The following is a 57671-nucleotide window of genomic DNA, read 5'->3' on the forward strand; positions in this document are numbered from 1 at the left end:
AGCGCTACGGCTACCGGGTCGGCGGGCGCTGGGACCCGTGGACGGGCGGCCGGTGGAATCCGGCGAAGCTGCTGCTCGACCCGTACGCGCGGGCGGTGGACGGCGACTTCGTGCTGGTCCCCGAGGTCTACGGGCACGCGCGGGACTGGCCGGAGGCGTCGGTCGCCGACACCGTGCGCGACGACCGCGACTCGGCGCCCTTCGTGCCCAAGGGCGTGGTGGTGGACGACGACGACGACTGGGAGGACGACCACCGCCCGAAGACCCCGTGGTCGGACACGGTGATCTACGAGCTGCACGTGCGCGGCTTCACGCGCCGCCACCCGGACGTCCCGCCGGAGCTTCGCGGCACCTACGCCGGGCTGGCGCACCCGGCGGCGATCGCGCACCTGACCGGGCTCGGGGTGACGGCCGTGGAGCTGCTGCCGGTGCACCAGTTCGCCCACGAGGAGCACCTGGAGCGGCGGGGCCTGCGCAACTACTGGGGCTACAACTCGATCGGCTACTTCGCCCCGCACGCCGCCTACAGCGCCAGCGGCCGCGGCGGCCAGCAGGTCGGGGAGTTCAAGCGGATGGTGCGGGCACTGCACGCGGCGGGGATCGAGGTGATCCTCGACGTCGTCTACAACCACACCGCGGAAGGCGCCCAGGGCGGCCCGACACTGTCGCTGCGCGGCATCGACAACCGCACGTATTACCGCCTCGGCGACGACCCGCGCGGTTACGCCGACTACACCGGCTGCGGCAACACGCTGGCGGTGACGCAGCCGCATGTGCTGCGGCTGATCACCGACTCGCTGCGCTACTGGGTGACCGAGATGGGCGTGGACGGCTTCCGCTTCGACCTGGCGGCGGCGCTGGCCCGCTCGATGCACGACGTCGACATGCTCTCGCCCTTCCTCGCGGTGATCGCCCAGGACCCGGTGCTGCGCCGGGTGAAGCTGATCGCCGAGCCGTGGGACGTCGGCTCCGGCGGCTACCAGGTGGGCGCCTTCCCGCCGTTGTGGACCGAGTGGAACGACCGCTTCCGCGACACGGTCCGGGACTTCTGGCGCGGCGCGACCTCCGACGTGCGGGACCTGGGCTACCGGCTGTCCGGGTCGAGCGACCTCTACGACTGGGGCGGCCGGCGGCCGTACGCGTCGGTGAACTTCGTGACGGCGCACGACGGCTTCACGCTGCGCGACCTGGTCAGCCACCAGCGCAAGCACAACGAGGCGAACGGCGAGGACGGCAGGGACGGCACCGACGACAACAGGTCGTGGAACTGCGGCGCGGAGGGCCCCAGCGACGACCCGGCCGTCGAGGCGCTGCGGCGGCGGCAGGCGCGCAACCTGCTGTCGACGCTGCTGCTGTCGACGGGGGTGCCGATGCTGGTCGCGGGCGACGAGATGGGCCGCACGCAGGGCGGCAACAACAACGCCTACTGCCAGGACAACGAGACGAGCTGGGTGGACTGGTCGCTGCTGGCCGAGCCGGGCTGGGCGGCGCTGCGCGATCTGGCGGCCCGGCTGATCGCGCTGCGCCGGGCGCATCCGGTGCTGCGCAGCGGCGGCTTCTTCTCCGGTCTCGCGTCGGCGCCGGAGGGGCTGCGGGATGTGGCGTGGTTCGGGGCGCAGGGGCGGGAGTTGACCGACGAGGAGTGGTTCGCGCGGTCGGCGACGCTGGGGATGTACCTGTCGGGCGCCGACATCCCGCACCGGGACGCCCGGGGCGAGCCGGTGGTGGACGACAGCTTCCTGCTGGTCGTGCACGCCCACCACCGCCCGGTGGCCTTCACGCTGCCGGGCATGCCGTGGGGTTCGTCGTACGAGCTGCTGCTCGACACCGCGGCCGAGGAGCAGTCGGCGGAGCCGCTGGTGCCGCCTGCCGCGGCGGGCGCGGCCGTACGGGTCGCGGCACGTTCGGTACGGCTCTACCGGGCGGTGCGCGAGGGGGCGGGGGCGGGCTGAGGCGGGGGTGAACCGGGGTGGGCCCAGGGTGAGTTCAATCACCAGACCATCATGGTGAATCGGCTGGACTCCACCAGTGGTCCAGTCCACTATGAGCCCGGTGACCTCCTCCGCACCCGGCCCCGGGCGAGCCGCCACGGCCGCGCCGAGCCCGTCGGCCTGCCTCCCGCCCGCGGGACCGCTCTGGTCGACTCCCTTCCGGCTCTACTTCACCGCCCGCTCGGTCGCGATGCTCGGCGACACGATGCTGCCCGTCGCGCTGTCCGCGGGCCTGCTCTCCTACGGCTACTCGGCCGGCGACATCGGCCTGGTGATGGCCGCCACCAGCGCCTGCTTCGCCGGCTTCGTCATCTTCGGCGGTGTGCTGGCCGACCGCTTCAACGCCCGCGCCATGATGATCGGTTCCGACCTGCTCAGGGTCGGCACCCAGTCGACGGCCGCCTGCCTCTTCCTCACCCACAGCGTGCGGCTGTGGGAGGTGCTGGTGATCGCGGTCGTCAACGGCACCTGCGCGGCGACCTTCCAGCCGGGCGTCGCCAGCACGGTGGTGCGGGTCGCCCGCGATGTGCAGGGCGCCAACGCGGTGACCAGGACCGCGGAGGCCGGCGCCGGCCTGGCGGGGCCCGCGCTCGCCGGTGTGCTGGTCGGCTTCAGCTCGGCGGGCGTCGTCTTCGCCGTGCACGCGGCCACCTACCTGACCAGCGGGCTGTGCCTGCTCTTCCTGCGGCTCGCCCCGGCGCCGCCGCGCACCACCACGGCGGGGACGGGGACCACCTTCAGGGCCGACCTCGGCGAGGGGTGGCGGGAATTCAGGGCGCGGACCTGGATGTGGGCGGTCATCCTGGTGTGGACGGTCTACACCCTGTGCGTCATGGGCCCCTACACCCCGCTGGCCGCCGGGCAGATCATCCCCGAGCACGGCGCCGGGGCCTACGGCCTGGTCAATTCCTCGCTCGGCGCGGGCACCGCGGTGGGCGCGCTGCTGGCGATGCGGCTGCGCTCGGAGCGGCCGCTGCGGGCCGGCAGCTTCGGGGTCTTCGGGGTCGCCCTGATGCCCGCCTCCGTCGGCCTCGACCTGCCGGTGGCCGGGCTGTGCGGCTGCCTCTTCGTCGCCGGCGTCGGCGGGGCCTTCTGGGGCGTCAACTGGGCCACCAGCGTGCAGACCCAGGTCCGCGGCGACATCCTCAACCGCATCCACGCCTACGAGGTGGCCGGGTCCGTCGCGATGTTCCCGGTCGGCCAGGCGCTCGCGGGCCCGGCCGCCGCGGCCTTCGGCGCCCGCCACGTGCTCATGGCGGGCGGCGCCATCGCCCTCGCGGTGGGCGGCACCCTGCTGGCGGTACCCGCGGTGCGCGGGCTGCGGCGGGCCACGCCCGGCAAGGTGGGTTAGGGCCCGGGGCCCCGGCCCGCCGGGCTTCCGCTCCCTGCGACCCGTACGGCCCCCCCGTTCTGCTCCCCGGAGGGCATCCGGTGGCGAAAACCAGGTGAAGGGTGTCAGTGGGCAACCGTAGTGTCAGGAGTGATGCCTGCCACGACCCCTGATCCCGCGCCCGCCGCCCGCCCGCGGTCCTCGATCCGCTCACTGCTGCGCCTGTGGCCGTACGTCCGGCCGATCCGCGGCCGGCTCGCGACGTCCGCGGTGGTCGGCGTGGTCGCCTCCAGCATGGGGCTGCTGACCCCGCTGGTGCTCAAGTGGCTGGTCGACGGGCCCGTCACCGACCAGGACCCCTCGGGGGTGTGGCTCGGCGGCGGCCTGGTCCTGCTGCTCGGGCTGCTGGAAGCGGGGCTCTTCGGGCTGCGGCGCTGGCTGGTCGCGAGGCCGCTGGCCGGCGTCGAGGCGTCGATGCGCGACGACCTCTACCGGCGGCTGCAGCGGCTGCCGGTGGCCTTCCACGACAAGTGGGCGTCGGGGCAGCTGCTCTCCCGGGCCACCACCGACCTGCAGATCCTGCGGATGTTCCTGGCCTTCCCGCTGGTCTTCCTCTTCGTGAACGCCACGACGCTGCTCTTCGGCTTCGCCATCCTGCTGGCGCAGAGCCCGCTGCTGACCCTGGTGCTGCTCGGCCCCGCGGCCCCGCTGGTGGTGCTCTCCATGCGCTTCGAGACGAAGTACGCCCTGGCTGCCCGCCGCGCCCAGGACCAGGCAGGCGACCTGGCCACCCTGGTCGAGGAGTCCGTGCTCGGCGTCCGCATCATCAAGGCCTTCGGCCGCCACCGCACCCAGTCCCAGGCCTTCCACCACCAGGCCCGCGACCTGCGCGGCACCGAACTGCACAAGGCGCGGCTGCTGTCCGACCTGTGGGCGATCATCATGACGCTGCCGGAGCTGGCCATCGGCATCGCCCTGGTCGTCGGCGTCCTCCAGGTCTCCGACGGCAAGCTCTCCGCCGGCACCCTGGTCGCCTTCCTGACCACCGCGCTGGCGCTGCGCTGGCCGGTGGAGTCGATCGGCTTCCTGCTCGCGATGAGCAATGAGGCGGCCACCGCCGCGGACCGCTATTTCGAGCCGATGTCGACGGAAGGCGCCGAGTCCACGGAAGAAGCCGGCGCCGACGCGCACCCCGCCGCGCCCCGTGGTGACGGACTGCGGATGGAAGGCGTGCGGTTCCGCTATCCCGACGCTCCCGCCGGCAGTGCGGCGCTGCTGTGCGGAGTGGACCTGCACATCAGGTCCGGGGAGACGATGGCGCTGGTCGGGGCCACGGGCTGCGGGAAGACCACGCTCACCGCGCTGGTGCCGCGCCTCCACGAACCGACCGCGGGGCGTATCACGCTGGACGGGGTGGACACCGCGGGAATGGCGGTCGGCCGGCTGCGCGAGCTGGTCGCGGTGGCCTTCGAGGAGCCGACGCTGTTCTCCGCGAGCGTGCGGGAGAACGTGGCGATGGGGGCGGGGCCGGACGGGGCCGGGGAGGACGCGGTGCTGCGGGCGCTGGAGATCGCGCAGTGCGGCTTCGTGCACTCGCTGCCCGACGGTCTCGACACGCAGGTCGGCGAGCAGGGGCTGAGCCTGTCCGGCGGGCAGCGGCAGCGGCTCGCGCTGGCCCGCGCGGTCGTCGGGCGCCCGCGGTTCCTGATCCTCGACGACCCGCTGTCCGCGCTCGACGTGAACACCGAGGCCCTGGTCGAGGCGGCGCTGCGCGATGTGCTACGGGAGACGACCGCGCTGGTCGTGGCCCACCGGCCGTCGACCGTACAGCTCGCCGACCGGGTGGCGCTGATGGCCGGGGGCCGGATCACCGCGGTCGGCACCCACCCCGAGCTGCTGCGGGACAACGCGGAATACCGCCGCCTGATGTCGGGCCTCGACACCGTCGTGGAGCCCCTGGAGAGGAGCGACGCCCGATGACGTCCGCCACCGAGCAGCAGCTCAGGGACGACCCGGAAGAGGCCGGGCCGGCGGCGGCGCCCCCGCCGCCCGAGCCGGACGCCTTCGACCAGGACCGGCTGCCCGCGCCCAGGAACGCCCAGGCGGTGCTGCTGCGCTCGCTGCTCGGCCCGCACCGCCGCAGGGTCTGGCTGGCCGCGGTGCTGCTGCTGGTGCAGCAGGCCGCGGTGCAGGCCGGCCCGCTGCTGGTCGCGTACGCCATCGACAACGCGATCCCGCAGGTGCGCGACGGCCGGCACACCGCCCTGATCGCGGTGGCCTGCGGCTACCTGGGCTGCGGGCTCGCCGCCGGCGCCCTGCAGCGCACCTTCATCCGGATCGCCGCGCTGATCAGCCAGGACGTGCTGATCGAGCTGCGCGCCCGGATGTTCAGGCACGCCCAGTCGCTGAGCCTGGACTTCCACGAGCGCTACACCTCGGGCCGGCTGATCGCCCGCGCCACCTCCGACGTCGAGTCGATCAGGGAGCTGCTCACCGACGGCCTGGAGGAGCTGATCGGGGTGGTCCTCTCGGGGGTCTACATCTCGGTGCTGCTGATCTTCCTCGACTGGCGGCTCGGCCTGATCACCCTGGTGTCGTATGTGCCGCTGTTCCTGGCGATCCGCCGCTTCCAGGGCCGCTCGATGATCGCCTACCGCAGGCGCTCCACCGCCATCGCGGCGGTCATCGTCAAATTCACCGAGACGATGAACGGCATCCGCCCGGTCAAGGCCTTCCGCCGCGAGCAGCCCAACGACACGTCCTTCGAGGAGCTGAACCACCGGCACTACCGGGCGAACGGCGACGCGATCCTGGAGATGGCCCGCTATGTCGTCACCTCCCGGCTGATCGCCAACATCGCGGTGGCAGGCATCGTGGTGTGGGGCGCCTACCGGGTGGCGGGCGGCGGGATGGCGCTGGGGGTGCTCGCCGCTTTCGTGCTGTATCTGCGGCGGCTCTACGACCCGATCGACCGGCTGGGGATGTTCCTCAACTCCTACCAGTCCGCCGCGGCCTCGCTGGAGAAGATCGCCGGCCTGCTCGCCCAGACGCCGACCGTGCCGATGCCCGAGCACCCGGTCGCGCTGCCGCCGACCGCCGGCGGGCGGCCGGGCCGCGAGGTGGTCTTCGACCGGGTGCGGTTCGGCTACCGGACCGGCGGCGAGGTGCTGCCGTCCTTCGACCTGCGGCTGCCCGCCGGGCAGACCCTCGCGGTGGTCGGCGCGACCGGCGCGGGCAAGTCCACCCTGGCGAAGCTGCTGGCCAGGTTCTACGACCCGACCGGCGGCCGGGTGCTGCTCGACGGCGTGCGGCTGAGCGACCTGTCACCGGGCGACCTGCGCCGCGGGGTGGTCATGGTGACGCAGGAGGCCTTCCTCTTCTCCGGCACCGTCGCGGACAACATCGCCATCGGCCGCCCCGACGCCACCCGCGACGAGGTCGAGGACGCGGCCCGCGCGATCGGCGCGCACGACTTCATCACCGCGCTGCCCGACGGCTACGACACGGACGTCCGCAAGCGCGGCGGCCGCATCTCGGCCGGCCAGCGCCAGCTGGTCGCCTTCGCCCGCGCGCTGCTCGCCGACCCGGGGGTGCTGATCCTCGACGAGGCGACCTCGTCGCTGGACATCCCCGGCGAGCGCGCGGTCCAGTACGCGATGCGTACGGTGCTCACCGGCCGCACGGCGGTCATCATCGCCCACCGCCTGTCCACGGTCGCGATCGCCGACCGCGTGCTGGTGATGCGCGACGGCCGGATCGTGGAGGACGGCACCCCGGCCGAACTCATCGCGGGCGACGGCCACTACGCCCAGCTCGACGCCGCCTGGCGCGACGGCCTGGCCTGAGCCGGCGGGTCTACCGCCGGGTGGGCCCGTTGCGCGGCGCGGGCGGCTTGGCAAGGGAGACCTGTGCGGCGGTGGCCGCCGCGAGGCGGCGGTCGTAGTCGAGGCGGGCGCCGAGCTCGCGGCGGGTGACGCGTACGAAGACGCTCGCGAGCCATACGCCGAGCAGGTACGCGATCAGTCCCGGTGCGACCGGCGCGAAGACCATGACCAGCGCCCCCATGTTCCTGCCGCGTTCCGCGTTGGCACGCGACCGGCGCAACTGGCCGGGGATCTCCTCGGGCATGACGGGCACATCCCGGACGCGCCTTTCCCTGACCCACCCGACGCCCAGCGCCGCCACGGCGGCGGCGCCCTCCACGATGTGCACCACCGTCCGCGCGGGCTGCGGGATGAACGACACGAAGGCGGCGTAGAAAGCCCCCAGGCCGAAGCTTCCGAGTGCCACGAAGGGCACGGACCTCAGGAAGAGCCAGGACCGGCGCGTCCAGTAGCGGGATCCGCGGTCCACCCAGGTGGTGCCGAGGATCGGCAGCGCGAACGGCTCGACCGTGCCCGCGGTGTGCGTGCCGTCATCCGAGTCCGAGCCCATGCCAGACCTTCTTTCCCGCGTTCCCCACGCTGTGCGCGGTGCTGACGCCCAGGTCCTTGAGGTCGGTGCCGGTGTGCTTGACGACGTTCGCGGTTCCGTCGCCGATGCCCGCCACCACCCCGTGGTCGTGGATGTCCTCGCTCCAGTGCTCGTGCCAGGCCTCGTCCACGAGGTAGCTCGCCGTGATGACGGTGGCGCCGTTGACCGCGGCCTCGGCGACCGCTCCGACCTCCTCGGGCAGGGCCACCGCGGCCGCCGCCCCGACTCCCAGCCCGACCAGGCCCGCGCCCACGTCGACGGCCAGCGAGTGGGACCAGGACCAGCCCTTGTCGTGGTCCTCCTTCGCCTCCAGTACGCCGATGGTCGTGGACGCGGCGATGTCCAGGACGGGCAGCTCGCGGAGGAATTCCGGTGCGCCGTCGACGAGCCTGGTGGTCTTGAGCGCGTCGGCGAGCTTGTAGTTGAGGGCCTTGTCGTAGGGGAGGAAGCTGGTGTTCTCCGAGCGCGCGACGTCCGCGTGCAGCGCGTCCAGTTGTGTTCCGATGCGTTCGTACTGCCCCCTGAGCCGGAAGGCCTTGGGGAGGTCGGCTTCCGCGGTGCGGAATTTGGCCTCCTCGTCCTTCATCGCGGCGAGGGCCTGGTCGTGCCTGGTCTCGGCCTCCGCGAGGAGCTTCTTGGACTCCAGGCCGAGCTTGCGCTCCCCATCGACCTCCGCTGACCACAGGCCGCGCAGGTAGTCGGCCACGACGATCTTGTCGCCCTTGCTCATCGGCTTGTCCGGGTCGATCGCGTCGTAGAGCGCGTTGAGCGTCTTGGCGCAGGCGATGCGGGCGGCCTGGGCCTGGTGGGTGATCTCGTCGTGGACGCCGGTGTATTCGTGGAGGTCGTCGAGGGTCTTCTGGTCGGCGGGGCTGGGCGTCCCGGCTGTCGTCATCAGGCCGGGGACGCCGGTCGGGCCGACCGGGACGCCCTTGGAGGTGGCGACGTCGGCGGCGTTCTGGAGGGCGCTGTCGGCGTCGGAGAGGGCCTGCGCGAGGGTGGTCAGCGCGTCGCCCGCGGCCTTGACCAGTTCGGCGAAGCCGCCGGCGGCCATCGCGTCCTCGGCCCAGCGGGCGCGGAATTCCTCGGCCGCCTCGCCCTTCCAGCCCGCGTCGGTGACCAGCGTCTCGATGCCGTCGGTGAGCGGCTTGACGACGCCTTCCAGCAGCTCCTTCGCCCCGGTCAGGGTGCTGCCCATCGTCTGGAGACCGCTGATGTCCCCGCCTATCCAGCTCTCAGTCACCGGCCATCAGATCCTCGAACAGTCCGTGTACGTCGATGTCGCCGCGCTGGTAGGAGTCGTGCGCGTAGCTGAGGCCGTCGGCGTGGTCCTCGATGCGGCCGGCCAGTTTGGAGTGCAGGCCCTCGATGGCGTCCACGATCGAGACGATGGCGTCGTTCAGGCCGGGGTCGCCGCCGTCGGCGACGGGCGGGGAGACGTCGACGTGGAGGGCGGCGTAGGCCGTCGCCTGGGTGTAGAAGGTGCTGGTCATGCTCGCGAGGTCGGCGAGGACGACCTTGACGTCCGCGCTCATCGCGGCACCGCCTCGGCGTAGGCGCGGAGCAGCTCGGGCGTCCAGGTGCGCGCGCTGTCCGCGGACATGGCGGGGTCGACGCACATGCGGCGCAGGCCGCCGCGCCTGGCCAGTTCGGCGAGCCGGCCGGCGGGGACGGTGATCCACGGCTGGCTGTCGCCGAGCGCGTCGGCGAGGGCGCCGGGGGTGGTGAAGGCGACGGCGACCAGCTCGCCGGTCTCGGCGTCGGTCTGCAGCTCCAGGCCGACGGTGGCCTGTTCTGCCGGGTCCGCGGGGTAGCGGGGATGGGCCGGGACGTACAGGCGGGTGCCGGCTGCCAGCCGAGGGCGGGGGGCGGCAGGCCGGATGCGGTCGTCGGCCCCGGACAACTCGGATATGCGTGACATCATCACCTCGGCTTGCGCGGTCACCCGGTGTGCCGGCGGGCACACCGGAAGCAGGCTACGAGCGGCCGGTGGCGCGAGACCTGTTCTTGACCATTTGATGGCAACACTGGCGCTATTGCGCCTACTTCCGCCACGGATCACCGCAACCGCCCCGTTGATCACAGCAGTCGGGGCGCGGCGGCACCGCGGGCGATCCGCCCGGTACGGCACGATTCGCCGCCGTCGCGGGAGCGGCAGAATTCTTCCGCCCGCAACATGGCCCTCACACCTGCCCGCTATGCGGACGCCACCCTCCGGACACCGAACGAATTTCAGCCAAGTTGGCACCATGGGACTGACATGAACAAGTAAAGAGTGCCACTCTGTGGCCCGTTCCACACAGCAACACCACAGCTCTATCCGGGTGGATCACCAACCCCACCCGCCCGGACTGTCACCGGCCGCGCACCCGTGGCCGCCGCAGAAGGAGTGAAGAGTGGCACGATCCCCCCGTACGGCCCGTACGGCAGCAGCCGTCGGCGCGCTGGTCGCCGGTGCGGCGATGCTCGCCGTGACGCTGCCGGCCGGCACAGCGGCGGCAGAACCCGCCGCACAGACCGGCTCGGCGGCCCAGGCCGCGAACACCCACGCGCAGCCCAGGCCGGGCGCCCTGCCGGCCTCGCTGAACGCTGCGCAGCAGGCCGCCCTGACGACGCGGGCCCAGTCGCAGGCAGCGGCCACCGCGTCGTCGCTGCACCTCGGCGCCCAGGAGAAGCTGGTCGTCAAGTCGGTGTCCCAGGACACCGACGGCAGCACCCACACCCGCTACGAGCGTACGTACCAAGGACTGCCGGTGCTCGGCGGCGACCTGATCGTGCACCAGAGCCCCCTCGGCGCGACCACCGGTGTGGACAAGGCGACCAACGCCTCGGTCGCGGTGGCCTCCACGACGGCGCTCAAGAGCGCGGACTCGGCGAAGTCCTTCGCCCTGTCGCGCGCGAAGGCCGACGGCGCCAAGGCGCCGACGGTGGCCAACTCGCCGCGCAAGGTGGTCTGGGCGGCCTCCGGCACCCCGGTGCTCGCCTGGGAGTCGGTGATCGGCGGCCTCCAGGAGGACGGCACGCCCAACCAGCTGCACGTGATCACCGACGCGGGCACGGGCGCGAAGCTCTTCGAATACCAGGGCATCGAGACCGGCGTCGGCAACAGCGAGTACAGCGGCCAGGTGAGCATCACCACGACGCTGTCGGGCAGCACCTACCAGCTGACCGACAACACCCGCGGCGGCCACAAGACGTACAACCTGAACCACAGCACGTCGGGCACCGGCACGCTGTTCACCGACGCCGACGACACGTGGGGCGACGGCGTCGGCACGACCGCGCAGACCGCGGGCGTGGACGCCGCCTACGGCGCCCAGGAGACCTGGGACTTCTACAAGAACACCTTCGGGCGCAACGGCATCGCGAACGACGGCCGGGCGGCGTACTCCCGTGCGCACTACGGCAACTCGTACGTCAACGCCTTCTGGGACGACTCCTGCTTCTGCATGACCTACGGTGACGGCAGCGGCAACGCGCACCCGCTGACCGCGCTGGACGTCGCGGGCCACGAGATGAGCCACGGCGTCACCTCCAACACCGCGGGCCTGAACTACTCCGGCGAGTCCGGCGGCCTGAACGAGGCGACGTCCGACATCTTCGGCACCGGCGTGGAGTTCTACTCCAACACCGCCGCCGACCCGGGCGACTACCTCATCGGCGAGAAGATCGACATCAACGGTGACGGCACCCCGCTGCGCTACATGGACAAGCCCAGCAAGGACGGCGGCTCGAAGGACAACTGGTCCTCCAGCCTCGGCGGCCTGGACGTCCACTACTCCTCGGGCCCGGCCAACCACTTCTTCTACCTGCTCTCCGAGGGCAGCGGCGCCAAGGTCATCGGCGGGGTCAGCTACAACAGCCCGACCTACGACAACCTGCCGGTGCCGGGCATCGGCCGGGACAACGCGCTGAAGCTCTGGTACAAGTCGCTCACCGAGCGCTTCACCTCGACCACCAACTACGCGGCGGCCCGCACCCAGTCGCTGCTGGCGGCGGCCGACCTGTGGGGCGCCAACAGCACCACGTACAACACGGTGGCCAACACCTGGGCCGCGATCGGCGTCGGCAGCCGGGTCACCGCCCCGAGCGGCGTCACGGTGACCAACCCGGGCAACCAGTCCACCAAGGTCAGCACGGCGGTCAGCCTGCAGATCGCGGCCAGCAGCACCAACAGCGGCGCCCTGACCTACAGCGCGACCGGCCTGCCCTCCGGCCTGTCGATCGGCGCCTCGACCGGCCTGATCTCCGGCACCACCTCGACCACCACCGGTACGTCCAGCGTGGTCGTCACCGTGAAGGACTCCACCAACGCCACCGGGACGGCGTCCTTCACCTGGACGGTCACGTCCACGACCGGCGGCTGCACCGCGGGCCAGCTGCTGACCAGCCCCGGCTTCGAGAGCGGCGCGGCCGGCTGGACCTACTCCAGCGGCGTGATCGACACCAGCACCGACGCCCCGGCCCACTCCGGCTCGGCGAAGGCCTGGCTCGACGGCTACGGCACCACGCACACCGACACGCTGTCGCAGTCCGTCACCATCCCGGCCTCCTGCACCAGTGCCGCCCTCACCTTCTACCTGTACGTCGACAGCAGTGAGACCACCACCACGACCGCCTACGACAAGCTCACCGTCGCGGCCGGCAGCACCACGGTGGCCTCCTACTCCAACCTCAACAAGGGCTCCGGCTACGTCCAGCGGACCGTCAGCCTCACCCCGTACATCGGCAAGACCGTCGTCCTGAAGTTCACCGGCACCGAGGACTCCTCGCTGGCGACGTCCTTCCTGATCGACGACACCGCCGTCAACGTCAGCTGACACCGGCGGCACCACCGATTCGCCCGAACGGCGGAAAACGCCCGGACCGGCCCTCCGCGGCCGGTCCGGGTGGTGCCCGGCGGCGGTCTGGTAGAGTGGATCCTGTTGCAGTTGTGGTACCCAGAACTTTTCGTGCGCCTGGATGATTGCGATCCCCGGGCGCACTTTTGTTTTTGCCGGAATTCTCCGGTGTGGGGTGATCATCTACAGCGACCCGGATCCGTACAGTGCGGATCTGGAAACTGCCCCACCAGTAGGAGATGGATTATGGCTACCGGAACCGTGAAGTGGTTCAACTCGGAAAAGGGCTTCGGCTTCATCGAGCAGGACGGCGGCGGCTCCGACGTCTTCGCCCACTACTCGAACATCCAGTCGCAGGGTTACCGCGAGCTGCTCGAAGGCCAGAAGGTCGAGTTCGAGGTCACCCAGGGCCAGAAGGGCCCGCAGGCGGAGAACATCCGGGCGCTCTGACCGGCGTCACCGGGCCGCCGCGCCCGGTCTTGGGAGGCCCGCACCGCACGGTGCGGGCCTCTCGCATGCAGCCGCCGCACCGGCGGCCCGAGGAAGGAAACGCCCGTGTCACCTGTGTCGCCCGTCACGCTCTTCTCCCAGCTGCCGCTGGACCCGGCGCTCGTCGCCGCCCTCGAAGCCCACGGGGTGACCGAGCCGTTCCCGATCCAGGCCGCCACGCTGCCCGACTCGCTGGCCGGCCGCGACGTGCTGGGCCGCGGCAGGACCGGCTCGGGCAAGACGCTGGCGTTCGGGCTGCCGCTGCTGACCAGGACGAAGGCCGCCGGGCGGCGGGCCGAGGCCAAGCGGCCGCTGGCACTGGTGCTGGTGCCGACGCGCGAACTGGCCGGGCAGGTCACCGAGGCTCTCGAACCGTACGCCAAGGTGCTCGGGCTGCGGATCACCGCGGTCGTCGGCGGCGCGTCGATCAACCGGCAGAGCGCCGCGCTCAAGGCCGGCGCCGAGGTGCTGGTCGCCACCCCCGGGCGGCTCGCCGACCTCATCGACCGCCGCGCCTGCGCGCTGGACCGGGTCGCGGTGACCGTGCTGGACGAGGCCGACCAGATGGCCGACATGGGCTTCCTGCCGCAGGTCACCAAGCTGCTGGAGCAGGTACGCGCGGACGGCCAGCGGATGCTGTTCTCCGCGACGCTGGACCGCAACGTGGACAAGCTCGTCAAGCGCTTCCTCAACGCGCCCGTCACCCACTCGGTGGACCCCTCGGCGGCGACCGTCACCACGATGGAGCACCACGTGCTGCACGTCGACGAGGCCACGAAGCGGGCGGTCACCGCGGAGATCGCCGCCCGCAAGGGCGGCGTGATCATGTTCGTCGGCACCAAGCGGGGTGCCGACCGCCTCACCAAGCACCTGCTCGGCCAGGGCGTACGCGCGGTGGCGCTGCACGGCGGCAAGTCGCAGCCGCAGCGGAACCGGGCGCTCGACCAGTTCCGCGCCGGGACGGCCGACGCGCTGGTCGCCACGAACGTCGCCGCCCGCGGCATCCACATCGAGGGGCTCGACCTGGTCGTGAACGTCGACCCGCCGACCGAGGCGAAGGACTATCTGCACCGGGGCGGGCGCACCGCGCGTGCGGGCGAGTCCGGGACCGTCGTCACCCTCGTGCTGCCCGAGCAGCGGCGGGAGAACGCCCGCCTCATGGCTGCCGCCGGCATTCGCCCCGCCACCGCGCGGGTCCGGCCGGGCGATCCCGACCTCGCGCGGATCACCGGCGCGCGCAAGCCGTCCGGCACGCCGGTCGCCATGCCTGCGGCTCCCGAATCCGCGGCGCCCGCGCCCGCGAAGCCCTCGTCTTCCGCCCCGCGCCGCCGCGCCGGCGCCCCTGCCGGCCGCCGCACCGGCCCCGGAGTCGCCGCGGGCCGCGGCGGCGCCACCGGCCGCCGCGCCCGCGGCGAATCCGGCACCCCCCGCGGCCGCCGCGCCGCCTGACCCCCGGCCGCCACTTGCCCGGGGGGCACCCCGAGCCGCCGCCTGCCGCGGGGGCGACTTCCAGGGGCGCGGGGAACGGCGCGACCAGCCCGCCACCCGCCGGTGGTCCGGCACGAACCGAACAGCCCCTTCGGGCCGGCGACGACCCGCGCCCCGGTGAGGGCTTACCCCCTGCCCAGAGGGCGACCGTTTTTCAGGGGCGCGAGGAACGGCGCGACCAGCCACCCACCCGCCGGTGGTCCGGCACGAACCGAACAGCCCCTTCGGGCCGGTGACGACCCGCGCCCCGGTGAGGGCTTACCCCCTGCCCAGAGGGCGACCGTTTTTCAGGGGCGCGGGGAACGGCGCGACAAGCCCCCACCCGCCGGCGGTCCGGGGCGAGCAGAAGAGCCCCTTTCGGACGGCGACGACCCGCGCCCCTGGGGTGGTGGCGGTCCGTTCGCACACGACGGCGAGTGGTGGGTTGCGCGCGCCGTTCCCCGCGCCCCTGATGGCTTGCCCCCTGCCAGAGGGTGACCGTTTCAGGGGCGCGGGGAACGGCGCGACCAGCCACCCACCCGCCGGCGGTCCGGGGCGAGCCGAAGAGCCCCTTTCGGACGGTGGCGCCCCGCGCCCTGGAGGGGGCACCCCTTACTGAAGAGGCACCCCCCCGGAGGGGGTCAGCGGAGGATGCCCGCCGTCATGCCCTCGGTTTCCGGCGGGACAGCCACCAGGCCCAGTTCGGCCGGGGTGGCCAGGAGGGGGTGGGCCGGGAGGACGCGGACGGTGTAGCCGAAGGAGCCGGTGCGGTCGAGGGTGAGGGGGCCCTCGTAGAAGTGGCGGCCCGAGATGTCGGCCCGGCCGGTCGGTTTGAGGGACTGGACCGTCGCGTTCGCGAGGCGGTCCGCGGCGTCGACGCGGCCCGAGAGGAGCTGGACGTCGACGTCGGCGGGGTCGAGGCCGCCCAGGCTGACCTGGGTGCGCAGGGTGAGGGTGGAGCCCAGTTCCGGGGTGCCCTCGACGGAGTCGGTCTCCACGTGGTCCACGGACACCTGCGGCCACTGGCGGCGCAGCCGGCCCTTCCACTCGGCCAGTTCGACCGCGGCGGGACCCTGTATGGCCCGGTGCGAGCGCGCCGCGGGGGCGTACAGCCGGGTGACGTAGTCGCGGACCATCCGGCCGGCCAGGACCTTGGGGCCGAGCGTGGTCAGGGTGTGGCGGACCATCTCGATCCAGCGCTGCGGCAGTCCGTGCGAGCCGTGGTCGTAGAAGCGCGGCGCGACCTGGTTCTCCAGCAGGTTGTAGAGCGCGGCGGCTTCCAGCTCGTCGCGCCGGTCCTCGTCGGTGATGCCGTCGGCGGTGGGGATCGCCCAGCCGTTGTCGCCGTCGAACCACTCGTCCCACCAGCCGTCGAGCACCGACAGGTTGAGGCAGCCGTTGAGCGCGGCCTTCATGCCCGAGGTGCCGCAGGCCTCCAGGGGGCGCAGCGGGTTGTTGAGCCAGACGTCGCAGCCGGGGTAGAGCCGGCGGGCCATCCGCATGTCGTAGTCGGGCAGGAAGACGATGCGGTGGCGTACCCGGGGGTCGTCGGTGAAGCGGACCAGTTCCTGCACCAGGCGCTTGCCGCCGTCGTCGGCCGGGTGGGCCTTGCCCGCGACGACGATCTGGATCGGCCGCTCGGGGTGCAGCAGCAGGTCCATCAGCCGGTCCTGGTCGCGCAGCATCAGGGTGAGCCGCTTGTAGGAGGGGACCCGGCGGGCGAAGCCGATGGTGAGGATGTCGGGGTCGAGCACGTGGTCGGTCCAGCCCAGTTCCGCCTCGCCGGCGCCGCGCTGCCGCCAGGAGGCGCGCAGCCGCAGCCGTACGTCCTCGACGAGCTGTTCGCGCAGCTCGCGGCGCAGCTCCCAGACCGCGGTGTCGGGGATGCCGCCGATGTCCTTCCAGCGGTCGGTGCCGCCGACCATCAGGGCGTCCTCCGCGCCCTGCTGGCCGATCTGCCGGGCGCCGAGGCGCAGCACCTCGGGGGCGACCCAGGTGGGGGCGTGCACCCCGTTGGTGATGGACGTGATGGGGATGTCCTCGGGGTCGAAGCCGGGCCACAGGCCGGCGAACATCTCCCGGCTGACGGCGCCGTGCAGGGTGGACACCCCGTTGGCGCGCTGGGCGAGGCGCAGGCCCATGACGGCCATGTTGAACAGGTTGGGGTCGCCGCCGCGGTGGGTCTCCATGCCGAGTTCGAGGATGCGCCCGGTGTCGACGCCGGACAGCTCGCCGCCGTCGCCGAGGTGCCGGGCGACCAGTTCGCGGTCGAAGCGGTCGATGCCGGCGGGCACGGGGGTGTGGGTGGTGAAGACGGTGCCGGCCCTGACCGCTTCGAGCGCCGCGTCGAAGTCCAGGCCCTCCAGCGACAGCTCGCGGATGCGCTCCAGGCCGAGGAAGCCGGCGTGGCCCTCGTTGGTGTGGAAGACCTCGGGTTCCGGGTGGCCGGTGATCCGGCAGTAGGCGCGGACCGCGCGGACGCCGCCGATGCCGAGCAGCATCTCCTGGAGCAGCCGGTGCTCGCTGCCGCCGCCGTAGAGCCGGTCGGTGACGTCCCGCTCTGCGACCTGGTTGCCCTCGACGTCGGAGTCGAGCAGCAGCAGCGGCACCCGGCCGACCTGGGCCTTCCAGATCCGGGCGTGCAGTGAGCGGCCGCCGGGCAGGACGAGGCTTATCCGGGCGGGGGTGCCGTCGGCCTCGCGCAGCGGGGTGAGGGGCAGGGAGTTGGGGTCGAGCACCGGGTACTGCTCCTGCTGCCAGCCCTCGCGGGAGAGGGTCTGGCGGAAGTAGCCGTGCCGGTAGAGCAGGCCGACGCCGATCAGCGGTACGCCGAGGTCGCTGGCGGCCTTGAGGTGGTCCCCGGCGAGGATGCCGAGGCCGCCGGAGTACTGCGGGAGGGCGAAGGTGATGCCGAACTCGGGTGAGAAGTAGGCGATGGCGGCGGGCAGGTCGGTCTGTTCCTGATACCAGCGGGGGCCGCTGGTGTAGTCGGCGAGGTCTTCTGCGGCGGCGGCCAGCCGGCGCAGGAAGCGCCGGTCGCCGGCGAGCGCGGCGAGCCGGTCCTTGCCGACGGTGCCGAGCAGGCGTACGGGGTCGCCCTGGGCTGCCCGCCAGCCCTCAGGATCGACGCTCTGGAAAAGGTCCCTGGTCTCCTGGTGCCATGACCAGCGGAGGTTCTGGGCCAGACCCCCCAGCGGGCGCAGAGGTTCCGGCAGGACGGTGCGCACGGTGAATCGACGGATAGCCTTCACCCTTCGACCGTAGCCCGGCGGGCCCGGAGCCCGCGGGTACTGTCCCGGATCCGGTGGTTCAAACGCTCGAACGGCGGCTCACAGGAGTGAGCGTCACCGGTGTGCGGGCGCGGGCGCGTTCAGCCGTCTGTACGAGAGGCGGCCAGGAAATGTCCCGCCGGGGTCGGGCGTGCCGCGGTGCCGGTCAGGGCTTGGCGAGAGCCGTGCGAAGCGGCCCGAGCGATGCGATGCTGATGGCTTGAATCACACGGCCCGCGGGGAGCACAACTGCGGCTCCGCGGCCGCCTGGGGCGTACGCGGGGGCGCATTTGGGGGCGCTCACAGGGGTACGAAATCGGACCTGCCGGGACGCCACGGACGCGCCCGCCGCCGGGCCTCCCCGGGCGGACCGGGGGCGCGGATCAGAGCACTCGCGGCGCGCTCCCGAAACGCCGTCAGGTGGTGCGTGTCGCGCGTAGACCGTGGGCAGGCTCCCCGGTGCACAGCGCCCGAAAGGCATGGCTCGCGCGATCGGGGGCACCCGTACGGCCCTGTCACCGCCACCCGGGTGATCGCGGTGGGCCGCGGCCACGCAGGCAGGCCGACAACGCCAAGAGCAGTTAAAAAGAGCGGAAGTCGTCGTCCCGTATGCCGTCACGTAAGTCGTCACGTAAGTCGTCACGTAAACCAGCGCTGTCAGGTGAGGAAATGATCGGTCGCATTCCCGTTCTCGATGTCCGGCCGCTGGTGGACTGCGGCCGCCGGCCGGCCAAGGCGGTGGTGGGCGAGACCTTCGAGGTGACGGCCACCGTTTTCCGCGAGGGCCATGACGCGGTCGCCGCCAACGTGGTGCTGCGCGACCCGGCGGGCCGCTCGGGCCCGTGGGCGCCGATGCGCGAGCTGGAGCCCGGCAGCGACCGCTGGGGCGCCATGGTCACCCCCACCGCGGAGGGCCGCTGGTCCTACACGGTGGAGGCCTGGTCCGACCCGGTCGCGACCTGGCGGCACACGGCGGGCATCAAGGTCCCCGCGGGCATCGACACCGACCTGGTGCTGGCCGAGGGCGCGCTGCTGTACGAGCGGGCGGCGGCCGGGGTGCCCAAGAGCGACGGGCGGCCCGTGGTGCTGGCCGCGGCCGACGCGCTGCGGGACGCGGCGCGGCCGGTGGCGGCCCGGCACGCGGCGGCGCTGACCCCCGAGGTGGTCGCGGTGCTCGACCGCTTCCCGCTGCGCGAGCTGGTCAGCGCGTCCCGGCCGCTGCCGCTGCACGTGGAGCGGCAGCGGGCGCTCTTCGGGTCCTGGTACGAGTTCTTCCCGCGCTCGGAGGGCGCGGTGGTCGAGGAGGGCGCCCCGCCGCGGCACGGCACCTTCCGTACGGCCGCCGAGCGGCTGCCCGCGGTCGCCGCGATGGGCTTCGACGTGGTCTACCTGCCGCCGATTCACCCGATCGGCACAGCCTTCCGCAAGGGCCGCGACAACACCCTGACGGCGGGTCCCGACGACGTGGGCTCGCCGTGGGCGATCGGCTCCCCCGAGGGCGGGCACGACGCGGTCCACCCGGACCTGGGCACCATCGAGGACTTCGACCACTTCGTGGCCAGGGCCAAGGAGCTGCGGCTGGAGGTCGCGCTGGACTTCGCCCTGCAGTGCTCCCCCGACCACCCGTGGGTGGACAAGCACCCGGAGTGGTTCGCGCACCGGGCGGACGGCACGATCGCCTACGCGGAGAACCCGCCGAAGAAGTACCAGGACATCTACCCGGTGGCCTTCGACGAGGACTTCCCCGGCATCGTGCGCGAGACGCTGCGGGTGCTGCGGCACTGGATGGCGCACGGGGTGCGGATCTTCCGGGTCGACAACCCGCACACCAAGCCGGTGGTCTTCTGGGAGAAGGTGATCGCCGACATCAACCGGACCCATCCGGACGTGATCTTCCTGGCCGAGGCGTTCACCCGCCCGGCCATGATGAGCACGCTGGGCCAGATCGGCTTCCAGCAGTCGTACACGTACTTCACCTGGCGTACCGAAAAGGCCGAGCTGGCCGACTACATGCGGGAGCTGAGCGGGGAGAAGGCCGCCTGGATGCGGCCGAACTTCTTCGTCAACACCCCCGACATCCTGCACGCCTTCCTCCAGAACGGCGGCCGTCCCGCCTTCGAGGCCAGGGCAGTGCTCGCGGCGACCCTCTCCCCCAGCTGGGGCGTCTACGCGGGCTTCGAACTGTGCGAGGCGGTTCCCGCCGCGCCCGGGAGCGAGGAGTACCTGCACTCCGAGAAGTACGAACTGCGGCCGCGCGACTGGGCGGCGGCCGAGGCCGAGGGGCGTTCGCTCGCCCCGCTGATCACCACGCTCAACCGGTTGCGCCGCCGTCATCCGGCGCTTCAGCAGCTGCGGGACATCACATTCCATCCGGTGGACAACGACGCGATGCTCGCGTATTCGAAGCGACGCGGGGACGACGTCGTACTGGTGGTCGTCAACCTGGACCCGTTCCACACCCAGGAGGCCACCGTCTCGTTGAACATGCCGGAACTCGGCCTCTCCTGGCACGAGTCCTTCCCGGTGCGCGACGCGCTCACCGGTGAGACCTACCACTGGGGCAGAGACAACTATGTGCGCCTTGAGCCGGGCCGCGCGCCCGCGCACGTCCTGTCGCTGCGACCGTCTCCATCGATCGGAGGGTCACTCAGTTGATCGTCAACGAACCCGTACCTGACACCTTCGAGGACACCCCGGCCAAGGACCGTGATCCCGACTGGTTCAAACGGGCGGTGTTCTACGAAGTCCTCGTTCGCTCCTTCCAGGACAGCAACGGCGACGGTGTCGGCGACCTGAAGGGCATCACCGCCAAACTCGACTATCTGCAATGGCTGGGCGTCGACTGCCTCTGGCTGCCGCCGTTCTTCGCCTCACCTCTCCGCGACGGCGGCTACGACGTCGCCAACTACACCGCGGTACTCCCCGAGTTCGGCGACCTCGCCGATTTCGTGGAGTTCGTGGACGCCGCACACCAGCGCGGCATGCGCGTGATCATCGACTTCGTCATGAACCACACCAGCGACCAGCACGAGTGGTTCCAGCAGTCCCGCAGCGACCCCGAAGGCCCCTACGGCGACTACTACACCTGGGCGGACGACGACAAGCAGTTCCCCGACGCCCGGGTCATCTTCGTCGACACCGAGACGTCGAACTGGACCTTCGACCCGGTGCGCAAGCAGTACTACTGGCACCGCTTCTTCTCCCACCAGCCGGATCTCAACTACGAGAACCCGCAGGTGCAGGAGGAGATCCTCGCCGCGCTGCGCTTCTGGCTCGACCTGGGCATCGACGGCTTCCGGCTCGACGCGGTCCCCTATCTGTACCAGCAGGAGGGCACCAACTGCGAGAACCTGCCGCGCACGCACGACTTCCTGAAGAAGGTGCGCGCCGAGATCGACGCGCAGTACCCGGACACCGTGCTGCTGGCCGAGGCCAACCAGTGGCCCGAGGACGTCGTCGACTACTTCGGCGACTTCCACAAGGGCGGTGACGAATGCCACATGGCCTTCCACTTCCCGGTGATGCCGCGGATCTTCATGGCGGTACGGCGTGAGTCCCGCTACCCGGTGTCGGAGGTCCTGGCCAAGACCCCGGCCATCCCCGACACCTGCCAGTGGGGCATCTTCCTGCGGAACCACGACGAGCTGACCCTCGAAATGGTCACCGACGAGGAACGCGACTACATGTACGCGGAATACGCCAAGGACCCGCGCATGCGGGCGAACATCGGCATCCGCCGGCGACTGGCGCCGCTGCTCGACAACGACCGCAACCAGATCGAGCTGTTCACCGCGCTGCTGCTGTCCCTGCCCGGCTCGCCCATTCTCTACTACGGCGACGAGATCGGCATGGGCGACAACATCTGGCTGGGCGACCGGGACGGTGTGCGCACCCCCATGCAGTGGACGCCCGACCGCAATGCCGGGTTCTCCTCCAGCGACCCCGGCCGGCTCTTCCTGCCGACCATCATGGACCCGGTCTACGGCTACCAGGTCACCAACGTCGAGGCGCAGATGAGTTCACCCAGCTCACTGCTGCACTGGACCCGGCGGATGATCGAGATCCGCAAGCAGAACCGCGCGTTCGGCCTCGGCTCGTACACCGAGCTGCCGTCGAGCAACCCGGCCGTGCTGGCCTTCCTCCGGGAGGACGGCGACGACCTGGTGCTGTGCGTGAACAACTTCTCACGGTTCGCCCAGCCCACCGAGCTGGACCTGCGTCGCTACGCGGGCCGCCACCCGGTGGAGCTCATCGGCGGGGTCCGCTTCCCGGCGATCGGCCAGCTGCCGTACCTGCTCACCCTCGCGGGCCACGGCTTCTACTGGTTCCGGCTGCGCCGCAACGCGTCATGACGGCGGGGGGCCGGCCGGTCCGGCCCCCCGCGCCCGATGGGCCCCCGAGAGCGCGCCCGAGTAGCGGGCCTGACGCACCTTTGGCAGTATCCAGAGGTATCCGGACGCATCCTCGCGTAACCGGATTCACCCGGACGTACCCCCGCTCGCAGCAGGGCGGGCTCCGCCGGGCCGACCGCACGACCGGTGCGCCAAGTGGCAACCGGAACGTTACGCGGGCGGGCCGTACGGCGGTTTCCTGTCACCCGCCCGGGGCAGGCTCCCCGTGTCGCCGGACAGCCCGAACCCGTCATCCGGGAGGCTGGCGCCCCTGTCGCTCGTCAAGGCGGCCGGGTGCGCGACTCCCCGGGGAAAGGACGTCATGTCGGACAGCTCCTGGACCCGTGTCCCCCCCGTGCCCTCCACCACCCCCGGGGCCCGCCCCGCCGTCCCCGACCCACCCGTCCCCACCGCCGATCCCGGCCTGCTGCGCTCGCTGGAACCGCTGCTGCGCAGCTGGCTGCCGCGGCAGCGCTGGTTCGCCGGCAAGGGGCTGCCGATCGGCGGCTTCCGGCTGGCCGCGGCGACCGAGCTGCTGCCGCCCGGCGGCCGGCTCGGACCGCTCGGGCTGCTGCACGTCCTGGTGGACGTCGAGCAGCCGGGGCGCCCCGCCGACTGCTACCAACTGCTGCTCGGCGCGCATCCGCTGCTGCCGTCCGCCCTGGTGCGCACCGCGCTGGGCCCGGCCGTCGGCGGCCCCTACGACGGACTGACCCTCTACGACGCCCCGCACGACCCCCGGCTGGCCGCGCTGCTGCTTGAACGGCTCAGGCTGCCCGGCCGCACCGGGCGGCTGCGCTTCACCGCCGAGCCGCACGCGGTCTTCCCACCCGGGCTCATCCCGCGGGTCTCGACCGCGGAGCAGTCCAACACCTCCGTCGTCTACGGCGACACCTACATCCTCAAGCTCTTCCGCCGCGTCTCCCCCGGCACCAACCCCGACCTGGAGCTGTCGCTCGCCCTGGCCAGGGCCGGGTCGCGGCGGGTCGCCGAGCCGGTGGCGTGGTTCGAGTCGCTGGAGCCCGGCCCCGGGCCCGCGGCCGAGGAGCCCACCACGCTCGGCGTGCTCCAGCGCTTCCTGCCGGGCTCGTCCGACGGCTGGGCGCTGGCACTGGCCTCCGTCGCCGAGGACGGCGACTTCCGCGCCGAGGCGGCGGCGCTCGGCGGCGCCACCGCCGAGGTGCACGCCTCGCTCGCCGCGGCGCTGCCGGTGCGGGCGCTGGACGGCGCGGCGCTGGAGCGCATCGCGGCGGGCATGGCCCGCCGCCTGGACGAGACCGCCGCCGAAGTACCCGCGGTACGCCCCTACGCCGACGCGCTGCGGTCCGCCTTCGACGACCTGGCCAAGCTCGGCGCCGTCACGCTCCCCGGCTCCGCGGTCACCGCCCAGCGCATCCACGGCGACCTCCACCTCGGCCAGGCGCTGCGCGGGCCGGGCGGGGAGTGGGTGCTCATCGACTTCGAGGGCGAGCCCGCCCGCCCGCTGGCCGAACGCCGCGGGGCGGCGCCGCCGGTGCAGGACGTGGCCGGCATGCTGCGGTCCTTCGACTACGCCGCCCACCACAGCGGCAACGGCCCCTGGGCGGCCAGGCACCGGGACGCCTACTGCACGGGCTACGCTGCCGTCTCCGGCACCGACCCGCGCGAACAGCCCGTGCTGATACGGGCCTTCGAGACGGACAAGGCGGTCTACGAAGCCCGCTACGAGGCCCGGCACCGGCCTGCCTGGCTCCCCATCCCCCTCTCGGCCCTGGCCCGCCTGTCCACGACCGCACCCCGATGAAGCCGCCGTCGGCCCGGCCGACCCCGACCCCTTACCCGCCCGCACCTGACCGTCCGCACCGCCCGAGGAGAAGCCGCCCGTGACCCACGAACCGACCGCCCCCGACGGCGCCCTCCCCGAGGCCACAGCCCGCGGCTACACCCCTGCCACCCCCCACCCCGCCGCTTCCGGCAGCGCCCCGAAGCCCGCTGCTGCCCCGGAGAGCGCGCTTCCGGGCCGCGGTCCTGCTGCCCCGGAGGGCACGCTTCAGGGGCGCCGTCCCGCCACTGCCGCAGAGGGCACCCCTCAGGGGCGCGGGGAACTGCGCGACCAGCCCACCGCCGGCCGCCGGTCCGGAACCGACAGCAACAGCCCCACCGGTCCGGTGCCGACCCGCGCCAGCGCGGCGGCCGAGCGCGCGGTTCCCCGGGCCCCTGACAACCCGGCGCCTGAGCGCAGAAGCACCCCGGCAGGGGAAGGCCTCGTGCCAGAACGCAACAGCACCCCCGCAGGGGGCCTGGCAGGGGACACCCTCGGAGCGGAGGACCGCCGGCGGCTGCTCGCGGGAGAGCACCACGACCCCCACGCCCTCCTCGGCGCGCACCCCGAGAAGCAGGGCGTCAGGGTCCGGGCGCTGCGCCCGTATGCGACCGGGGTGGCGGTGGTCACCGCGAACGGCGACCGAGTCGACATGGCCGAGGACGGCGACGGCCTCTTCTCGGCACTGCTCCCGGGGGCCGAGGTCCCCGCCTACCGCCTGGCCGTGGCCTACGACGGCGCCGACGAGATCCTCACCGAGGACCCCTACCGCTTCCTGCCGTCGCTGGGCGAGCTGGACGTCCACCTCATCGGCGAGGGCCGCCACGAGCAGCTGTGGAAGGCCCTCGGCTCCGAGCCGATGACGCACGCCGGTGTGACCGGCACCCGGTTTGCCGTGTGGGCGCCGAACGCCCGCGGTGTCCGGCTCGCCGCCGACTTCACCTTCTGGGACGGCACCTCGCTGCCGATGCGCTCGCTCGGCTCCTCCGGCGTGTGGGAGCTGTTCGTGCCGGGCGTCGGCCCGGGGACGGCGTACAAGTACGACATCGCGCACCCGGACGGCTCGCACGGCATGAAGGCCGACCCGATGGCCCGCGCGACCGAGGTGCCGCCGGCGACCGCGTCGGTGGTGACGGAGTCGGCGTACGAGTGGCACGACGCGGACTGGATGGGCCGCCGCGCGGACACCCCCGTGCACCGCGCGCCCTTCTCGGTCTACGAGGTGCATCTGCCGTCCTGGCGGCCGGGGCTGGGCTACCGCGAGCTGGCCGAGCAGCTGACGGCGTACGTCAAGGACCTGGGCTTCACGCATGTGGAGCTGATGCCGGTCGCCGGGCACCCCTTCAGCGGGTCGTGGGGCTACCAGGTGACGTCGTACTACGCCCCGATGCCGGGGCTCGGTTCGCCGGACGACTTCCGGTACCTGGTGGACGCGCTGCACGGGGCCGGCATCGGCGTGATCATGGACTGGGTGCCCGCGCACTTCCCCAAGGACGACTGGGCGCTGGCGCGCTTCGACGGCGAGCCGCTGTACGAGCCGGCCGACCCGCGGCGGGCCGAGCACCCGGACTGGGGCACCCTGGAGTTCGACTTCGGACGGACCGAGGTGCGCAACTTCCTGGTCGCCAACGCCGTCTACTGGTGCGAGGACTTCCACATCGACGGGCTGCGCGTGGACGCGGTGGCCTCGATGCTCTACCTGGACTACTCCCGCGAGGGCGGCGACTGGCTGCCCAACGTCCACGGCGGCCGGGAGAACCTGGACGCGGTGGCCTTCCTCCAGGAGATGAACGCCACCGTCTACCGCCGCTGCCCCGGCGTGATCACGATCGCCGAGGAGTCCACCGCCTGGGACGGCGTCACGCGCGCCACCCACCATGTGGGCCACACCGGCTTCGGCGGCCTCGGCTTCGGCCTGAAGTGGAACATGGGCTGGATGCACGACTCGCTCGGCTACATCGGCCACGAGCCGGTGCACCGCAGATACCACCACAACGAGATGACGTTCTCGATGGTGTACGCGTACAGCGAGAACTACGTGCTGCCGATCTCGCACGACGAGGTCGTGCACGGCAAGGGCTCACTGGTCGGCAAGGTGCCGGGCGACTGGTGGCAGCAGCGGGCCACGCACCGGGCGTATCTGGGCTTCATGTGGTCCCACCCGGGCAAGCAACTGCTCTTCATGGGCCAGGAGTTCGCCCAGGGCGCGGAGTGGTCGCACGAGAGCGGCCCGGACTGGTGGCTGGTCGACCCGCGGTATTCCGCGGCCGGCGACCACCGCGGGGTGCGCGACCTGGTGCGCGAGCTGAACACCGTCTACACGGCCACGCCCGCGCTGTGGCAGCGGGACACCGACCCGGGCGGCTTCGAGTGGATCGAGGGCGGCGCGGCGGAGGACAACGTCTTCGCCTTCCTGCGCTTCGACTCGGCGGGCGAACCGCTGCTGTGCGTCAGCAACTTCTCGCCGGTCGTACGGGACGGCTACCGCCTCGGCTCCCCCGCCGCGGTGTGGACCCCGGTGCTGAACTCCGACGAACTGCGTTTCGGCGGCAGCGGGGTGGCGCTGCCCGACCAGATCAAGACCGAGGCGTCGCCCTGGCACGGCCGCCCGAACAGCCTCACCATGTCGCTGCCGCCGCTGTCCACGGTGTGGCTGCGCCCCGACATGCCGGGCCGATGACCGCGGCATTGCCCGGGGTTTGCCAAATCCTGGTTCGCTGAGGGCAGTTGGGCCGGAGCAGGCTCGCTTACCCTGACCGGGACCGATGGGGGACAGTCATGGGCAAGCCGCTGCTCCGGCTCACATCAGCCGATCTGACCGGCCTGGCAGGCGACATGAGCGAGGCCGAGCGGGAGATCGAGGGCATCGAACGGCAGTTGGCGTCGCTCGCGGAGGCCGCGGAGGCGTGCTGGTACAGCGACGCGGCCACCGAATACCACGACATCCACCGGCGGGTGGTCGCCGACGCGGTGACCGTGCGGCGGACGCTGGCCTTCGTCAAGGAGGCGGTCGAGCTGAGCCGGGACGGCTTCAGCGAGCAGGACCTGGAGACGCTGGAGTCCTTCCGCGAGCTCCAGGTCGGCCAGGAGGCGCCGCCGGCCGTGAGCCCGCCGCGCAGCGGCATCGCGGACCTCTAGGGCGTGCCAGGCGCCGCCGACCAGACGGGATTTGTCGGACACGCCCTGGCGCCCACAGGGCGGCGGAAGGGCAACGGGGGAGACACATGACATCGCGCCTGAAGGTCGAGCTGACCGCGCTCGCCGAACTCGCGAGCGGGCTCAAGGGCAGCGCCGACACCCTGGACGACCTGCTGACCAGGTTGGACACCGGTATGAAGCGCTTCGAGAACGCCTGGGAGGGCGAGGCCCACGACCGCTTCCGCGCGGTCTTCGCGCAGTGGCGGGAGACGTCCGCCGACCTCCACCGGATGCTGGGCGAGATGCACCACGTCACGCACACCGCGCACGGCAACTACCACGCGGCGGAGACCGCGAACCTGCGGATCTGGGGCGGGAAGTGAGCTGGGGCGAGCCGACCGGGCCGATAGACGTCACGCCGTCGGACCTGAGCGGGGCGGCGGCCACCTTCGCCGGCGGCCAGACCCGGCTCGACGGCATCGCGGACGCCCTGACCACGGCGCTGAACGCGGCCGCGGGCATGGCCGGTGACGACAAGTACGGCACGAAGTTCGCCAAGAGCTACGACCCGGCGGTCAAGGCGCTGTTCAAGACGCTGTCGGCGGCCGTCAGGGCGATCGGCCAGTCCGCCGACGGGCTGGTGCGTACCGCGAACAACTACCTCAGGGCCGACCACCACTCCAACCCCAAGGCCGCCAAGGACCCGCTGGTGCTCTTCCCGTGGCCGGGGGTCATCGACGACGTCATGTACCCGGACCCGCCCTCGGCGATCGGCGGCGGGAGCAACCACTGGCCGCCGCCGATCGACAAATACTGGGCGAACGGGCACCAGGACCGGCTGCGCTCCGCCGCCGCCGCCTTCCGTACCGCGGCCGGCGACATCGACAACCTCGGTACGAGCCTGCACCTGCAGGTCCAGGCGATCACCGACGTCAACTCCAGCGGGGCCATCATCGCGATGTCCGGTTTCTGGGGCCGGATCTGGCACACCGCCGACCCCGGCGGCATGGCCCCGCTGTCCACCGCCCACCTGGCGTGCACCCGGCTGGCCTCGGTGTGCGACGCCTTCGCGCACGCCATCGACCAGGCGCACAGCGAGTTCGAGCACAAGATGACCGAGGCGGGCCTGGCCATCGGGGTCACCACCGCGCTGGGCGTCCTCGGCACGGTCTTCACGCTCGGCGGCTCCGACGCGGGCGCCGCGGCCCTGGACGCCGGTGAGGCCGCCGCGCTGTTCGCCTCGGTGGACGGCGTCCTGGACGCCGCCATGGCCGACTACGCGGCCGAGGGCATCGCCGAGCTGGAGACCGTCCTCGCCTCCGCCGCCGAGGAGGTCCCCGAGGTCGAGGCGGTGGACGCCGAGACCACGGAGGTCTCCCAGGCCCTGGACCGCGAGATGGCCGACGCCGAGGCGCGCGGCGGAGGCGGCTCGGGCGGCGGAGGAGGCGGCGGAGGCGGCGGAGGCGGCAAGCCCCCGACCGGCGGCGGCGATCCGCCGCCCGACGACCCGCCGGGCGACGGCGACAGCACGAACCCCCGGGACGTGCACGGCGCCAACCGGCTGGGCCGCGGTGTGGACGTCGACGACGTCTGGAAGAACGGCGACCTCTACATCCAGAACGACGGGCAGCTGGTGAAGGTCCTGGAGACCGGCAACGGCAAATACGATGTCGTCGTCCGTGACATGTCCAACCCGACGGGCGGACCCACCACGGTGATCAAGGACGCGACCGAGCGGTACATCGAGAACAAGCTGGCGAACGGACTGTGGGAATGAGCGCTGTGGACGACCTGGAACCGCTGGACGTCTCCGAGCGGCTGCGCTGCTGCATCTGCGGCGACGACACGGCGGACGCCGACGACTACGTCCAGCTGACGCTGAGCGCCGACGGCAGCGGCGCCCGGCAGGCGCTGGGCGCCCACGCCGAGCACCTCAACCAGGTGCTGGCGCCCGGCTACAGCGTGGAAGTGCACCTGATGTGACCCCGGAGGGCCGCCGCAGGGGTCAGAAGACCGACTCGGCCTCCTCCATGCGGTCGTCGGGGACCGTCTTGAGGTACGTGATCGCGTCCGCCAGCGGGACCATGTCGATACGGGTGCCGTGCAGGGCCGTCATGTGGCCGAAGGCGCCCTTGTGGGCGGCCTCGACGGCGTGCCAGCCGAAGCGGGTGGCCAGCACCCGGTCGTAGGCGGTGGGGACGCCGCCGCGCTGCACGTGGCCGAGGATGACCGGGCGGGCCTCCTTGCCGAGCCGGATCTCCAGCTCGCGGGCCAGCGTGGTGCCGATGCCCTGGAAGCGCTCGTGGCCGAACTTGTCGATGTCGCCGACGCCGTAGTCCATGGTGTCCTTCGCCGGATGGGCGCCCTCGGCGACGCAGACGACGGCGAATTTCTTGCCGCGGGCGAAGCGCTCGGTGACCAGGTCGACCAGGTCGGCGGGGTCGAAGGGGCGCTCGGGGACGCAGATGCCGTGCGCGCCGCCCGCCATGCCGGCCTCCAGGGCGATCCAGCCGGCGTGCCGGCCCATCACCTCCACGACCATGACCCGCTGGTGGGACTCCGCGGTGGTCTTGAGCCGGTCGATCGCCTCGGTCGCGACGGTGACCGCGGTGTCGAAGCCGAAGGTGCGGTCGGTGCCGTTGATGTCGTTGTCGATGGTCTTGGGCACCCCGACGACCGGCATCCCGGCGTCGGACAGCATCCGGGCGGCGGTCAGGGTGCCCTCGCCGCCGATCGGGATGAGGACGTCCAGGCCGTAGCGCGCGCACAGGGCGTCGGCCTTCGCCGCGGCCTCCCGCAGCCGGCCGCGCTCCAGCCGGGCCGAGCCGAGCACGGTGCCGCCGCGGGCCAGGATGCCGCTGACGGAGTTGAGGTCGAGCGGGCGGAAGCGGCCCTCCAGCAGGCCGACGAAACCGTCCTCGAAGCCGATGACCTCGTCCGTGTGCCCGGTCAGCGCGCGGTGCACGACCGACCGGATGACGGCGTTGAGGCCGGGGCAGTCGCCGCCGGCGGTGAGGACTCCGATACGCATGGGCGGTGTCTCCAGAAAGGGGGTTCGCGGTTGCTTCAGGGCGCTCCACGGGCGCCCGGGGGCGCTCAGGGGCGCGGGATCAGGGTGCTCGCGGTGATCCGGCCGGCCACGTAGTCGTCCACATTGCGCAGCGTCGCCGCGACGATCTCCTCGACGGCGTCCACCGTGTAGTAGGCCTGGTGGGAGCTGATCAGCACGTTCGTGAAGGTCAGCAGCCTGGCCAGCACGTCGTCCGTCATCACCTCCAGCGACTTGTCGTAGAAGAAGACCCCGGCCTCCTCCTCGTAGACGTCGAGGCCCACCCCGCCGAGCCGGCCCTCGCGCAGCGTCTCGACCAGGGCGGCGGAGTCGATCAGGGCGCCGCGGCTGGTGTTGATCAGGATCGCGTCGTCCTTCATGTCGGCCAGCCGCCGGGCGCCGACCAGGTGGTGGGTGGACGGCGCGAGCGGCACGTGCAGGGTGAGCAGGTCCGCCTCCCGGAAGAGCCTGTCCAGCTCCACGTACTGCATGCCCAGCTCTTCGCACTCCGGATTCGGGGTGATGTCCCAGCCGAGCAGCCGCATGCCGAAGCCGCGGGCGATGGCGGTGAAGGCGGTGCCGATCCTGCCGGTGCCGATGACACCGACCGTGCGGTCGTGGAAGTCCCTGCCGAGCAGCCCGTCGAGCCGGAAGTCGAAGTCGCGGGTGCGGCTCGCAGCCCTGACGATCCGCCGGTTCAGCGCCAGTGCCAGTGTCCAGGCGAATTCGGCGACCGCGTACGGGGAGTAGGCGGAGACCCGGGCGACGGTCATGCCGAGCCGCTCGGCATGGGCCAGGTCGATGTTGTTGTAGCCGGTGGAGCGCTGGCTGATCAGCCGGGTGCCGCCCCTCACCAGTGCCTCCAGGACCGGCGCGTCCAGCACGGCGTTGACGCTGGTGGAGACCGCCTCGTAGCCGGCGGCCAGCGGCAGCGTGTCGGCGCTGAGGGTGGTCTCCAGGCAGCGGATCTCGTGCCGCCCGGCGAACGCGGCCTCCAGCAGCGGCCGCTCGTCACGCTGCACTCCGGTGGCCAGGACGTCCATCGCGCGGCCCTCCTCGCTCGCTCGTGTTGGGCCCTCCTCACCCTAAGTGCACAGTGCGGCGATCCCCGGCAGCCCGCACCCGGGCGGCGCCGTACGGCCCCGTAAGGGGACGGATCGCCCCCTCGGCGGGCGACGCGCGGGCGGGCACGTTAGCGTCAGGACGTAACTGGCGCAGGGGCTGAGGGATCGGAGTCATGGGGTGACGCGCAGCGTCTATGTCACGGGGATCGGCCGCGGGGACGGCCGCCAGGTCGTCGAGCTGGGGGTGATGGAGCTGCTGACCCGGCAGGTGGACCGGGTCGGGATCTACCGCCCGATGGTGCACGACGCCCCCGACCGGATCTTCGAGCTGCTGCGCAGCCGCTACCGGCTGGCGCAGGACCCGGCGACGGTCTTCGGCATGGGCTACGAGGAGGCCGCCGCACTCCAGGCCGAGCAGGGGCAGGAGGCGCTGACGGCCCGGCTGGTCGAGGGCTACCTGAGGGTCGCCGAGGACTACGACACGGTGCTGATCCTCGGTTCCGACTTCGCCGGCACCAACCTGCCGGCCGAACTGGGGGTCAACGCCCGGCTGGCCAACGAGTGCGGCGCGTCGGTGCTGCCGGTGATCGGCGGGCGGGCGCAGAGCGCCGAGTCGGTGGCCGCGGAGGTGCGCAACGCGCACCACGCCTACACCAACCTGGGCTGCGACGTGATCGCGATGGTCGCCAACCGGGTGGACCCGGCCGAGGTCGCGGAGGCCGCGCAGCTGCTCGGCCGCGCCCCGGACGTGCCGGTGTACGTGCTCCCCGACGAGCCGGCGCTGGCCGCTCCGACGGTGGCGCAGATCGCCGAGACGCTGGGCGCCGAGGTGCTGCTGGGCGACGACGCGGGGCTGGCCAGGGACGCGCTGGACTTCGTCTTCGGCGGGGCGATGCTGCCGACCTTCCTGTCGAAGCTGACCCCGGGGTGTGTCGTGGTCACCCCCGGCGACCGGGCCGATCTGATCATCGGGTCGCTGGCCGCGCACTCGGCGGGCTCGCCTCCGATCGCCGGGGTGCTGCTGACGCTGGACGAGAAGCCGGGCCCCGACATCCTGGCGCTGGCCAACCGGCTCGCCCCCGGCACCCCGGTGATCGCGGTCGCGACCGGTTCCTTCACCACCGCGGCCGGCCTCTTCACCCTGGACGGCAAGCTCGGCGCGGGCACCCCGCGCAAGGCGGAGACCGCGCTGGGCCTGTTCGAGACCCACGTGGACACCGCCGAGCTGACCGAGCGGCTCTCGGTCGCGCGCTCCTCGCGGGTCACCCCGATGATGTTCGAGCACGCGCTGCTGGAGCGGGCGCGGGCCGACAAGCGGCGGATCGTCCTGCCGGAAGGGGCCGAGGAGCGCATCCTGCGGGCCGCCGAGGTGCTGCTGCGCCGGGGTGTGTGCGAGCTGACGCTGCTGGGCGAGGAGGACGCCGTACGCAAGAAGGCCGGCGACCTCGGCATCGCGCTGGACGACCCGGGCCTGCTCATCGTCGACCCGCAGACCTCGCCGCTGCGGGAGCGGTTCGCCACCCTCTACGCGGAGCTGCGGGCGCACCGCGGGGTGAGCTACGAGCTGGCCTACGACGTGGTCGCCGACGTGTCCTACTTCGGCACCCTGATGGTCCAGGAGGGCCTGGCCGACGGCATGGTGTCGGGCGCGGTGCACTCCACCGCCGCGACCATCAGGCCGGCCTTCGAGATCATCAAGACCCGGCCGGGCGCGGCGATCGTCTCGTCGGTCTTCTTCATGTGCCTGGCCGACAAGGTCCTGGTCTACGGCGACTGCGCGGTCAATCCCGACCCTGACGCCGAGCAGCTGGCGGACATCGCGATCCAGGCCGCCGCCACCGCGGCCCGCTTCGACGTGGAGCCGCGGATCGCGATGCTGTCGTATTCGACCGGGACCTCAGGCAGCGGCGCCGACGTCGACAAGGTGCGGGCCGCCACCGAGCTGGTCCGCGAGCGGCGCCCCGAGCTGCTGGTGGAGGGCCCGATCCAGTACGACGCGGCCGTGGCGCCGTCGGTCGCGGCCACCAAGATGCCGGGCTCCGCGGTCGCCGGGCAGGCGACGGTCCTGGTCTTCCCCGACCTGAACACCGGGAACAACACCTACAAGGCGGTCCAGCGCTCGGCCGGCGCGGTCGCGGTCGGCCCGGTCCTCCAGGGCCTGCGCAAACCGGTCAACGACCTGTCGCGGGGCGCGCTGGTGCAGGACATCGTCAACACGGTCGCGATCACCGCGATCCAGGCACAGCAGGGGGAGTCGGTATGAGCGGGGCCACCAGGGTGCTGGTGCTGAACTCCGGTTCCTCGTCGGTGAAATACCAGCTCATCGACATGGACGGCGGGGAGCGGCTGGCCGCGGGTGTGGTGGAGCGGATCGGCGAGCCCGGCGGGATCGCCGACCACGCGCAGGCGCTGCGCGAGGCGGCGGTCGAGCTGAAGGCCCGCGGGCTCGGCCTGGACTCCCCCGCGCTGGCCGCGGTCGGCCACCGGGTGGTGCACGGCGGCACGCGCTTCACCGCGCCGACCCTGATCACCGACGAGGTGCTGGCGGGTATCGAGGACCTGGTGCCGCTGGCGCCGCTGCACAACCCGGCGAACATCACCGGGATCAAGGTCGCCCGCGAGCTGCGGCCCGACCTGCCGCAGGTCGCGGTCTTCGACACCGCCTTCCACGCCACGATCCCCGAGGCGGCCGCGCGCTATGCCATCGACACCGCGACCGCCGAGCGCTACGGCATCCGCCGCTACGGCTTCCACGGCACCTCCCACGCGTACGTCTCCCGCGCGACGGCGGCGCTGCTGGGCCGGGACCCCGCCGACGTGAACGTGATCGTGCTGCACCTGGGCAACGGCGCCTCGGCCTCCGCGGTGCGCGGCGGGGTGTGCGTCGACACCTCGATGGGGCTGACCCCGCTGGAGGGCCTGGTCATGGGCACCCGCTCGGGCGACCTGGACCCCGCGGTGGTCTTCCACCTGGAGCGGGTCGGCGGGATGGGCACCGACGAGATCGACGCGCTGCTCAACAAGAAGTCCGGGCTGCTCGGCCTGTGCGGCGACAACGACATGCGGGAGATCGGCCGCCGGATGGCCGAGGGCGACAAGGCGGCACAGCTGGCCTTCGACGTCTACGTCCACCGGCTGCGCCGCTACGTGGGCGCCTTCACGGCGGTGCTGGGCCAGGTCGACGCGATCACTTTCACCGCAGGCGTCGGCGAGAATTCGGCCGCAGTTCGTGAGGCGGCTTTGTCAGGTCTTCACAATTTCGGTGTCACTATGGATCCAGTGCGCAATGCGGTGCGCGGCGCCGCAGCCCGCCTGGTGTCGGCCGATTCGTCACGGATCGCCGTGGCGGTGGTCCCCACCGACGAGGAGCTCGAGATCGCCCGCGATACTTACGCACTGGCAGTTCAGGATGATTGACCGCACCGCAGCCGCGCGAACCCCCAGGAATATTCCGCAGCGGAACAAACCGATAGGATAGCGCCCATGCGCCGAGCCAAGATCGTCTGTACCCTGGGTCCCGCCGTTGACTCCTATGACCAGTTGAAGACACTGGTGGAGGCCGGCATGAACGTGGCCCGTCTGAATTTCAGCCACGGCAGCCACGCCGAGCACGAGGACCGCTACCAGCGGGTGCGCAAGGTGGCCGAGGAGACCGGCAGGGCCGTCGGCGTACTCGCCGACCTGCAGGGTCCCAAGATCCGTCTGGGCAAGTTCGCCGACGGCCCGGTCGAACTGGTCGCGGGTGACGAGTTCACCATCACCACCGAGGAAGTCGCCGGCGACAAGACCATCTGCGGGACGACGTACAAGGGCCTGCCCGGTGACGTCTCGCAGGGCGACCCGATCCTGATCAACGACGGCAACGTGGCGCTGCGCGTCATCGAGGTCGAAGGACCGCGGGTGCGGGCGCTGGTCGTCGAGGGCGGCGTCATCTCCGACCACAAGGGCATCAACCTGCCGGGCGCCGCGGTGAACGTGCCCGCGCTGTCCGACAAGGACATCGACGACCTGCGGTTCGCGCTGCGGATGGGCGTCGACATGATCGCGCTGTCCTTCGTGCGCGACGCCAAGGACGTCCGCGACGTCCACCGGGTGATGGACGAGGAGGGCCGCAGGGTCCCCGTCATCGCCAAGGTGGAGAAGCCGCAGGCGGTCAGGAACATGGAAGACGTCGTCATGGCCTTCGACGCGGTGATGGTGGCCCGCGGCGACCTGGCGGTCGAATACCCGCTGGAGCAGGTGCCGGTGGTGCAGAAGCGCCTGGTCGAGATGTGCCGGCGCAATGCCAAGCCGGTGATCGTGGCGACCCAGATGATGGAGTCGATGATCACCAACTCCCGGCCCACCCGCGCCGAGGCCTCCGACGTGGCCAACGCGATCCTGGACGGGGCCGACGCGGTGATGCTGTCCGCCGAGTCCTCGGTCGGCAAGTACCCGGTCGAGACGGTCAAGACGATGGCCCGCATCGTCGAGGCCGCCGAGGAGGAGCTGCTCTGCCGCGGCCTCCAGCCGCTGGCCCCCGGCAAGAAGCCGCGCCCCCGGCAAGAAGCCGCGCACCCAGGGCGGCGCCGTCGCACGCGCCGCGGCCGAGCTGGCCGACTTCCTCGACGCCAAGACGCTGGTCGCCTTCACCAAGTCCGGCGACACCGCCCGCCGCCTGGCCCGCTACCGCGTGCCGGAGCCCGTGGTGGCCTTCACCACCGACCCGTCGACCCGCAACTACCTCGCCCTGACCTGGGGTGTCGAGGCCTTCGTGGTCGAACACGTCGACACCACCGACGACATGGTCAAGATCGTCGACCGCGAGATGCTCAAGCTCTCCGACTACACCGACGGCGACACGGTCATCATCACCGCCGGCTCGCCTCCCGGCGTCTCCGGCACGACCAACCTGGTCCGCGTCCACCACCTGGGCAACTGACCTCGTCCTCCGGCCCGGGAGTCCCCCGGGCCGGAGGGGGCGTCAGCCCACGGCCGCGGTCGTCAGGTAGCGCACCTCGGCGACGTGGCGGGGCCCGTAGCCGAAGCGCTCCCCGAGAGCGCGGTAGCGGTCGTACTGCGTCGCGCTGATCGGCACCCAGTATTCGTCCAGGACCCGCAGCAGGAGCCGGAAGGCCAGGTCGGGCCCCACCTGCTGCACCGCCTGGCGCAGCGCGGGCACCACACCGGGCACGCAGGTCGCGTACTGCTCCTCCGTACGGACCGTCAGCGCCGCCCCGGCCAGCGAAATCTCGTCCAGCACGGCCTGGGCGTACGCGTCACGGGCCGGCTCGGGCGAGCCGGCCCCGGGTCCCGGGCCGTCCTCCCGGCGGCGGGCCGCGCAGATCTCCGCCACCGCGCCCAGCCATTGCCGGCCGTCCATCCCCGCCCGGTCCGGGCTGTGGTTGCGCCCGGTCGCCGCGAGCCACAGCGTCATGAGCACCTCCGGCGCCAGCCCCGACTCCAGCAGCCTGACAGCGTCCGCCAGGATGTCCTCGGCCGCCGCTCCCCCGTCCTCCGCCGCCGCGCCGGCGACGACTTCCCGCGCCGTGCCGCCCTCGGCCCACTTGCCCTGGAAGCGCCGGGTCAGCCCGGTCAGCCCGAAGTCGGACTCTCGGCGCGGCTCTGCCATGACGTCTCCTCAGGGGTGGCAAGGCGCCCGCCCCGGGGCTGTGCGGGGCGGGCGCCTGGGATGGGGGCGGGGCCGGTCAGGAGGACCGGCCCGGGAGGACCTTCATACCGGGGACCGTCAGGTCGCCGCCGAACTGCCCGGCCTGGATGACCGTGACGTCCGTGAAGAAGAGGACCGGGATGGTCAGCGGCGGGGGGAATTTCGGGGTGAAGGTGATCGGCACCGCGCCGAGCAGGTTGCCGCTGAGCGACTCGGTGTACATCGTCACCGTGCCGTTGCGGATGGTGGAGGTGGAGCCGGAGCGGGCGGTGACGTGGGTCTTGGTGCCCTTCGGGCCGTCCACGATCTGGTGGAGGTCGCCGATGTCCACGCCGGTGGCGGTGAACTTCAGTACGTCCTTGACCGTGCCGCTGTAGGTCTTCACCTGCACGATGCCCTCGTACTTCAGGCCGTAGAGGGTCAGCAGCGAGCTCTTCAGTGTCCACGGGCTGTCGGGCAGCAGGGGTATGCCCTGCTCGGTCTCGGCGTCCGCGAGCGCCTGCGCGTCGGTGGTCGGGCAGGGGTAGGACTGCCGGCCGTCTGCGGAGGTCGGGGACGCCGGGGGTGTGGCGGCGGCGTCCTTGACGCTCTTGACGGCCTTCCGCACGCCGTCCGTCGCGGTCTTGGCGGTGTCCTTGACCGTGCCCTTCGCCGCGTCCGTGGTGCCCTTGACCGTGTCCTGGACCGTCTTGCCGACGCCGTCGACCGTGGACTTCACCGGGTCGGCGGGCGGCGCGGTGGTGGTCGTCGGGGCGGGCGAGGGCGCCTGGGTCGTCGGCGCCGCGCTGGGCGTCGAGGAGCCGCCCGAGGCGCCCAGCAGGCCGCCCAGCAGGTCGCCGAGGCCCAGCGGGTCCAGCGGGTTGGTGGACTTGGTGGGGCTCGGGCCGGCGCTCGGCTCGGTCCGGGGCTGCGACTGGGTGACCGGCTTGCCGGTGTCGGCCGGGCTCGGCGAGGTCGACGGCTTGGACGCGGCGGGGCTGCTCGACGGCTTCGGCGTGGCGCTGGGGCTGGTCGTCGGGTCGGGCTTCGGCTTGCCGGCCTTGCCGCCGCTCTCGGCCTTGTCCGTGGTCTTGCCGGTGGTCTTGCCCGTCGCGGACGGCGTCGGCGTGTCGGACTGCGTGACGCAGGGGCCCGGCTTGAACGGGCTCTTGGGCAGCGGGTCGGCCTGCGCCAGGTGCGGGGTGAAGCCCATGCCCATCAGCACCGCGGTCGGCATGGCGGCGAGTGCCACCGCCTTGCCCGCGGGCATGTGCAGCTTGGTGAACAGCGACTTGCGCGGGGCCGCGTGCCGCGGTCCTGGCCTCGTCGTGCTGCCCTGCCCTTCGCTCCCGGCCGGCTGAGCTTCGTCACCCAGCACGGTGCCTCCCGTTCTCCTCGGTGGTCTCTTCGTCGGCCCGCGCACCGGCGTGCACCGGTTCGGGCTGTGTGAACGGGTCCGCGTCGGCCGCGGGTCCGGTGGGGGCGGGCCAGCCGGGGTCCACCGCGCCGCCCTCGGGCCGCGGGGAGCCGTCGGGCAGCTCCGCCTTCTGGCCGGGCACGTCGGGCGCCGGGGTGCCGGGCGCCCAGGAGACGGCCATGCCGCCGCCGACGATGGCCAGCAGGAAGCCGCCGATACCCCCGAGGTTGGTCATCGGGAGGGACACCAGGCCGAGCAGGATGCTCGCGACGCCGGCGAAGACCCTGACCGCGCTCTGGAACCACATGGTCAGGCCCAGCACTACCAGCAGCACGCCGATGATCAGCGCGCCGGCGCCCGCGGTGGTGCCCACCCGGATCGCCAGCTGACCGAAGGTCACGTTGTTGTACGGCAGGTACCCGATCGGGATTCCGGACAGGAGGGTCAGCAGCCCCGCCCAGAACGGACGCTGCCACCGCCAGTGCCGGAACGCGATACGGCCGCGGCGGAGGTGGGCACTCAGCCCTGTCGACTCGGCGCTCATGGAAAAACAGCTCCCTGGAACTGGCGGTACGAAAGAAGGTGGCCGGGCCTGGGCGAGCCGCGCCCCGCGCGGCTCGCCCAGAGCGGCTCAGACCGTGCCTAGTAGCACTCGTCCTTGCCCATGTGCAGACGCAGGCTCAGCCCTGAGAGCTTGAAAGTGCCCGCGCTGGTGCCCCATGCCGTCTGCTTGACATCCGTCAGGTAGGCCTTCTCGGCCTCCTGGGCGAAGGAGCCCGGGTCGGTGGTCTTCGGGTTGTCGATCCCCGGCCCGTACTTGGTCGATCCGGCCGCGACACCGATGTTGATGTTGGTGAACGTCGCGTCGGCGTCGAGCTGGTCGAGGTCGATGTAGAGGTTGTGCGCGACGACCGCGTGATCCGCGTCGGGGCCGGCCTTCAGCTTGAGGGTCACGTCCCCGATCGGCGTCGGGATGACGACCGACTGGCACAGGCCGATGATGGTGGCGTCGGTGAACGCCGACACCGCGACGGGGACGGGCCCCTTGCCGCTGGGCACGTCGAGCGCGCCGTACTGCTCGAACCCCGTGCCGTCCAGGGACTTCGCGGTGACCTTGAACTGCTGGCCCGACACGCTGAACGACGCGGCGAGCGCGCCCTGAGCCAGGGCCACGCCTATCGCGGCGGTGGCCGCAACGCTCGGCACCATGACGACGGCGAACCGGCGCCATCTAGTACCGCCACGAACGAGCGATTCCATGTTTCCTCCTTCTCGGACGTACATCTCCGGCCGGGAGTTCGGATCCCGGCCTGGGATGGGAGAAGTGCTACGTCCTCGGGAAGGAGAGCGCCGGGTCGGGCGAGGCCGTCCCTCCGGGCGGGATCCCGTGCGGGATTCCCTGCGGAGTCCGGACGGCGGTGTCCGAGACGTCGGCGATCACCCCCGAGCGACAACCACTGGCCACGCTCTCGCGCAACCTGCTGGACAGGCTCCATCCGGTTCCATCCGCTGGACGGAGACCCCCCTGTCCCGGAGGTGCGGCGGATGCCGCGCACTCCCGCTCGGCGGGGACCCGTGGACCGTGGCGCCGACTGGCTGCCGGGCGCAGGCCTACGGACCGAGCTTGGCCGATCGTGGTCCATTCGCGGCCGACGCACAAGGGGCTCATTACTAGCGAGTAACGGATGTGTGCCGCAGGTGTGATCGCCACGCGGAGTGGTCTCACCCGGGGTAGCGGAATCATGGGTAATGAAGTCCGGCATATATGACCATCGGCCAACAAAGCGGGGCCGAGATGTCACCGGTGGTAACGGCGACCGCTCATTGTCACGGTTTGATAAAGAGCGGTCGCCGTATCGCTAAATCGCTGAGCATCGGGGCATCTACAACAGCCCGTCCGTCAGAACAGCACCCTGGCCAACGCGGTGCGCGCGCTGACCACCCGGGGGTCGTCGGGGCCGATGACCTCGAACAGTTCGAGCAGCCGCAGCCGTACGGTGTCGCGATCGTCGCCGAAGGTGCGGCGGACGGTGTCCACCAGCCGGCCGAAGGCGTCCTCCACATGACCGCCGACCAGGTCGAGGTCGGCCGCGGTCAGCTGCGCCCGCACATCGCCCGGCGCGTCGGCCGCGGCGCTGCGGGCGGCCTGCGGGTCGACGCCCTGCACCCGGTCGAGCAGTTCGGCCTGAGCGAGGCCCAGCTTGGCCTCGGCATTGGCCGGCTCGTCGGACAGGACGTCACGGTAGGCGCTGATGGCACCGCTCAGGTCGCCGGCGTCCAGCGCGTCGTGCGCGGCGGTCAGCGCCAGCTCCTGCGGGGTGGCGGGGCGCGGCGGGGCGGGCGGCGCCTGCTCCTGCGAGGGGGCGGCGCCCGGGTCGACGTCAGGGCCGACGATGCCGAAGCGCTCCTCGGCGACCGCGATCAGCTGGTCGAGGACCTCGGTGACCTGGTCTTCCGGGGCCAGGCCCTGGAAGAGCGGCATCGCCTGCCCGGCGAGCACCGCGAAGACCGCGGGCACGCCCTGCACGCCGAACTGCTGGAAGAGCAGTTGGTTGGCGTACACCTCGGCGGTGGCCAGCACGAAGCGGCCGCGATATTCACCGGCGAGCCTTTCCAGCACCGCGTTGAGCTGCTTGCTCTGCTCGGCCTGGTCGGCCCAGAAGCTGATGACGACCGGGACCTCGGCGGAGCGCTGCAGGACATCGCTCTCGAAGGTCGCCTCGGTCACCTCGATGACGAGCGGGGAAGCGGTGGTGGCGTCGGCGCCGGCGTCCTGCCGCTGCGCCCTGGCCTGCTCGGCCTTCGCCTTGGCCTCACCGGCCGCCTTCACCGCGGCGAGGTCGACCACGCCGCTCATGGACATGTTCCGTGGCTGCATGAGGCAATCCTCCCCCCTCGCGGACCCCAACGTGTACAGACCCCGGATCAGGTCCGGCTTCCCCGCCGGTTTGCGGGGTGCCGACCACCCGGTCGGGTACTACCGAAGCTGCGCTCGCGGTGGTACGGATCCCCATCCGTACGGGTGTGGTTGTCACGGGTGCGCGTCGCGTTTCGCTACGACCCGTAGCGTAACTGGGCCGGTATCAGCGGCGCGGCGCCACGTGCTGTGATACCGCTCACTCGTCACGTTACCTACCGGCCGGTATGGTCCGGCCTATGTGCCCGTTCTCCCCTGGCAAACGCACCGGCCGCCCGCGAAGTGCCGACGCGGACCGAGCGATCCTGACGGCCACCAGGAGCGCGCTGGCGGAGCAGGGCTGGGGCAGGCTCACCCTCGGCGACGTCGCGGCCCGCGCGGGGGTCGCCAAGACCACCCTCTACCGGCGCTGGGCGGGCAAGAACGAGCTGGTGGTGGACGCGGTTGCCGCACTCTTCGAGGAGCAGCTCGAACTGCCCGACCTGGGCAGCCTTGAGGCCGACATCCAGGGCGTGGTGCTGCGCTTCGCCGAGCTGCTCAACCGCCCGGAGACCAGGACCGCGCTGATGGCGGTGATCGCCGAGGCGGCGCACGACGACGCGCTGCGGCTGCGGATCCGCGAGGCGATCGTGGACCGGCAGAAGCACCTGGTGGTGCTGGGCAGGAAGCGCGCGCAGGCGCGCGGCGAGATCCCGCCCGAGGACAGCGCGGCCGGACCCGCGCGGGACAATTTGATCTTCGACGTGGTCGCCGGCGCCGTGGTCCACCGGGTCATGGTCAGCTCCGAGCCGGTCGACGAGGAGTGGGCGGGCCGGCTCGCCGTGCTCCTCGTCGTCGGTCTGGCCGGTCTGCACACCGCTCAGGACCTGTGAACCGCGCAACAGGTCCGCTGGTGAGCGGCGACCTCCCCGCCGGCCGCACCTACCGCCTCGGCCACTTCCGCAACGAAGTGGTCGAACTCCCCCGCCATGACGCCCTTGACGAACGCCTCCCATTTAGCCGCGGTGGTCACAGCCACCACGTCCGGCTGCTCGGTCTCCCTTATGTAGACCATCCCGTCGTCGCCGACGGTCGCTTCGAGGGCCACATCGTCCTTTCCTGGAGAGCGGGTCGGTCGGCGACGAATCTACCGATCGGCGCCGGGCCCAGGTCTGCGCCGGACGGGGCGGACGGGGGGACGCGGAGGGCGCTCAGAAGCGGGCAGGCTCGGTGTACGTGCCCCATTCCTCGCGCAGCGCGTCGCAGATCTCGCCGAGGGTGGCCTCGGACCGCACCGCGTCCAGCATCGGCGCGATCATGTTGCCGCCGGAGCGGGCGGCGGCCAGCATCGCGTCGATCCCGCGGCGCACGCCGGCCTCGTCCCTGGCCGCACGGCGGGCGGCGAGCGCCTGCACCTGGTCGCGCTCCACCTCGTGGCCGACCCGCAGGATCTCCAGGTCGCCGGTGACCGAGCCGGTGTGGCGGTTGACGCCGACGACCCGCTTCTCGCCCTTCTCCAGCGCGCGCTGGTACTGGAAGGCGGACTCGGCGATCTCCCCGGTGAAGTAGCCGTCCTCGATGCCGCGCAGGATGCCGGAGGTGATCGGGCCCACCGGGTGCTCACCGCTGGGCACCGCCCGGGTGCCCAGCTCCCTGATCCGGTCGAAGATCTTCTCCGCGTCCCGCTCGATCCGGTCGGTCAGCGCCTCGACGTACCAGGAGCCGCCGAGCGGGTCGGCGACATTGGCCACGCCGGTCTCCTCCATCAGCACCTGCTGGGTGCGCAGCGCGATCTCGGCGGCCTGCGCGCTGGGCAGCGCGAGCGTCTCGTCCAGCGCGTTGGTGTGCAGCGAGTTCGTCCCGCCGAGCACCGCGGACAGCGCCTCCACGGCGGTGCGCACCACGTTGTTGTACGGCTGCTGGGCCGTGAGCGACACCCCGGCGGTCTGGGTGTGGAAGCGTAGCCACTGCGCCTTGTCCGAGGTGGCGCCGTAGACGTCCCGCATCCAGCGCGCCCAGATGCGGCGGGCGGCCCGGAATTTGGCGATCTCCTCGAAGAAGTCCAGATGCGCGTCGAAGAAGAAGGACAGGCCGGGCGCGAAGGCGTCGACGTCCAGCCCGCGGCTCAGGCCCAGCTCCACGTAGCCGAAGCCGTCGGCCAGGGTGTACGCCAGCTCCTGCGCCGCCGTCGCGCCCGCCTCGCGGATGTGGTAGCCGGAGACCGACAGCGGTTTGTACGCCGGGATGGCCGCGGCGCAGTGCTCCATCAGGTCGCCGATCAGCCGCAGGTGCGGGCCGGGCTCGAAGAGCCACTCCTTCTGGGCGATGTACTCCTTGAAGATGTCGGTCTGGAGGGTGCCGTTGAGCACCGCCGGGTCGACGCCCTGCCGCTCGGCGGCGACCAGGTACATGCAGAAGACCGGGACGGCGGGTCCCGAGATGGTCATGGAGGTGGTGACGTCGCCGAGCGGGATGTCGCGGAAGAGCACTTCCATGTCGGCGGCGGAGTCGATGGCCACCCCGCAGTGCCCGACCTCGCCGAGCGAGCGCGGGTCGTCGGAGTCTCGGCCCATCAGGGTGGGCATGTCGAAGGCCACGGACAGCCCGCCGCCGCCGTTGGCCAGGATCGTGCGGTAGCGCTCGTTGGTCTGCTCGGCATTGCCGAAGCCGGCGAACTGCCGGATCGTCCAGGTCCTGCCGCGGTAGCCGGTCGCGTGCAGCCCCCGGGTGAAGGGATACTCCCCCGGCCAGCCGATCCGCTCGAAGCCCGGCACGTCGGCGCCCGGCGGTGGGCCGTACACCGGCTCCACCGGATCGCCGGACAGCGTGCTGAAATCGGCCTCCCGCCTGCGGGCTGCGTCGTACCGTGCCTGCCAGCGGCGGCGGCCTGTCTCGATCCCGGTAGCGTCCATACCCTCGAATTTACTAGGACGTCCAAGTAAATGTCGATGCGGCACGGCTCACCATCCGGGTGAGCCGTGGATTACGCGCTGACCGGCTCGGCCGGCTCGGGCTCGACGATCTTCGGCGCCAGCTCGCGCGTGACGCGGCGCTCGACGAAGAACGCCGCGCTGGGCACGGTCCCGGCGAGCAGGACCCAGGCCATCCGGCCGATCGGCCACTTCGCCTTGCTGCACAGGTCGAAGGCGAAAACGAGGTAGACGACGTAGAGCCAGCCGTGCGCGAAGCCGACAGCGGTGGTGAAGGTGCCCGCGCCGTTGATGTCCAGCACGTACTTGGCGATCACACCGAGGGTGAGCGCGATCAGCAGCACGCCCGTCACATAAGCCATCACGCGGTAGCGGGTCAGCACGCTTCGTTTCATGCCGAGCAGCCTATCCGGTACGTTTTGCGCCCCGATTCCGGCCCCCGTCAGCCCTCCGCTTCCCTGTCGGTCTTCCTGCTCGCTCCCTCCGCGGACGGCCTCGTCCCTCGGCCGGCCACTACGCGAGCTCGTGCGTCAGCCCTCCGCTTGCTCTGTCGGTCTTCCTGCTCGCTCCCTCCGCGGACGGCCTCGTCCCTCGGCCGGCCACTACGCGAGCTCGTGCGTCAGCCCTCCGTGAAATCCCCCGCCGCTATCCGCAGCGGCCGCAGCAGGGCGAAGATCTCGCCGCACTCCTCCGCGTCGTAGACGCCCAGGCCGAAGTCCATCTCCATCAGGTCCTGGGTGGCGGACTCCACGATCTCGCGGCCCTTGTCGGTGATCGAGGCGAGGGTGCCGCGGCCGTCGTTGGGGTTGGGGCGCTTGTCGACCAGGCCGGACGCGACCAGGCGGTCGACGGTGTTGGTGACCGACGTCGGGTGCACCATCAGGCGCTCGCCGATCTTGGACATCGGCAGCTCGCCGGCCTTGGAGAAGGTGAGCAGCACCAGCGCCTCGTAGCGCGCGAAGGTCAGGCCGTACGGCTTGACGACCGCGTCGACCTGGCCGAGCAGGATCTGCTGGGCGCGCATGATCGAGGTGATCGCGCCCATCGACGGTACGCCGCCCCAGCGGCGGGCCCACAGCTCGTCTGCGCGGGCGATCGGGTCGAAGGGCAGGCTCAGGGGCTTTGACACGGCCCCGAGCCTACCCGTCGGTCACATACCGGGCACAGGTGTCTCGTCAGGCGAGCGCGCTGAGCGCGTGCCACTGGTCCGCGCTCACGTTCCAGTCGCCGTACCCGTTGCCCTTGTCGACCACCGCCCGGCTGGAGCCGGCGGCGATGACCAGGTCGCCGCGGGTGGCGCGGTCGAAGAACCACTTGGCGTCCGGGGCACTCATCCCGATGCAGCCGTGGCTCTTGTTCTGCTTGCCCATGTAGCGGTCGTTCCAGGGCGCCGCGTGCACGAACGTGCCCGACGAGGTGATGCGCACCGCGTTGTTGACGTCCTCGTCGTAGAAGTCGGCGGCGTCCTTGTCCGTGGCGATGCCCACCGAGGACGAGGTCATCCGGACCTTGGACTGCTTGGTCATCACGACCATCTTCCCGTTCCAGGTGGGGAAGTCGGCGCTGCCCGCGGAGATCTTGAAGCTCTTCACCGTGCGGCCGTTCTCGGTGACGCGCAGGGTGTGCGCGGCGAGGTCGGCGTAGGAGATGCGGGCGGTGCCGACGCTGAAGCTGTCGTGGATGTCCCGGCGCAGGAAGCGGCCGCCGCCGGTGTCGATGCCGCTGAGCCTGGCCGTCAGGGTGATCTTGGTCCCGGTCGGCCAGTACGTGTCGGGGCGCCAGTCGACCCGCTGGATCCCGGTCAGCGGGTCGGTGACCCAGCCCCAACCGCCGTGGACGGCGGGCGTGGTGGTGAGAGTCAGCGCCTTCTCGACGGCGGCCCTGTCGGTGACGGGGACGTCGAAGGCCAGCGAGACGGGCAGGCCGACGCCGACCACCGCGTTGTTGAGCGGGGTCGGGGTCACGCCGTTGACCTTCGCGGCGGCGGCCGTGTGGAAGGTGCTCGTGGTGGTCGACTGCTTGCCCGCGCTGTCGGTCGCGGTGGCGGTGACGGTGTAGGCGGTGCCCGGGGTCATCGTGCGGTTCGACGTCCAGGTGTGCGCCGCCTGGTCCAGCGCGCCCGTCACCGCGACCGGGTCGACGCCGTCGGACGACTTGCCCTTCGGGGTGACGGTCACGGCGCCGAGGGTGCCGTCGGCGACGGTCACCGACACGGGGGCGCCGGGGGCGACGCCGGCCTTGCCCGCGGCCGGGGTCACGGTGACGTGCGGGCCGGCCGCGGTCGTCCGGGCCGCGCCGGTGGTGCCCGGTTTGTCGCCGCCGTCCGCCTTGTCGTGGCCTCCGCAGGCGGTGGCACCGAGTACGAGGACGAGCAGGACGGCGGGCACGGTCAGTGCGCGGGTCTTCGGACGGCGGCGGGGAATGCGTATGCGATACACGGCGATCGGATTCCTTGTCAGCAGCTGTCGGTCGAATGGACGTCACCGCGGTCGGCGGTCGCTCCCTGGGAGCCGGCCTTGCCGGTGCCGCCGGACCCGTATCCGGGCGGGGGCGGTGCCTTCTCCGTGGCGGCCGGCGCGCCCGGCGCCGGCCGGGAGAGGGACGCGGCGATGCACTTCTCCACCCCGGTGTCCAGGAACTGGCTCTCCGGGTTGCCCCTCGCGGTCACGAACAGCACCGCGACATAGGGCCCTTCGCTCTCCATCCACACCGTTACCCCGGTTTGCGTCGGCGATGTCCCCTCGAAGCGCGTCGTGCCGTCGGAGCGCTTGAGGGAGTCGCCCGGCTCGATCCCGGATTCGGCCCGGGTGGCCTTGCCCGGCGCCACGGCGCGGGTGGCGGTCTCCGCATCCGCGGGCTCGGCGTCTGCGGGCCGCGGGGGCGCGGCGGCGAGCTTTGCGGCCCCGGCGGCCGCGTTCGCGGGTTCGGGGTCCGCGGGTTCCGGGTTCATGTACGTCGCCTCCCGCTTCTTACACGCGGGGGCGCGGCATTATGTGACACGAAGGTGCCGGCTTTTTGCTGGGGGGCGCTTACGGGGGGTGCCACATGCCGTGGCTTATGCGGCTGCGACGCCGTCGCGGCGAGCGCTCCGTTCTCCCCCGGAGCCTCGCCTGGGGGTACCCCCACGCGCCCCCTCGCGGCCCCCCGGAGGGCAAGGCTCCGGGGTCAGCGGGTGCGGGTTTCGCGGAGGTGGGCCGCCACTGGGGTCAGGGCGTGGCGGTAGGCCGCGAGGTCCTGGGGGGAGATGAGGTCGATGAAGTGCTCGCGGACCGAGGCGACATGGCGCGGAGCGACCTGGCGCATGGTGTCCCAGCCCTGGTCGGTGAGGACCGCGTAGAGGCCGCGGCGGTCGGACTCGCAGTTCTCGCGGCGGACGAATCCGGCGGCTTCCATGCGGGTGACCTGGTGGGAGAGCCGGCTCTTGGACTGGAGGGTCGACTTCGCGAGGTCGCTCATCCGCATCCGCCGGTCCTCGGCCTCCGAGAGGTTGACGAGGATCTCGTAGTCGTTGTTCGTCAGGCCGAAGGGCTGCAGGTCGCGCTCCAGCTGGTACATGAGCAGCCGGCTGACATCGAGGTGGATGCGCCAGGCGCGCTGCTCGTCCTCGGTGAGCCAGGAGGTGGCGCTGCCCGCGGTCTCGGTGGTCATACCGGTAATTCTACCGTCCGTTGAATTCCGGATGACTACCAGGGTAGTGGTGCGGTCACCGTATGCAGCGGCTCACCGTCATGACCTGCCCGGCACGCCGGGACCGGCGCCGGCGGGGACGCCCCCGGTGGCGGCGGCCGGCATCAGCTCCTCGGTGGACTGCAGCAGCACCTGCCCGGCCCCGGTGAACTCGAACTGGTGCTCCTCGCCCGAGGCGCCGCCGATTCCGGTGAGCGCCCTGATGCCGCCCAGGACGCCCCGCATGTAGGCGTGGTCGTAGTGGTGGCAGGGGCTGGGGCAGTCGGCCCAGCCGACGAGGGCCTGCGGGTCGACCCGGATCGGCGGCTCCACGAAGTGCACCGCCCCGTTGGAGGCGGCGACGAACTTGCCGGTCCCGATGAGGGTGAGGAAGCCCGGGATGATCGACTGCTTGAGCGCCAGTCCCGGCTGGAAGGCCAGCAGGTTGCCGGAGCGGATGGTGAGGTTGCCGTCTTCGAGGTCGTAGGAGTTGATGTCGTACGCCCGGTCGGCGAGCAGCATCTTGCCGCGGCCCTGGGCGACGACCCAGGCGGTGGCGTGCAGCGGGGAGTGGAAGTTGGCGGCGATGAGGTGGTCGAGCGGGCCGTGCCCGATGGCGTGGAAGTCGACCTGCCCGTAGTAGGCGATCATCTTCCCCTTCTGCAGGAACCACTGGCCGTCGAGGTCGACGCAGAAGGCGTACGGGTTGACGTTGTCGTCGGCCGGCAGTGTGAAGGGGTCGTGCACGACCGGGCCTTCGCCGTGGCTCACAGTTTCTCCTCCGAGGCCTGCACATAGACCGTGCCCTGGCCGCTGAGTTCGAGTTGGAAGGCCTCGCCGGAGCCGCGGCCGACCATCTCGCGCCAGCCGACGGCGGTGGCGAGCTTGTTGCGCAGGTCGCCGCGGTGGGCGACGTAGGCCTGCGGGTCGACGTGGACGGGGCGGCCGGGGGTGACGGGGAGCTCGAAGACGCCGCCGTGTGCCATGACGGCGACCGAGCCCTTGCCCTGGAGGGTGGTGGTGAACAGGCCCTGCCCGGTGACCTGGCCCCTTATCACGCCCATCACACCGCTCTGCGAGCCCATGAACATCGTGCCCTGGGCGAGGGAGCCGTCGAAGGCGAGCAGCCGGTCGGCCTCGACGTAGAGGGTCTCGCCGGTCAGGTCGACGGTGTGGATGTGGTGGCCGCCGTGGCCGAACATCACCAGGCCGTCGCCCTCGACGGTCATCAGCGGCGTGGCCTCGTTGGCGACCCGGCGGCCGATCATCGACATCACACCGCCCTGGCCGCCGACGATGCTGGGGGTGAAGGTGACCTCGCCGCGGTAGGCGAGCATCGCGCCGCGCTGGCTGAACATCCGCCGGCCGGGCACGACGCGCGCCTCCACCAGCTTGGAATTGATCCGGGTGAAGGTCATCTGTTCGCCCTCCCGCCTGCCGCGCTCACATCTGCCCCCCGACGGTGTTGCGCTCGCTGGGCTGGACGTAGACCAGGCCCTCGCCCTCGAAGTGGATCTGGAAGCTCTCGCCCGAGCCCTCGCCGATCAGGGTGCGCAGGCCGACCGAGGAGCGCAGCTGCTGGGTCAGCCTGCCGGTGTGGGCGACGTAGGCGCCGGGGTCGACGACCAGCGGGGTGCCCGGCGTCACGCGCAGCACGATGGCCGGGCCGTCGGACATGATCGCGGCCTGGCCGGTGCCCTCCACGGTGGTGGTGAACAGGCCGTTGCCCTGGGAGGCGCCGCGCAGGCCGGTGAAGGTGGTGCCGGTGCGCAGCGACGGCTCGGTGACCAGCAGGTTGCTGGCCTCGACGTGCAGCTTGTCGCCGGTGAGGCGGACCAGGTTGATCTCGGTGGCGCGGTCGGCGAAGAAGCAGGTGCCGTGGCCCTTGACCTCCATCACCTCCATGGCCTCACCGGTGATGCGGCGGGTGACCAGGCCGCGCAGGCCCTCGCCGCCGCCGGTCATCTTCTTGAACGTCATCTCGCCCTCGTAGGCGACCATGGCGCCCTTCTTGGCCTTGACCGCGTCGCCTGCCAGGTCCACCGCGAGGACCCGGGTGCTCTGGAGCCGGAAGGTCGCCACGGGTCAGCCGCTGTCGGCCGGGGTGCGGGGGCGCACCGGGAGGGGTTCGAGCGGTTCGCCGGTATCGCCCGCGGCCTCCTTGACTTCGAGCAGCGAGGCGCTGCGGCGCTCCGCCTCGAAGGCCGCGTGGCCGCCGCGCAGGCCGAACAGCCGCTTGCCGAGCAGGATGTAGAGGACGGCGAGCACGTTGAGCGCGAGGGTGCCGATCTTGAAGTAGCTGACCTTCTCGGTCAGCTCGTAGACCTCCAGGGGGAGGAAGGCGGCGGTGGCGACGACGGTCAGGTACTCGGCCCAGCGCTTGGCCCACCACAGGCCGAAGCCCTCGATGATCTCGATCAGCGCGTAGCCGAGCAGGGCGGCGGCGACGACGTGGAGGGTGGACTTCTTGTAGTCGAAGGTCTTGCGGATGGTGTCCACGACCGGTGAGTGGTCCAGGTCGTAGTGGAAGTGGTCGGCGACCGGCTTGAAGGCGGTGAGGTCGTCCTCGAAGAGCTTGTGCACCGCGTCCTGCGAATTGCTGAACTTCCACACCGCCCAGGCCGCGATCACGATCAGCAGCCCGCGCAGGATCCGCTCGATCGCCAGGAAGCGCAGGATGAACAGGTCGCGCAGCGCCCGGCCGCGCGGCACCAGCGGCGCCCGGTCGGCGGGGCCCGTGCCGTGCGGCTCGCCGAGCACGAAGTCGCCGCAGCGCAGGCAGCGCCACACCTCGCCGACCGCGGTGCCGGCGTGCAGCCGGGCGCGCAGCCGCAGTTCGTCGGGCGCGTAGGTGATGTGGCCCTTGCGGGCGCAGTGCCTGCGGTCCCAGTCGATGCTCATCGTGTCCCGGTCCCCGTCGAGTGCGTACAGATGTCGTGGACAGGGACGCTATCGCCCGCCTGACGGTTTCCTACCCCGGGGACGGGTGATCGATACGGGCCGGTGATAATGGAAAGGCCTTTGTGATCGCGTTCACAAGGACCGGATCGTTCCGACAGCCCCCGACAGTGAGGTTTCCCGTGGACCTGAAGACCGCCGGCGCTCTGCGCAGGCTGCGCCTGATCTCCGCCCCGGAGGCGGTCTCCTTCCTGCTTCTGCTGGTGTGCTCGGTGCTCAAGCGCACCACGGACTTCAACGCGGTGCCGGTGATGGGCATGGTGCACGGCGTGCTGTTCATCGGCTACGTCGTGCTGTGGGCGCTGGCCTGGCGGAGCGCCCGCTGGGGCTTCGGGCGGGCGGCGCTGCTGTTCGTGCTGTCGGTCCTGCCCACCGGCGGTTTCTTCGCGGAGCGCACGCTGGCCCGCGAGTGCGAGGAGGCGGTCGTCGCCGCCCGTACGGCGCCGCAGCAGGCGGTCGGCGCATGATCGTCGCCTTCTCGATCACCCCGCTGGGCGTCGGCGAGGAGGTCGGCGAATACGTCGCGGACGCGGTGCGGGTGGTGCGCGAGTCCGGGCTGCCGAACCGTACGGACGCGATGTTCACCTCCGTCGAGGGCGACTGGGACGAGGTGATGGACGTCGTGAAGCGGGCGGTGGCGGCCGTCGAGGAGCGGGCGCCGCGGGTGTCGCTGGTCCTCAAGGCGGACCTGCGGCCCGGCGTCACGGACGGCCTGGAGTCCAAGGTGGCGACGGTGGAGCGTTATCTGGCCGGGTGAGGGTGCGTTTCCGGACATCCTGCCGTAGCACGGAGGTCACGGTTCCGTCACATGCGGGGCGGGCGGGGACTACACGGAGACCGCGGCGATCCAGCGGGCCGGGCGGTCACAGCGGTCCGCCGGTGGCCAGCGCGATGCCCAGCGCGGTGCGCTCGTAGAGCACCTGGTGGCCGTAGCGGCGCGACGTCAGCAGCCCCGCGTCGCGCAGCACCGCGAGGTGGGACGACACCGACGACATCGCCATGACGTGCCGGTGTGCCAGCGCCGTGGTGGTGCTCGGCGCGTCGAGGCCGCTGAGGATCGCGGCCCGGTTGGCGCCCAGCAGCCGCACCAGGGTGGTGGACGCGGTCGGGCCGCCGGGCGCCCACAGGCCGCCGATGCCGCGCGCCGGGTAGATCACCAGCGGCTGCCAGGGCGGGTCGAAGGCGCTGCCGGCCTCGGGCCAGAAGAAGACGCTGGGCACCAGGACCAGGCCGCGCCCGCCGGGTTCCGGCAGCGGGCCCATGGTGCCCGCGGTGGTCAGCGCACCCTCCGACCAGTGCAGTTTCGGGTGCAGCCCGGTGAAGAGCCGCTGCATGCCGCCGTCGGCGAGCCGCCTGGCATGGTAGGCGACGTCGGCTTCGAGGACCGCGCGCAGCCGCGGCCAGTGCGGCGCGAGCAGCGCGGCCCACACGTGTTCGTACAGCCCCGCCAGCTGCCGTACGGTGCCGCCCGGGTCGCTGAGCATGGCCCGGCCCCTGCGGGTCTCGGCGGCGCCCGGGGTCTGGGCCAGGGCGGCGGCGATCTGCCGCCTGGCGACCTCCGGCGGGGTGGCCCGCACGACGTCCAGCTCCTCGTCGAGGCCGGCGAGCGGCGCCTCGGGTATGGGTTGCAGGAAGTCGGGCCCGTAGCCGTGCTCGGGGGCCAGCAGCCACAGCGGGGCGAGGTCGAGACCGGCCGCCGCGGCTCTGACCTGGCGCAGCCACGGCAGGTGGTGGCCGTGCCGGTCGGGCCGGGACAGCGTGCGCACCGCGCCCTGCGCCTCACGCAGCGGGGATATGGCGAAACGGCACCTCAGCAGGTCCTCAGCCGCAAAACGCATGCGAAGCGACATCATGACCCCCAAGATTCGGCTGTGGGCGAAAGACTACACGTGGGGTCCCTGTGGCTCCAGGGTGATGACATGACAACGGACAGCGAGCACCCTCCGCGTGGTGTCCACCCCGCTTCGCCGGCCGGAGAAGAGCACGTGAAGGACTCGGAAGACGCCACCACCACCCCCGGCGGCGACAGCGGCACCTCCATCGGATACGGTGCCGTATTTTCCGTTCGCGAATTCCGCCCCATATTCGCCGCACATGTACTGTCCCTGCTCGGCGGTGTGCTCGCCGAGGTCGCGCTCGCCGTCCTGATCTTCGCCGAGACCGGCTCAGCCGTGCTGTCCGCACTGGTCTTCGCGCTGACCTATCTGCCCTACGCGCTCAGCGGGCTGCTGCTGTCCGGCATCGCCGACCGCTATCCCGCCCGCCGCGTCCTGGTCACCTGCGACGTGCTGTCCTGCGGCTGCGTGGCCGCGATGGCGATACCCGGGACACCCGTGGTGCTGCTCTTCGTGCTGCGGATCGCCGTCTCGCTGATCGCCCCGCTCTTCACCGGCACCCGGGCGGCGAGCCTGGCCGACATCCTCCAGGGCGAGCGCTACGTGCTCGGCCGCTCGCTGGTGCGGATCGTGGCCCAGGGCTCGCAGATCGCCGGCTTCGGCCTCGGCGGCCTGGTCCTGGTGTGGCTGTCGCCGCGCTCCGCGCTGCTGCTGACCGCGGCCACCTTCGCCGGCTCCGCGCTGCTGCTGCGGCTCGGCACCGCGGACCGCCCGGCCCGGGTCACCGGCAGCGGGCGGCTGATGCGCGAGTCGATCGTGTCGGCGGGCCGGCTGATGGCCGACCGGCGGATCAGGGCGCTGCTGCTGATGTGGTGGGTGCCGCCGATGTTCTTCATCGTCGCCGAGGGCCTGGCGGCGCCCTTCGCCAAGGCCGCCGGCATCGGCACGGTCGGCTTCGGCCTCTTCCTCGCGGCGATGCCCGCGGGCACCGCCGTCAGCGAGGTGCTGGCGGGAACGATGCTCTCGCCCGCGACCCGCGACCGTATCGTGCTGCCCCTCGCGGGGATCTCGCTGCTGCCGCTGGTCCTCTTCGCCGTCGACCCGTCGCTGCCGCTGGCGCTCGTGCTGCTGGTGCTGACCGGCCTGTGCGCGGCCTACGCGCTGGGCATGGACCGCTGGTTCGTCGACGACGTGCCCGACCAGATGCGCGGGCAGGCCATGTCCCTGCTGGGCGCCGGCCTGATGACCCTGCAAGGCCTCGGCATCACGATCGGCGGCGCCCTCGCGGAATGGGCGCCGCCCTACGCGGTCATCGCCGGCTCGGGCATCGGGGGCACCCTGAGCGTGCTGCTGGTGCTGCGCACGGTGCGGCGCACCCGGGGCATGCGGGCGCTGCGGCTCGCCTGAGGAGGGGAGTCAGCGCCGGGTGAGATACGTGTGCATCGCCCGGTGCAGCGCCTTGTTCACCGCGCCCTGGAGCGGCAGTTCCCACTCCCCCACGGTCTCCACCGCCTCGCCGCCGGTGCCGAGCTTCCAGCGCAGCAGCCCGTGGGCGCGGGCCGCCGGGTCCAGGTCGTCGGGCACCCCGCGCATGTCGTAGACCGCCGCGCCCGCCGCCAGCGCGTCGCACAGCATCCGCCACTGCAGGGCGTTGCTCGGCCGCACCTCGCGGCGGTGGTCGGCGGACGCGCCGGTCTGGTACCAGACGCGGTTGCCGTCCGGTGCGGTCAACAGGGTGTGCGCGGCCAGCAGTTCGCCCTGGTGGCGGGCGGTGTAGAGGCGCATGCTGCCGGGCCGGCCGGCGTTCAGCTCGGCATACTGCCGCTGGTAGTAGTCCAGGTCCCGGCCCAGGTCGAAGCCGTCGCGGCGCTCGGTGACCCGCAGCAGCCCGTGGAAGGCGGGCAGCGTCCGCGGCCCCTCCACCCCGGTCCACACGCCGCACTTGGCGGCCTTCTTGATGTTGCGGCGCCACTCCTGGTTCAGCCCGGTCCACAGGTCGTCCAGGCCCCGCCCGGCCAGCGGCACCTCGAAGACCAGCCTCGGCTGCGCGTCGCCGCCCTGCCCGTCCTCGCCGCACCGGCGCCAGCCCGACTCGCGCAGCCGGTCGGCGACCGCGGCGCCCAGCGGCTCCACCAGGTCGGGCAGGATGTCGCCGACCCTGCGCCCCGGCCCCGCCGCGTCCTTGAGCGTCCGCGCCGACCACCTGCGGTAAGCCAGCGGCGGCCCCATCCGTACGGCGAAGGCACCGGTGCCCGCCAGATGCCCGAGCAGCGGGTCGAGCCAGCGCTCCAGCTGCGGGTCCGCCCAGTCCACGCCAGGCCCTTCCGGCAGATACGCGAAGAAGCGGCGTACTCCGGGAGGCCGCCGGTAGAGCACCAGCGCGGAGCCGACCATCCGCCGGTCCGCGTCGAACCACCCCAGGCTCTCGGCCCGCCACCCGGTCTTCACCCTCGCCCAGGCGGGCGTCTGCAGAAAGCTCGCGGTGTGCGGGCCCGGCCGCCGCAGGTACGCCGCGTGCACCTCGCCGGGTATCACCCCCAGGCGCAGCTCGGTGAGCTCCCCCGCCGGTGCGTGTGCCTGCGGCCGCTGATGGGTGGTCATCGTCAAGGCGTCGTCCTCCGCATATGCGGCGGTCCCGGGCGGCCCGCACACCTGTAACACGCGCGTACCGCCGGGTATGTGACAGAGAGATTCCCGACATCGCGGGGGCCTCCGGCCCCAGGCACGACTACGCCACACTTACCGGGGCGCCCCCCGCTCCCTCCGCCCGAGAGGGCAACCCCCTCCCGGGGCGCGGGGAACGGCGCGACCAGCCGTCGACGGGCTGCACGTCGCCACCGGCCGAAAGGGGCTGCCCGATCCGTACCGGACCACCGGCAGGCGGTGGGCTTGTCGCGCCCACGCGGCGCCGGCCGCAGACCAGATGCGGCCCCGCGCCCCTGAGGGCTCGGCTCTGTCGCAGAGGGCAAGCCAAAAGGGGCGCGGGGAACGGCGCGGCCAACCACGACGGCGGCGCACGCGAGGCACCGCCGCGAGCGGCAGGACCTCAGGAGCGCGGGGAACGGCGCGGCCAACCACGACGGCGGCGCACGCGAGGCACCGCCGCGAGCGGCAGGACCTCAGGAGCGCGGGGAACGGCGCGACCAGCCGTCGACGGGCTGCACGTCGCCACCGGCCGAAAGGGGCTGCCCGATCCGTACCGGACCACCGGCAGGCGGTGGGCTTGTCGCGCCCACGCGGCGCCGGCCGCAGACCAGATGCGGCCCCGCGCCCCTGAGGGCTCGGCTCTGTCGCAGAGGGCAAGCCAAAAGGGGCGCGGGGAACGGCGCGGCCAACCACGACGGCGGCGCACGCGAGGCACCGCCGCGAGCGGCAGGACCTCAGGGGCGCGGGGTACGCGCGGACGAGGGGCGGGGGCAGAACGTGAGGAGCAGGGGTTGACGACGGCGCCGGCAAGACCAGGTGGCCGCAGGGCACATGCGCGGCCGTCGCTGCGCCGCAGCGGCACGCTGATGGTGGCCGGCTCGCTGGCGTCGCGAGCGACGGGCTTCCTCCGCTTGGCGGTGATCACCGCAAGCGTGGGCACCGCGGCCTCCGGTGACGCCTTCGGTGTCGCCAACACCGTCCCGAACATCATCTACGCCCTGATGATCGGCGGCGCCCTCCAGTCCGTCTTCGTGCCCGAACTGGTCCGCGCGGCGAAGGAGCACGCCGACGGCGGCCAGGCGTACACCGACCGCCTGCTCACCCTGTGCGCGGTCGCGCTGGCCCTGATCACCGCGCTGGCGGTGCTGGCGGCGCCGCTCCTGGTGACGGCCTACGCACCGGACTTCGGCGGCGCGCAGCGCGACCTCACGGTCACGCTGGCCCGCTACTGCCTGCCGCAGATCCTCTGCTACGGCGTCTTCACGCTGCTCGGCCAGGTGCTGGGCGCCCGCGACCGCTTCGGCGCGATGATGTGGACGCCGGTGCTCAACAACCTCGTCGTCATCGCCGTGTTCGGCCTCTACCTCGGCACCGCCCGCGGCGGCGTCGACGACCGGGACGCGATGGTGCTGGGCCTCGGCAGCACCGCGGGCATCGCGGTGCAGGCGCTCGGCCTGCTGCCCTCCCTGCGCGCCGCGGGCTTCCGCTGGCATCCGCGGTTCGACTGGCGCGGCGCCGGGCTGACCCAGCCGCTGCGGGCCGCGGTGTGGACGCTGCTGCTGGTGCTGGTCAACCAGGCCGCCTACTGGGTCGTCACCCGGCTGTCGACCTCCGCCGGGCAGCACGCGCTGGCGGCCGGGCACCGCGCGGGCGTGGGCTATGCGGCGTACAGCAACGCGTACAGCCTGTGGGTCGTCCCGCAGGGCATCGTCACCGTCTCGCTGGTCACCGCGCTGCTGCCGCGGATGAGCCGGGCGGCGGCGGACGGCGACCACGCGGCGGTCGGCGCCGACCTGACCCGCGGCCTGAACACGTCGGGCACCGCCGTCGTGCCCGCCGTCCTGGCCTTCCTGACGCTCGCCCCGCAGATCACCGGTGTCGTCTTCCAGCACGGCGCCACCACGGAGGCGGACGCCGCGGCGATCGGCTGGATGCTGACCGCCTTCGCGCTCGGGCTGCCCGCTTTCGCGGGCCAGTATCTGCTGGCCCGCGGCTTCTACGCGCTGGGCGACACGCGTACGCCCTTCTTCCTCAACGTGCTGATCGCCGCCGTCAACGCCTCGCTGGCGGCGGCTTCCTACGCGCTGCTGCCGGCCCGCTGGGCGGTCACCGGCATGGCGGCCGGCTATGCCGTCGCCTGTACGGCGGGGCTGCTCGCGACCTCCGCGCTGCTGCGGCGCCGGCTGGCCTGGCGGCCCCGGGTGCTGTCGCACCACCTGCGGCTGCTCGCCGCCTTCCTGCCGGGTGCCGCGCTGTCGCTGGCGGCCGCGCACTACTGTGCCGGGCGGTTCGGTACGTCGTCGGCGGCCGATCTGGCGGCGCTGCTGGCGGGTTGCGCGGCCCTGGTGCTGCCCGCGGCGGTCCTGGCGCGGCCGCTGGGCCTGCGCTTCG

General features: G+C 72.1%; 47 protein-coding genes and 1 pseudogene (2 of these 48 only partly in view). 23 read left to right on the forward strand and 25 right to left on the reverse strand.

All coding sequences use genetic code 11. From position 1 onward, the window contains the following. The 4 genes from glgX to OG900_12185 all read left to right on the forward strand — a co-directional run. On the forward strand, positions 1 to 1952 hold the 3' portion of the coding sequence (glgX, locus tag OG900_12170; GenBank protein WUH95723.1) for a glycogen debranching protein GlgX. It extends 286 nt beyond the left edge of the window; the window shows 1952 of its 2238 coding nt (coding positions 287–2238); the start codon falls outside the window, past its left edge; it ends in the stop codon at positions 1950 to 1952. Positions 1953 to 2052: 100 nt separating this feature from the next. Next, positions 2053 to 3342, forward strand: coding sequence for an MFS transporter (locus OG900_12175; GenBank protein ID WUH90778.1), 1290 nt, complete (start codon positions 2053 to 2055; stop codon positions 3340 to 3342). 132 nt (positions 3343 to 3474) lie between these two features. Beyond that, entirely contained in the window at positions 3475 to 5301 is a 1827-nt protein-coding gene (locus OG900_12180; GenBank protein WUH90779.1) for an ABC transporter ATP-binding protein/permease, read from the forward strand. Further along, entirely contained in the window at positions 5298 to 7166 is a 1869-nt protein-coding gene (locus OG900_12185; GenBank protein ID WUH90780.1) for an ABC transporter ATP-binding protein/permease, read from the forward strand. The genes OG900_12180 and OG900_12185 overlap by 4 nt, the downstream gene beginning before the upstream one ends. A 10-nt stretch (positions 7167 to 7176) precedes the next feature. Here OG900_12185 and OG900_12190 read toward each other — a convergent pair whose 3' ends face one another. The 4 genes from OG900_12190 to OG900_12205 are packed head-to-tail and all read right to left on the reverse strand — an operon-like array spanning position 7177 to position 9718. Next, positions 7177 to 7755 carry a hypothetical protein gene (locus tag OG900_12190; protein ID WUH90781.1) on the reverse strand — a complete coding sequence of 193 codons (579 nt, stop codon included), beginning with the start codon at positions 7753 to 7755 and terminating at the stop codon, positions 7177 to 7179. After that, on the reverse strand, positions 7736 to 9037 hold the full coding sequence (locus OG900_12195) for a WXG100 family type VII secretion target (protein WUH90782.1): 1302 nt from the start codon (positions 9035 to 9037) through the stop codon (positions 7736 to 7738). The genes OG900_12190 and OG900_12195 overlap by 20 nt, the downstream gene beginning before the upstream one ends. Further along, positions 9030 to 9329 (reverse strand): DUF6317 family protein, encoded by a 300-nt coding sequence (locus tag OG900_12200; protein WUH90783.1) that lies wholly within the window; start codon positions 9327 to 9329, stop codon positions 9030 to 9032. The genes OG900_12195 and OG900_12200 overlap by 8 nt, the downstream gene beginning before the upstream one ends. Next, positions 9326 to 9718: a hypothetical protein gene (locus tag OG900_12205; protein ID WUH90784.1), complete on the reverse strand. Its 393-nt coding sequence runs from the start codon at positions 9716 to 9718 to the stop codon at positions 9326 to 9328. The genes OG900_12200 and OG900_12205 overlap by 4 nt, the downstream gene beginning before the upstream one ends. A 538-nt stretch (positions 9719 to 10256) precedes the next feature. Between OG900_12205 and OG900_12210 the strand changes: the two genes are divergently transcribed. The 3 genes from OG900_12210 (at position 10257) to OG900_12220 (ending at position 14573) form a co-directional block, all read left to right on the forward strand. Beyond that, the gene (locus OG900_12210) at positions 10257 to 12614 is read left to right on the forward strand and encodes a M4 family metallopeptidase (GenBank protein ID WUH95724.1); all 2358 of its coding nucleotides are present in this window, start codon (positions 10257 to 10259) and stop codon (positions 12612 to 12614) included. Between the two features lie 267 nt (positions 12615 to 12881). After that, a complete protein-coding gene (locus tag OG900_12215; protein WUH90785.1) occupies positions 12882 to 13085 on the forward strand; it encodes a cold-shock protein in 204 nt (67 codons plus the stop codon). 105 nt (positions 13086 to 13190) lie between these two features. After that, positions 13191 to 14573, forward strand: coding sequence for a DEAD/DEAH box helicase (locus tag OG900_12220; protein WUH90786.1), 1383 nt, complete (start codon positions 13191 to 13193; stop codon positions 14571 to 14573). 659 nt (positions 14574 to 15232) lie between these two features. Here the strand turns inward: OG900_12220 and glgP are convergent. Then, positions 15233 to 17842 carry an alpha-glucan family phosphorylase gene (gene glgP / locus OG900_12225; protein ID WUH90787.1) on the reverse strand — a complete coding sequence of 870 codons (2610 nt, stop codon included), beginning with the start codon at positions 17840 to 17842 and terminating at the stop codon, positions 15233 to 15235. Between the two features lie 687 nt (positions 17843 to 18529). Here glgP and OG900_12230 point away from each other — a divergent pair. The 8 genes from OG900_12230 to OG900_12265 all read left to right on the forward strand — a co-directional run bounded on the left by OG900_12230 (position 18530) and on the right by OG900_12265 (position 29173). Next, the gene (locus tag OG900_12230) at positions 18530 to 20515 is read left to right on the forward strand and encodes an alpha-1,4-glucan--maltose-1-phosphate maltosyltransferase (protein WUH90788.1); all 1986 of its coding nucleotides are present in this window, start codon (positions 18530 to 18532) and stop codon (positions 20513 to 20515) included. After that, a complete protein-coding gene (gene treS / locus OG900_12235; GenBank protein WUH90789.1) occupies positions 20512 to 22212 on the forward strand; it encodes a maltose alpha-D-glucosyltransferase in 1701 nt (566 codons plus the stop codon). Before OG900_12230 ends, treS begins: the two co-directional genes overlap by 4 nt. Before the next feature lie 361 nt (positions 22213 to 22573). Then, entirely contained in the window at positions 22574 to 24034 is a 1461-nt protein-coding gene (locus OG900_12240; GenBank protein WUH90790.1) for a maltokinase, read from the forward strand. A gap of 463 nt (positions 24035 to 24497) precedes the next feature. Next, the gene (gene glgB, locus OG900_12245; GenBank protein WUH90791.1) at positions 24498 to 26732 is read left to right on the forward strand and encodes a 1,4-alpha-glucan branching enzyme; all 2235 of its coding nucleotides are present in this window, start codon (positions 24498 to 24500) and stop codon (positions 26730 to 26732) included. A 98-nt stretch (positions 26733 to 26830) separates the two neighbouring features. Continuing rightward, positions 26831 to 27190 (forward strand): WXG100 family type VII secretion target, encoded by a 360-nt coding sequence (locus OG900_12250; protein ID WUH90792.1) that lies wholly within the window; start codon positions 26831 to 26833, stop codon positions 27188 to 27190. Positions 27191 to 27276: 86 nt separating this feature from the next. Beyond that, positions 27277 to 27573 (forward strand): WXG100 family type VII secretion target, encoded by a 297-nt coding sequence (locus OG900_12255; GenBank protein ID WUH90793.1) that lies wholly within the window; start codon positions 27277 to 27279, stop codon positions 27571 to 27573. Continuing rightward, positions 27570 to 28967: a hypothetical protein gene (locus tag OG900_12260; protein ID WUH90794.1), complete on the forward strand. Its 1398-nt coding sequence runs from the start codon at positions 27570 to 27572 to the stop codon at positions 28965 to 28967. Before OG900_12255 ends, OG900_12260 begins: the two co-directional genes overlap by 4 nt. Next, positions 28964 to 29173, forward strand: a complete 210-nt coding sequence (locus tag OG900_12265) for a hypothetical protein (GenBank protein ID WUH90795.1) — start codon at positions 28964 to 28966, stop codon at positions 29171 to 29173. Before OG900_12260 ends, OG900_12265 begins: the two co-directional genes overlap by 4 nt. A 22-nt stretch (positions 29174 to 29195) precedes the next feature. Here the strand turns inward: OG900_12265 and OG900_12270 are convergent, their stop codons facing one another. Next, positions 29196 to 30221 (reverse strand): 6-phosphofructokinase, encoded by a 1026-nt coding sequence (locus OG900_12270; protein ID WUH90796.1) that lies wholly within the window; start codon positions 30219 to 30221, stop codon positions 29196 to 29198. A 65-nt stretch (positions 30222 to 30286) separates the two neighbouring features. Continuing rightward, positions 30287 to 31282, reverse strand: a complete 996-nt coding sequence (locus OG900_12275) for a 2-hydroxyacid dehydrogenase (protein ID WUH90797.1) — start codon at positions 31280 to 31282, stop codon at positions 30287 to 30289. Between the two features lie 199 nt (positions 31283 to 31481). On the opposite strand from OG900_12275, the gene pta reads away from it, so the two are divergent. The 3 genes and pseudogenes from pta (at position 31482) to pyk (ending at position 36224) form a co-directional block, all read left to right on the forward strand. Continuing rightward, complete coding sequence (gene pta / locus OG900_12280) at positions 31482 to 33566, forward strand: phosphate acetyltransferase (protein WUH90798.1); 2085 nt, start codon at positions 31482 to 31484, stop codon at positions 33564 to 33566. Then, positions 33563 to 34720, forward strand: a complete 1158-nt coding sequence (locus tag OG900_12285) for an acetate kinase (protein WUH90799.1) — start codon at positions 33563 to 33565, stop codon at positions 34718 to 34720. The genes pta and OG900_12285 overlap by 4 nt, the downstream gene beginning before the upstream one ends. 66 nt (positions 34721 to 34786) lie before the next feature. Continuing rightward, positions 34787 to 36224: pseudogene (pyk, locus tag OG900_12290) on the forward strand (pyruvate kinase). Between the two features lie 42 nt (positions 36225 to 36266). Here pyk and OG900_12295 read toward each other — a convergent pair. The 5 genes from OG900_12295 to OG900_12315 form a co-directional block, all read right to left on the reverse strand. Then, positions 36267 to 36914, reverse strand: coding sequence for a hypothetical protein (locus OG900_12295; protein ID WUH90800.1), 648 nt, complete (start codon positions 36912 to 36914; stop codon positions 36267 to 36269). A 76-nt stretch (positions 36915 to 36990) separates the two neighbouring features. Beyond that, positions 36991 to 38310 (reverse strand): hydrogenase expression protein HypF, encoded by a 1320-nt coding sequence (locus OG900_12300; GenBank protein WUH90801.1) that lies wholly within the window; start codon positions 38308 to 38310, stop codon positions 36991 to 36993. Beyond that, positions 38300 to 38893 (reverse strand): DUF6114 domain-containing protein, encoded by a 594-nt coding sequence (locus OG900_12305; GenBank protein WUH90802.1) that lies wholly within the window; start codon positions 38891 to 38893, stop codon positions 38300 to 38302. The genes OG900_12300 and OG900_12305 overlap by 11 nt, the downstream gene beginning before the upstream one ends. A gap of 98 nt (positions 38894 to 38991) precedes the next feature. Further along, entirely contained in the window at positions 38992 to 39609 is a 618-nt protein-coding gene (locus OG900_12310; protein WUH90803.1) for a DUF6230 family protein, read from the reverse strand. A 640-nt stretch (positions 39610 to 40249) separates the two neighbouring features. Further along, positions 40250 to 41227, reverse strand: a complete 978-nt coding sequence (locus OG900_12315; GenBank protein WUH90804.1) for a tetratricopeptide repeat protein — start codon at positions 41225 to 41227, stop codon at positions 40250 to 40252. Between the two features lie 278 nt (positions 41228 to 41505). Between OG900_12315 and OG900_12320 the strand changes: the two genes are divergently transcribed. After that, positions 41506 to 42138: a TetR/AcrR family transcriptional regulator gene (locus OG900_12320; protein WUH90805.1), complete on the forward strand. Its 633-nt coding sequence runs from the start codon at positions 41506 to 41508 to the stop codon at positions 42136 to 42138. On the opposite strand, the gene OG900_12325 is transcribed toward OG900_12320, so the two are convergent. The 11 genes from OG900_12325 to OG900_12375 all read right to left on the reverse strand — a co-directional run bounded on the left by OG900_12325 (position 42126) and on the right by OG900_12375 (position 50742). Then, the gene (locus OG900_12325; protein WUH95725.1) at positions 42126 to 42392 is read right to left on the reverse strand and encodes a DUF397 domain-containing protein; all 267 of its coding nucleotides are present in this window, start codon (positions 42390 to 42392) and stop codon (positions 42126 to 42128) included. The genes OG900_12320 and OG900_12325 overlap by 13 nt on opposite strands. Before the next feature lie 64 nt (positions 42393 to 42456). Then, complete coding sequence (locus OG900_12330) at positions 42457 to 44157, reverse strand: methylmalonyl-CoA mutase family protein (GenBank protein ID WUH90806.1); 1701 nt, start codon at positions 44155 to 44157, stop codon at positions 42457 to 42459. Positions 44158 to 44228: 71 nt separating this feature from the next. Beyond that, positions 44229 to 44570, reverse strand: a complete 342-nt coding sequence (locus OG900_12335; GenBank protein ID WUH90807.1) for a DUF3817 domain-containing protein — start codon at positions 44568 to 44570, stop codon at positions 44229 to 44231. A gap of 224 nt (positions 44571 to 44794) precedes the next feature. Then, the gene (locus OG900_12340; GenBank protein ID WUH90808.1) at positions 44795 to 45304 is read right to left on the reverse strand and encodes a MarR family transcriptional regulator; all 510 of its coding nucleotides are present in this window, start codon (positions 45302 to 45304) and stop codon (positions 44795 to 44797) included. A 46-nt stretch (positions 45305 to 45350) separates the two neighbouring features. Further along, positions 45351 to 46613 carry an Ig-like domain-containing protein gene (locus OG900_12345; protein WUH90809.1) on the reverse strand — a complete coding sequence of 421 codons (1263 nt, stop codon included), beginning with the start codon at positions 46611 to 46613 and terminating at the stop codon, positions 45351 to 45353. Between the two features lie 17 nt (positions 46614 to 46630). Next, positions 46631 to 47125, reverse strand: coding sequence for a hypothetical protein (locus tag OG900_12350; protein WUH90810.1), 495 nt, complete (start codon positions 47123 to 47125; stop codon positions 46631 to 46633). A 215-nt stretch (positions 47126 to 47340) separates the two neighbouring features. Beyond that, on the reverse strand, positions 47341 to 47823 hold the full coding sequence (locus OG900_12355; GenBank protein WUH90811.1) for a MarR family transcriptional regulator: 483 nt from the start codon (positions 47821 to 47823) through the stop codon (positions 47341 to 47343). 78 nt (positions 47824 to 47901) lie between these two features. Then, complete coding sequence (locus OG900_12360; protein WUH90812.1) at positions 47902 to 48612, reverse strand: AIM24 family protein; 711 nt, start codon at positions 48610 to 48612, stop codon at positions 47902 to 47904. Then, positions 48609 to 49259, reverse strand: a complete 651-nt coding sequence (locus OG900_12365; protein WUH90813.1) for an AIM24 family protein — start codon at positions 49257 to 49259, stop codon at positions 48609 to 48611. The genes OG900_12360 and OG900_12365 overlap by 4 nt, the downstream gene beginning before the upstream one ends. 25 nt (positions 49260 to 49284) lie before the next feature. Continuing rightward, the gene (locus OG900_12370) at positions 49285 to 49923 is read right to left on the reverse strand and encodes an AIM24 family protein (protein ID WUH90814.1); all 639 of its coding nucleotides are present in this window, start codon (positions 49921 to 49923) and stop codon (positions 49285 to 49287) included. 3 nt (positions 49924 to 49926) lie between these two features. Then, positions 49927 to 50742: a DUF2127 domain-containing protein gene (locus OG900_12375; GenBank protein WUH90815.1), complete on the reverse strand. Its 816-nt coding sequence runs from the start codon at positions 50740 to 50742 to the stop codon at positions 49927 to 49929. A 179-nt stretch (positions 50743 to 50921) separates the two neighbouring features. Here OG900_12375 and OG900_12380 point away from each other — a divergent pair, with 179 nt between their 5' ends. Next, complete coding sequence (locus OG900_12380; GenBank protein ID WUH90816.1) at positions 50922 to 51266, forward strand: DUF3817 domain-containing protein; 345 nt, start codon at positions 50922 to 50924, stop codon at positions 51264 to 51266. After that, positions 51263 to 51556: an MTH1187 family thiamine-binding protein gene (locus OG900_12385; GenBank protein ID WUH90817.1), complete on the forward strand. Its 294-nt coding sequence runs from the start codon at positions 51263 to 51265 to the stop codon at positions 51554 to 51556. Before OG900_12380 ends, OG900_12385 begins: the two co-directional genes overlap by 4 nt. Positions 51557 to 51662: 106 nt before the next feature. Here the strand turns inward: OG900_12385 and OG900_12390 are convergent, their stop codons facing one another. Continuing rightward, on the reverse strand, positions 51663 to 52649 hold the full coding sequence (locus OG900_12390; protein ID WUH95726.1) for a DUF5937 family protein: 987 nt from the start codon (positions 52647 to 52649) through the stop codon (positions 51663 to 51665). Positions 52650 to 52784: 135 nt separating this feature from the next. Between OG900_12390 and OG900_12395 the strand changes: the two genes are divergently transcribed. After that, positions 52785 to 54041, forward strand: coding sequence for an MFS transporter (locus tag OG900_12395; protein WUH90818.1), 1257 nt, complete (start codon positions 52785 to 52787; stop codon positions 54039 to 54041). 9 nt (positions 54042 to 54050) lie between these two features. On the opposite strand, the gene OG900_12400 is transcribed toward OG900_12395, so the two are convergent. After that, positions 54051 to 55235, reverse strand: coding sequence for an aminoacyltransferase (locus OG900_12400; protein WUH90819.1), 1185 nt, complete (start codon positions 55233 to 55235; stop codon positions 54051 to 54053). Positions 55236 to 56071: 836 nt separating this feature from the next. Between OG900_12400 and murJ the strand changes: the two genes are divergently transcribed. Beyond that, a protein-coding gene (gene murJ, locus OG900_12405; protein WUH90820.1) for a murein biosynthesis integral membrane protein MurJ crosses the window boundary here: on the forward strand, positions 56072 to 57671 show its 5' portion. 11 nt of this gene lie beyond the right edge of the window; 1600 of the gene's 1611 nt are visible here — the first part of the coding sequence; it begins with the start codon at positions 56072 to 56074; the stop codon falls past the right edge of the window.

It is taken from the genome of Streptomyces sp. NBC_00433 (assembly GCA_036015235.1).
Classification (GTDB): Bacteria; Actinomycetota; Actinomycetes; order Streptomycetales; family Streptomycetaceae; genus Actinacidiphila.

What these genes read in the sequence shown, in the direction of transcription:
- OG900_12180 (WUH90779.1), top strand. Translation starts at nt 3,475, where the DNA reads ATGCCTGCCACGACCCCTGATCCCGCGCCCGCCGCCCGCCCGCGGTCC.
- OG900_12185 (WUH90780.1), top strand. Translation starts at nt 5,298, where the DNA reads ATGACGTCCGCCACCGAGCAGCAGCTCAGGGACGACCCGGAAGAGGCC.
- OG900_12190 (WUH90781.1), bottom strand. Translation starts at nt 7,755, where the DNA reads ATGGGCTCGGACTCGGATGACGGCACGCACACCGCGGGCACGGTCGAG.
- OG900_12200 (WUH90783.1), bottom strand. Translation starts at nt 9,329, where the DNA reads ATGAGCGCGGACGTCAAGGTCGTCCTCGCCGACCTCGCGAGCATGACC.
- OG900_12205 (WUH90784.1), bottom strand. Translation starts at nt 9,718, where the DNA reads ATGATGTCACGCATATCCGAGTTGTCCGGGGCCGACGACCGCATCCGG.
- OG900_12210 (WUH95724.1), top strand. Translation starts at nt 10,257, where the DNA reads ATGCTCGCCGTGACGCTGCCGGCCGGCACAGCGGCGGCAGAACCCGCC.
- OG900_12215 (WUH90785.1), top strand. Translation starts at nt 12,882, where the DNA reads ATGGCTACCGGAACCGTGAAGTGGTTCAACTCGGAAAAGGGCTTCGGC.
- OG900_12230 (WUH90788.1), top strand. Translation starts at nt 18,530, where the DNA reads ATGATCGGTCGCATTCCCGTTCTCGATGTCCGGCCGCTGGTGGACTGC.
- OG900_12240 (WUH90790.1), top strand. Translation starts at nt 22,574, where the DNA reads ATGTCGGACAGCTCCTGGACCCGTGTCCCCCCCGTGCCCTCCACCACC.
- OG900_12250 (WUH90792.1), top strand. Translation starts at nt 26,831, where the DNA reads ATGGGCAAGCCGCTGCTCCGGCTCACATCAGCCGATCTGACCGGCCTG.
- OG900_12255 (WUH90793.1), top strand. Translation starts at nt 27,277, where the DNA reads ATGACATCGCGCCTGAAGGTCGAGCTGACCGCGCTCGCCGAACTCGCG.
- OG900_12265 (WUH90795.1), top strand. Translation starts at nt 28,964, where the DNA reads ATGAGCGCTGTGGACGACCTGGAACCGCTGGACGTCTCCGAGCGGCTG.
- OG900_12270 (WUH90796.1), bottom strand. Translation starts at nt 30,221, where the DNA reads ATGCGTATCGGAGTCCTCACCGCCGGCGGCGACTGCCCCGGCCTCAAC.
- OG900_12275 (WUH90797.1), bottom strand. Translation starts at nt 31,282, where the DNA reads ATGGACGTCCTGGCCACCGGAGTGCAGCGTGACGAGCGGCCGCTGCTG.
- OG900_12285 (WUH90799.1), top strand. Translation starts at nt 33,563, where the DNA reads ATGAGCGGGGCCACCAGGGTGCTGGTGCTGAACTCCGGTTCCTCGTCG.
- OG900_12295 (WUH90800.1), bottom strand. Translation starts at nt 36,914, where the DNA reads ATGGCAGAGCCGCGCCGAGAGTCCGACTTCGGGCTGACCGGGCTGACC.
- OG900_12305 (WUH90802.1), bottom strand. Translation starts at nt 38,893, where the DNA reads ATGAGCGCCGAGTCGACAGGGCTGAGTGCCCACCTCCGCCGCGGCCGT.
- OG900_12310 (WUH90803.1), bottom strand. Translation starts at nt 39,609, where the DNA reads ATGGAATCGCTCGTTCGTGGCGGTACTAGATGGCGCCGGTTCGCCGTC.
- OG900_12315 (WUH90804.1), bottom strand. Translation starts at nt 41,227, where the DNA reads ATGCAGCCACGGAACATGTCCATGAGCGGCGTGGTCGACCTCGCCGCG.
- OG900_12320 (WUH90805.1), top strand. Translation starts at nt 41,506, where the DNA reads ATGTGCCCGTTCTCCCCTGGCAAACGCACCGGCCGCCCGCGAAGTGCC.
- OG900_12330 (WUH90806.1), bottom strand. Translation starts at nt 44,157, where the DNA reads ATGGACGCTACCGGGATCGAGACAGGCCGCCGCCGCTGGCAGGCACGG.
- OG900_12335 (WUH90807.1), bottom strand. Translation starts at nt 44,570, where the DNA reads ATGAAACGAAGCGTGCTGACCCGCTACCGCGTGATGGCTTATGTGACG.
- OG900_12350 (WUH90810.1), bottom strand. Translation starts at nt 47,125, where the DNA reads ATGAACCCGGAACCCGCGGACCCCGAACCCGCGAACGCGGCCGCCGGG.
- OG900_12355 (WUH90811.1), bottom strand. Translation starts at nt 47,823, where the DNA reads ATGACCACCGAGACCGCGGGCAGCGCCACCTCCTGGCTCACCGAGGAC.
- OG900_12365 (WUH90813.1), bottom strand. Translation starts at nt 49,259, where the DNA reads ATGACCTTCACCCGGATCAATTCCAAGCTGGTGGAGGCGCGCGTCGTG.
- OG900_12375 (WUH90815.1), bottom strand. Translation starts at nt 50,742, where the DNA reads ATGAGCATCGACTGGGACCGCAGGCACTGCGCCCGCAAGGGCCACATC.
- OG900_12385 (WUH90817.1), top strand. Translation starts at nt 51,263, where the DNA reads ATGATCGTCGCCTTCTCGATCACCCCGCTGGGCGTCGGCGAGGAGGTC.
- OG900_12390 (WUH95726.1), bottom strand. Translation starts at nt 52,649, where the DNA reads ATGTCGCTTCGCATGCGTTTTGCGGCTGAGGACCTGCTGAGGTGCCGT.
- OG900_12400 (WUH90819.1), bottom strand. Translation starts at nt 55,235, where the DNA reads ATGACCACCCATCAGCGGCCGCAGGCACACGCACCGGCGGGGGAGCTC.